The following is a 57,671-nucleotide window of genomic DNA, read 5'->3' on the forward strand; positions in this document are numbered from 1 at the left end:
CCACCACCTCCCAGACCAGAAACGATGGGAGACAGCCTGCCCGACACATCCTCAGAACCAACGGATTACACGATCAACGTTCAAAGACGAGGCACTAGGCAGCGGGCCGACCACAGCAGGCAGCGGCCGACGGACCGTCCGCGGCAGCGCGGAGTCAGGCAGCGGCCAGGAGCGCGCCCAGGTCGACCTCGCCCGTGGCCACCAGCAACGCCGGACCGGACAGCCAGCAGGAATCCTCCGTGACGGTGACCGTGACCCGGCCACCGGGGACGTCGACGGCGACCACTCCGGTGCCCCGGCCCGCGTCACGCAGGGCCACGGCGGCCACCGCGCACGCGCCGGTGCCGCAGGAGAGCGTCTCCGCGCTGCCGCGCTCGTACACCCGCATGAGGGTGTGCTCGTCGACGCCGTCGACCGGCTCGCCGGCCACGATGAACTCCACGTTGACCCCGGCCGGGAAGACAGCCGGGTCGAAACCGGGCGCGGTCGTGAGGTCCAGCGCGCCCAACTCAAGGTCGGCCGGCAGGACGCAGACCAGGTGCGGGTTGCCGACGTCCACTGCCGTGCCGGGCAGCGTCCGGCCGCCGAGGGTGGCGGTGGAGTCGTCGTACAGCCGGGGGCGGCGCATCTCGACGGCGACCGTGTCCCCCTCGATCAGCGCGCGCACCACGCCGGCCCGGGTGGCCACCGGCAACGCCTCGCCGGTCGGAGTCACAAGCCCGTTGTCGACCAGGTAACGGACGAACACCCGCGAACCATTGCCGCACATCTCGGCGAACGAGCCGTCGGCGTTCCAGTAGTCCATGAACCACTCGGCCTCGCCGGCCTGCCCGGCGCCGTCCGGATGCTTGGCGGCCCGGACCACCCGCAGCACCCCGTCCGCGCCGATGCCCCGCCGCCGGTCGCAGAGCGCCGCGACCAGCCCTGGAGTCAGGTCGAGCTGACCGTCCGGGTCGGGGAGGAGGACGAAGTCGTTGCCGGTGCCGTGGCCCTTGGTGAACTGCACACACCCATCATCGCGCAGCGGCGGGCAGCACACCCAGGGCGGCCTCGATCACGTCCGACCTCGAGGAATCCAGCCACTGGACCCGCGGGTCGCGCCGGAACCAGGAACGCTGGCGGCGGACGAAGCGGCGGGTGGCCCGCACCGTCTCGTCGTGCGCCTGCGCCTCGGTCAGCTCACCTGCGAACAACCGCAACACCTGCTGATAGCCGAGCGCCCGGCTGGCCGTACGCCCCTCGGCAAGCCCTCGACCCAGCAACTCCCGGGTCTCGGCCACCAGGCCATCTGCCCACATCCGGTCCACCCGCGTGGCGATCCGCTCGTCCAGCAGACCGGTGTCCAGGTCGACCCCGATCTGCACCGACCTGTAGTACGGCGTCGGCTCCGGCAGCGACGCCGCAAACGGCGCACCCGTCAACTCGATCACCTCCAGCGCCCTGACGATCCGGCGACCGTTGCCGGGCAGGATCCCCTCGGCGGCGGCCGGGTCGACGGCGCGCAGCCGCGCGTACAGCGGTGCCGGGCCAGCCTCGGCCAACTCCCGTTCCAGCCGTTCGCGCAGCGCCGCGTCGGTGCCGGGGAACTCGAAACGCTCCAGCACGGCCCGCACGTACAGCCCTGAGCCGCCGACCAGCAGCGGCACCCGCCCTCGGGCCAGGATGTCGTCCACCGCCGCGCGGGCCAACCGCTGGTATTCCGCGACACTGGCCGGCTCGGTGACCTCCCAGATGTCGAGCAGGTGGTGCGGCACCCCGTCCTGCTCGGCGGGAGTCAGCTTCGCGGTGCCGATGTCCATGCCCCGGTAGAGCTGCATCGAGTCCGCATTGACCACCTCACCGCCCAGGGCGTGCGCCAACGCGATGCTGAGCGCCGACTTGCCCGCCGCGGTCGGCCCGACCACCGCCACGACCGTGCCGGCCATGCCGCCGCTCACACCTGCTCCCAGGACGCCACGAAGTAGGCCACGCCGTAGGGCGCCGCCTCGTACAGCAGCTCCCCCCGCCACCCGCCCGCCAACCGGGCGGCTCCGGCGAGCACCTGCCAGGGCGCCCAGCCGGCGACCTTGAGCTGCGCCGACAACCCCGGGTCGAGGCCACGCAGACCGTCCAGGTCCGCCCCGGCCAGGGCCGTCGCGACCCGCTTGTCGTACGCGAGGGCACGTGGATCGTCGTACCCGGGGGATTTCTCGCCGCGGCAGGCCGACCCGTCGCCGAGCACCAGCAGCGCGACCCGGTCACCGGCGGCGGCGACGTCCTCGGCGAGCGCGGCCATCTCGGCCGGACCGGCGTCGGCGGTCACCTGCACCGCTGTCACCCGTGCGCCGGCCGGCAGTGACGCGGCGTGGTGGTTCGGCTGTGACGCGGCGTGCTGGTTCAGTAGCCACGCGCCGATGGTCAGGCTCAGCGGCAGCACTGCGCCCCGGTCCGGCTGACCGGGGCGCAGCGGCACGTCCAGATCGACACCCCAGGGCTGGAGCGACCCGGTGGCCGGAGGCCGGATCGGACCCGACGCCGGGCCGGCGCCGAGCAGCACCACAGTGTCCGGGTTCGCGGCCACCAGTCGGCGTACGGCGGTCCCGCAGGCCGCCCGCAGGTCGTCCAACTCCGGCGCGGCGGCACCGGCCACCTCGGGCACGAGCAGGGGCGGATGGGGGCAGACGGCAGCGGCGACCAGTGGCACCTGTTCACCGTAGCGGGAATCACCGGTGCGTCTCCGCGCCGATCCGGTCAATCGGGCCCTAGGACACCGTATGGTCACGGTCGGCGATAGGCGCTCGACGCGGACCGGGTCGGACCTGTGACAATGCCGGAAGTAACTTGGCTGCGCCGTGGCGGCGACGGGGGACGATTCTCCCGGCGCCGGGAGAACGAGGATGGGCACATGAGCGACTGGACTGCCTTCGGACGGGTGGACGCGGACGGCACCGTTTACGTCAAGACCACCGAGGGCGAGCGGGTGGTCGGTTCCTGGCAGGCGGGAGCACCGGAGGAGGGCCTGGCGCACTTCGCACGGCGCTTCGCCGACCTTGTCACCGAAGTGGACCTGACTGAGGCACGGCTCAACTCGGGCGCGGCGGACGCCGGGCACTCGTTGAGCACGATCCGGCGGATCCGCGCCACGCTGCCCGAGGCCCACGTGGTCGGCGACATCGACGCCCTCGCCGCGCGGCTGGACAAGCTGGCCACCCTCGCCGAGGAGAAGGCGGCCGAGGCCCGTGCCGCCCGGGACGCCGCTCGCGGTGAGGCCCTGGCCCGCAAGACCGCGCTGGTCGAGGAGGCCGAGAAGCTGGCCGCCGAGTCCACCGGCTGGAAGACCGCCGGGGACCGGCTCAAGGAGATCCTCGACGAGTGGAAGACCATCCGCGGGGTCGACAAGAAGGCCGACGGCGAGCTGTGGAAGCGCTTCGCCGCCGCCCGGGACGGTTTCACCAGGCGTCGGGGCGCACACTTCGCCACCCTTGACGCGCAGCGCAAGCAGGCGCAGACCGTCAAGGAAGAGTTGGTCGCCGAGGCCGAGAAGCTCAAGGACTCCACCGAGTGGGTGGCCACGGCCAACCAGCTCAAGGAACTGATGACGCAGTGGAAGGCCGCGCCGCGCGCCTCGAAGGAGTCCGAGCAGAAGCTCTGGGAACGGTTCCGGGCCGCGCAGGACGCCTTCTTCAGCCGGCGCAGCGAGGTCTTCTCCGCCCGGGACAACGAACAGCGCGGCAACCTGGAACGGAAGCAGGCCCTGCTCGCCGAGGCCGAGGCACTCGACATCGACGGTGACCCGAAGGGCGCCCAGGCCAAGCTGCGGGAGATCCAGGCACAGTGGCACGAGGCCGGTCGGGTGCCCCGCGAAGCCGCCGCCGGGCTGGAGCGCCGGCTGCGCGCCATCGACGACAAGGTCCGCGAGGTGATGGACTCGGCGTGGCGCCGCACCACCAAGGAGGACAACCCGCTGCTCGCCCAGATGCGTGCCCAGGTGGCCGAGGCCGAGGAGCGGCTGGCCCGCGCGCAGAGCGCCGGTGATACCCGCCGGATCAAGGAGGCCGAGCAGGCCCTCGCGTCCAAGCGGCAGTTCCTCCAGCTCGCCGAGCAGGCCGGCTGACCTGAAGCGTTCCGGGAGCCCCCGACCCTTGACTGGGTCGGGGGCTCCCGCATGTCAGCGCCCCGCGCCCCGCGCCAAGATCAACACAACTTCAGGGAAGTTGCTGCCTCCGACGCGCGGGAAGCAGCAATATCCACGATGTTGTGTGGATCTTGCCGGGAGGCGGGAGCGGGAGGTGGGAGGTGGGCGTCCCGGTTGACGCATTGAGCTGCGCTGATGAGAATGAGCGGCGGAGCCAGGTTGGGCCACCGGCACGAGGGCAACGACGGCGGGACACCGCCGTCACGGGTCGCCGGTGTGTTGTCGCGAGTGTCCCCGTCCGCGTGACATGGACCGTCGCGCACTGTCCGCGTACCCAAAGGGAGCGTGACGTGCCGACGGCCGCCCGCCCGCGCGGCCACCCTGGCCAGCGTCGGGCCTCCGAAGTGGAGCTCGAATGTTCCGTCCCAAAGCTCTCGGCGGTGCGCTGACCGCGCTCGCCACCGCCGCGGCCGGCGTCTTCATCGCCGCCGCGGTCAGCACCAGCCCGGCCGTCGCCGCTGGCACGGGTACCGGCTATCTGCACACCAACGGCAACAAGATCGTGGACAGCACCGGCACCACGGTCCGGTTGACAGGCATCAACTGGTTCGGCATGGAAACCGACAACAAGACCTTCCACGGGCTGTGGTCGAACAACCCGTGGCGGGGACAGCTCGACAAGATGGCAAGCCTTGGCTACAACACGTTGCGGGTGCCGTACTCGAACGACGCGCTGAAGCCGGGCGCGACCGCCAGCGGGATCAACGACTTCGTGAACCCGGACCTGATCGGGCTGTCGCCGTTGCAGATCCTGGACAAGGTGATCGACTACGCCGGCAGCAAGGGGATGCGGATCATCCTGGACCGGCACCGTCCGACGGCCGCCGGGCAGTCGCCACTGTGGTACACGTCGACGGTCTCCGAGGCGACCTGGATCAACGACTGGAAGATGCTGGCCCAGCGGTACGCGGGCAACCCCACGGTGATCGGCGCTGACCTCCACAACGAGCCGCACGCCGAGGGCACCAACCCGGCGGCCACCGGCGCGTGCTGGGGCTGCGGCGACACCACCCGGGACTGGCGGCTGGCCGCTGAGCGGGCCGGCAACGCCATCCTCGGTGTCCAGCCCAACTGGTTGATCTTCGTGGAGGGGGTGAGCTGCCCCAGCGGTGGCCTCTCCAACGTGTGGGACAACGACCCGAGCAACGACGAGGACTGCGGCTGGTGGGGTGGCAACCTGTCGAAGGCCGGCGAGTTCCCGGTACGGCTGAACGTGGCGAACCGGTTGGTCTACTCACCGCACGAGTACGCCACGAGCGTCTACGAGCAGGAGTGGTTCAAGGCCGCCGACTACCCGGCCAACATGCCGGCCATCTGGGACAAGTACTGGGGTTACCTGCACAAGCAGAACATCGCCCCGATCATGATGGGCGAGTTCGGCAGCACCCTGGCCGACCCCCGGGACAAGGTGTGGCTGGAGAAGCTGATGGCGTACACCGGCACGGGGGTGAACGGGATGTCCTTCACCTACTGGTCGTGGAACCCCAACTCCGGTGACACCGGCGGCATCGCGTTGGACGACTGGACGAACATCAACACCGCAAAGCAGGCGATCCTCCAGCCGTACCTGATCGCGCCGTCCGGCGGCGGTTCCAGTCCGACGCCGACCGCTACGCCCACGGCCACGCCTACCGGCGGCCCCACCAACCCGCCGACCGGTGCCTGCACGGCCACCTACCGGCAGGTCAACGCCTGGCAGGGCGGCTTCCAGGGCGAGTTGACCGTGAAGAACACCGGCTCCGCGGCGGTGAATCCGTGGTCGGTCACCTGGAGTTGGCCGTCCGGCGTGACCTTGGGCAGTGGATGGAACGCCACCGTCACGCAGGCCGGTACGACGGTCACGGCCGCCGCGCCAAGCCACGCGCCGTCCCTGGCGGCGGGGGCATCGATCACCGTGGGCTTCACCGCCAACGGTACGGCCAGCGCCCCGGCGACCGTGAGGCTCAACGGCGTCAGCTGCTGAGCCACGAGGTGGCCGGCGCCCACGCCGAGGGCACCGGCCACCTCGGGTCCGCTTCGAGCGCCGACGGCCCGTGGTCGACCACCGGGGCCGGGCCCCCTCCGCAGGGCGGCGCACCCCGGCTGCACGGAGCATTTACATCCAGTTCCTTCTATGTTTCCATCGGGAAAGCGTTTGCCTTTCGATGCGGGCGGGCGCGAGCGCGGGAGCCGCTCTCCGCACCGAACCGCACCGGCGTACACGGGACCTCAGAGCCCGGGCCACCTCGCCGCCCATGGGCATGGGCGTCGCGACGGTCCGTCCGCCGTACCGAAAGGAAGCAGCATGCGCACAGCACAGCGTCGGATGACGCTGCTCGCCACCACCGCCGCGGCCACCGCCACCCTGCTCACCGCAGGCCTCCTGACCGCCGTCTCGGCACAGGCCGCCGCCGGCTGCCAGGTCGCCTACTCCGTCGCCAGCCAGTGGCCGGGCGGGTTCACCGGCAACGTCACCGTCACCAACCTCGGCGATCCCGTCTCGGGGTGGACGCTGGGCTGGTCGTACGCGGCCGGGCAGCAGGTCAGCCAGGCGTGGGGGGCCACCGTCTCGCAGAGCGGCAGTCAGGTCTCCGCGACGAACGTCGACTACAACGGCAACCTGGCCACGAACGGCAGCGCCTCGTTCGGCTTCAACGCGAGTTGGAACAACGCAAGCAACCCGCTGCCGACCAGCTTCACCCTCAACAACGTGGCCTGCACCGGCGGCACCACACCGACCACACCCGCCAACCCGTCGCCCAGCACGCCGACGCCGAGCAACCCGCTGCCCAGCGACCCGGTGCCCAGCATTCCGCCGCAGACCGGGCTGGTCGGCTGGGCCACCCAGAACGGCGGCACCACCGGCGGCGGCGGTGCGCCCACGACGACAGTCACCAACGCCTCGGCGCTCACCAGCGCGTTGAACGCCACCGGCTCCGCGGTGATCCGGGTGTCCGGGACGATCTCCTGCTCAGGCATGCTGCGGGTCCGGTCCAACAAGACCATCCTCGGCAACTCCGGCGCGACGATCGCCGGCTGCGGGCTCAACATCAGCGGCGACCGCAACGTCATCATCCGGAACCTGACATTCCGGGACTGGAACGACGACGCCATCAACGTGCAGGAGTCGGCCACAAACATCTGGATCGACCACAACACCTTCAGCAACGGGTACGACGGCGCTGTCGACATCAAGCGCGGCTCCGACTTCGTCACCGTGTCGTGGAACCGGGTCTTCAACCACGACAAGACCATGCTGCTCGGCCACAGCGACGACAACGGCGGCCAGGACATCGGTCACCTGAGGGTCAGCTACCACCACAACTGGTTCGACGGCAGCAACCAGCGCAACCCCCGGGTGCGCTTCGGCAACCCCGTGCACGTGTTCAACAACTACTACCGGGCCAACGGCGGCTACGGCGTGGCCTCCACCGAGAACGCCGGCGTGCTCGTCGAGGGCAACTACTTCGAGAACGTCCGAGACACGTACCACCTCGGTGAGGGGGACTCCGGCCCGGGCCGCATCGTCGCCCGCAACAACCACTTCGTCAACTCACCCACCGGGCAGACCGGCGGCAGTGTCGCCAGCATCCCGTACTCCTACCAACTGGACACGGCGAGCAACGTCAAGTCCATCGTGACCGCCGGCGCCGGCGCCGGACGGATCACTGTCTGAGCTATGTGCAAGGAAGGGCCCCCTGTTAACGCCTGGCGTTTAACAGGGGGCCCTTCCTTGCACTAGTGGGTGGCACAGCCCGCGGCGGGCGCCGGCGCGACCGGCGGTGCGCCGAGCGTCGGCAGACCGAGCAACACCCCGGGGGTACGCGGTGAGCGTCCCGCCTCGGCGGCGTCGCCGGCCCGGGTCCGGCGGTGCGCAACCGGCGCCCCGTCGGCGTTGAGGTGGTGCGGCGCGGCGTACGTGATCGTGGTGTTAACGATGTCCCCCGGCCGGATCTGGCCGGCGAGCGACTCCCCGCCGGGAGCCTCGGTCGCGAAGTGCACGAGCCGACCGTCGCGCGCCCGGCCGGACATCCGGCCCGTCCGCTCGTCCTTGCGACCCTCACCGACCGCGACGAGCACCTCGACGGTCTCCCCCACCAGGCGCTTGTTCTCCGCCCAGGTGATCTCCTCCACTGTGGCGATCAGCCGCTCGTAACGCTCCTGCACCACCTGCTTGGGCAGTTGGCCGTCCATTGTGGCGGCGGGGGTGCCGGGGCGCTTCGAATACTGGAAGGTGAATGCCGACGAGAACCGGGCCTCGCGCACCACGTCCAGGGTGCGCTGGAAGTCCGCCTCGGTCTCGCCAGGGAACCCGACGATGATGTCGGTGGTGATCGCCGCGTCCGGCATCGCCGCCCGGACCTTCTCGATGATCCCCAGGTAGCGCTCCGAGCGGTACGACCGGCGCATCGCGCGCAGCACGTCGTCGGAGCCCGACTGCAACGGCATGTGCAGCGAGTGGCAGACGTTCGGCGTCTCGGCCATCGCCGCGATCACGTCGTCGGTGAAGTCCTTCGGGTGCGGGCTGGTGAACCGGACCCGCTCCAGCCCGTCGATGTCGCCGCAGGCGCGCAGCAGCTTGCCGAACGCGTACCGGTCGCCGAACTCGACGCCGTAGGAGTTGACGTTCTGCCCGAGCAGTGTCACCTCCAGCACGCCCTCGTCGACAAGCGCGCGCACCTCGGAGAGGATGTCGCCGGGGCGGCGGTCCTTCTCCTTGCCCCGCAGAGAAGGCACGATGCAGAACGTGCAGGTGTTGTTGCAGCCCACCGAGATCGAAACCCAGCCGGCGTACGTCGACTCGCGGCGGGTGGGCAACGTGGAGGGGAAGACGTCGAGGGATTCCAGGATCTCCACCTCGGCGGCGGCGTTGTGCCGGGCCCGCTCCAGCAGCACCGGCAAAGAACCGATGTTGTGGGTGCCGAACACGACGTCCACCCAGGGCGCCTTGCGGACGATCTCGCCCCGGTCCTTCTGGGCCAGGCAGCCACCGACGGCGATCTGCATGCCGGGGTGCTTGTCCTTCACGGGGCGCAGATGACCGAGGTTGCCGTAGAGGCGGTTGTCGGCGTTCTCCCGCACCGCGCAGGTGTTGAAGACGACGACGTCTGGCGTGTCGTCGGCCTGGGGCGCGCGCACGTAGCCGGCCTGTTCGAGCAGGCCGGAGATGCGCTCGGAGTCGTGCACGTTCATCTGGCAGCCGTAGGTGCGCACCTGATAGGTGCGCGGGCTGCCCGCCGCTGCGGTAGTCATGACCAGGACAGCGTATCCGGGTCGACCGGATCGCCCCGAACCGAGGAGCAACCGACATGTGCCGGAGCATCAAGACCCTGCGTGAGCCGTTCACCCCGCAGGTGACCGACGCGGACATCGAGGCGGCGGCGTTGCAGTACGTCCGAAAGATCTCAGGCTTCCGGGCGCCCGCCGCGCACAACGCCGCCGCGTTCGACGCCGCGGTGGCCGCCGTCACCGAGGCCACCCGCACCTTGCTCGACCAATTGGTGGTCCGTGGTGCCGCACCGGCCGCCGCCGACCAGCCGGCCGCCGTCTCCAACTGATCGCCGGCGCGGTTGCACACCCCAGCGCGGCCCGGCCGGCCGGGCCTGACGCGCGTAAGGTCAGGCCGCGGCGAGCGCCGGCGCGACCGTGTCGGGCGCCCAGCGTGAACGGTGGCACTGCGACCAGCCCCGGCAGCCGGGGTCAGCGAGGGTGCACAGCCGCTGCCGGCTGAGTACCTCGCCGTCGTCGGTGTCCCGCACGTCGAAGTGCACCGGGCGGACCGTGCCGTCCGGGGTGACGAGCAGGTGTCGCCCCGCGTCGAGCGTGTCGTCGCGTAGCAGGCAGTTGCGCCCCAGTATTCGAGCGAGTGCGGCGATGCTGGGGTGCTCGGCGAGTTGCTCGGGCACCCCGTAGCAATCCACCACCGTGGCGAACTCGCCCGGCGCCTGCCAGACGTCGCACACCACCGCGTACGCCGGCAGCCGGGCCGGGTCGGCCACGGCCAGCGGCATCACTACCCGACCGAGTGCCTCGGCCAGTGCCGGGTAGACCTCCACGGGTCGTGCCCGGTCGATTCTCCAGTTCCACAGCTCGGTCATTCCGCCTCCTCGCTGCGTTCGTCCCACCGGCCTCCGGATCGGGCCTTACTGACGATGGTGGGGGGCATATGACCTCAGCCGGGGGCAAGTTACCGGTCTGTGACCATTCCGGGCAAAATTTCCCTGAGCGGCATTGCTCGGAGTAGCCAGAAGATGACAGTTTATCGGGTATGGTGCGTCGCCGGCACCACCGGAGCAGCGTGTCGACGGCCTGCCGCCGGCCGGGTGGGAAGCCCGGCAACGGTCAGCGCAGGACGACCATGTGCTCGCCACGGGGCAGCAGCTCCCCCACCACCGGGGCGCCCGGCAGCTCACCGGCGACCAGCAGACCACCGGAGGTCTGGGCGTCGGCGAGCAACAGCCGCTCGTCCTCGCCGGCCGCGCCGAAATCGGTCCACGGGGTGACCCAGTCCAGGTTACGGCGGGTGCCGCCGCTGACGTACCCGTCGCGCAGCGCCTCCCGCGCGCCGGCCAGATATGGCACCCGGGCCGTGTCGATGGCCACAGTGAGTCGGCTGGCGCGGGCCATCTTCGAGGCGTGCCCGAGCAGACCGAACCCGGTCACGTCGGTGCCGCAGCGGATGCCTGCGGCGACCGCGGCCCGGGCGGCGTCCCGGTTGAGCGCGCTCATCGTGGCCACCACCTCCGGGAAGCTCTCGCCGGTGGCCTTGTGCCTGGTGTTGAGCACACCCACGCCGAGCGGCTTGGTCAGCGACAGCGGCACCCCGGCCCGCCCGGCGTCGAGTGTGATCAACTCCTCAGGGCGGACAGTTCCGGTGACCGCGAGGCCGTACTTCGGGCCGTCGTCGTCCACGCTGTGCCCGCCGGCCAGGTGACAGCCGGCCTCCCGGGCCACATCCTGACCACCGCGCAGCACCTCCCGGGCCAACTCCAGCGGCAGTACGTCGCGCGGCCAGCAGAGCAGGTTGAGCGCGACAAGCGGGACGCCGCCCATCGCGTACACATCGGAGAGGGCGTTGGCGGCGGCGATGCGCCCCCAGTCGTAGGCGTCGTCGACGACCGGGGTGAAGAAGTCGGCGGTGCTGACAAGGCCGGTCCGCTCGTCCAGGCGGACCACCGCCGCGTCGTCGCCGTGGTCGAGGCCGACCAGCAGCTCGGCGGTGCCGGTGGCCGGGCCGAGACCCGCCACCATGATCTCCAGTTCGCCCGGGGGGATCTTGCAGGCGCATCCCCCGCCGCGGGCATAGCGGGTCAGCCTCACCGATTCGCTCATCTTCCTATGATCTCGGCTACTCTTTGATGCTGCCACCACCGCCGCTGCCGCTGACCGAAATTGGACGCCGGGCAGCGAGCGGCAGCGGTGTTACCGCTCCGTGACCAACCGAGTTGCATTTCGCCACGTCACGCCGCCTACAGTTGCCCCAACCAGGGGCCATCCGGCCCCCGCTTTGGGAGACGACAGGGACGGTGGACGACGTGACCACGGGCGAACCGCTCATCGTGCTGGACGCGGTCAACAAGTGGTTCGGACCGCTGCACGTGCTGGACGACGTCTCACTGTCGGTGGGTCGGGGCGAGGTGGTCGTGGTGATCGGCCCGTCCGGCTCCGGCAAGTCGACGCTGTGCCGCACCATCAACCGACTGGAACCGATCAACTCCGGCACCATCACCTTCGACGGCCAGCCGTTGCCGGCCGAGGGCAAGCCGCTTGCGAAGCTCCGCAGCGAAGTGGGCATGGTCTTCCAGTCCTTCAACCTCTTCGCCCACAAGACGATCCTCGAAAACGTCACGCTCGGCCCGGTCAAGGTCCGCAAGGAGAAGCCGGCGGCCGCCCGCGAGCGCGGCCTGGCTCTGCTCGACCGGGTCGGCATCGCCAACCAGGCGGACAAGTTCCCGGCCCAGCTCTCCGGTGGCCAGCAGCAGCGGGTGGCAATCGCCCGGGCACTGGCCATGCAGCCCAAGGCGATGCTCTTCGACGAGCCGACAAGCGCCCTGGACCCGGAGATGGTCGGTGAGGTGCTCGACGTCATGACCTCACTGGCAAGCGACGGCATGACGATGGTCGTGGTCACCCACGAGATGGGCTTCGCCCGGCACGCCGCGAACCGGGTCATCTTCATGGCCGACGGGCAGCTGGTCGAGGACGCCCCGCCAGCGGAGTTCTTCGCCAACCCGCGCAGCGAGCGGGCCAAGGACTTCCTCTCCAAGATCCTCACGCACTAGGCGTCCGTAGTTGGAGCGCGCCGCCCCCCGGTGGGCTCCGTTGATGAAGGAGAAAAATATGCGTATCAAGCGCGTTGCGGCAATCGCCGCTGCCGCCGCTCTGGCGCTCGGCCTCACCGCTTGCGGTGGCGACGACGACGCGGAGGGCACCGGCTCCGGCAGCAAGTCCTTCGCGGCCGGCAGCACCATGGAGAAGCTGAACAAGGCCCAGAAGATCAAGATCGGCACCAAGTTCGACCAGCCCGGCTTCGGCCAGAAGGGCCTGTCGGGCAAGCCGGAGGGCTTCGACGTCGAGATCGCCAAGATCATCGCCAAGGAGCTCGGCATCTCCGACGACAAGATCGAGTGGGTGGAAGCCCCGTCGAAGGTCCGCGAGGACGTGATCGTCAACGGCACCGTCGACCTGGTCGCCGCGACCTACACGATCAACGACAAGCGCAAGGAGCGCATCGCCTTCGCAGGCCCGTACTACGAGGCCGGCCAGAACATCATGGTCAAGAAGGACGACGCCGCGATCACCGGCCCGGACTCCTTCAAGGACGGCACCAAGAAGGTCTGCTCGGTCACCGGCTCCACCCCGGCCGAGGAGATCAAGAAGTACGTCAAGGACGTCGGCTCGCAGCTGGTGCTCTTCGACACCTACGACAAGTGCCGCGACGCCCTCAAGGGCGGCCAGGTCGACGCCGTGACCACTGACAACGTCATCCTGCTCGGCTACATCGCCAAGGACGAGGCGTCCTTCAAGCTGGCCGGCCCCAACTTCACCAAGGAGCCGTACGGCATCGGTGTGAAGAAGGAAGACAACGACTTCCGCAGCTTCATCAACGACACGCTGGACAAGGCTGTCGCCGACGGCAGCTGGAAGAAGGCCTGGGACGACACCGCCGGCAAGTTCGGCGCCGAGCTGGGCTCCGCGCCCACCATCAACCGCTACTGATCCTTCGATCTGGAGGGTGGGGAGGAACACCGACCCGTGAACGTGCTCATCGACAAGTTCGACGTCTTTGCGGGTGGTTTCTGGCTCACCCTCCAGATCTGCTTACTCGCCGCGATCGGCGCCCTCATCCTGGGCGCCATCGTGGCGGTGCTCCGCATCTCTCCGGTGCCGCCGTTGCGCGCGGTCGGCACCACCTACGTGAACGTCTTCCGTAATCTGCCGCTGACAGTGGTGATGTTCTTCGCCGCCTTCGGTCTGCCGGCGCTCGGCTCCAACGCGGACTTCCTCCGCATCCCGGTGATCGACTCGCTGTTCACCCGGCTCGGCACCGACCTGCCGTACTTCCGGTTCGCGCTGATCGCCCTGGTGCTCTACACCGCCGCGTTCGTCTGCGAGGCGCTGCGGTCCGGGGTCAACGCGGTGCCCGCCGGCCAGGCGGAAGCCGCGCGGTCGCTGGGCCTGACCTTCGGGCAGAACCTGCGCTACGTGGTGCTGCCGCAGTCCTGGCAGGCCTCGGTGGTGCCACTCGGCTCCGTGATCATCGCGATGATCAAGAACTCGGCGCTTGCCGGCTTCTTCGGTGTGGTCGGCGATCTGTCGGCGACAGCCGACCAGCTCACCGGCGCCGAAGGCTACGCCTTCATCCCGGTGGCCATCGGCATCTCGGTCGGCTACCTGATCATGACCGTGCCGCTCGGCACCCTGCTGGACCGGATCGAGAAGCGACAGGCGGTGGCCCGATGAGTCAGCAGACAAGCGTCCTCTACGACGTTCCCGGGCCCCGGCAGCGGCGGGTCACACTCATCAGCAGCGTCATCGCCGGGCTGGCCCTCCTCGTCGGTGCGTACTTCCTGATCTACCGGCCCCTGGACGAGAAGGGGCAGTTCTCGATGGAGCTGTGGGGTCCGCTGATCGACCCCTCCAACGAGAACTTCACCCTCGTGTGGGAGCGGATCGGCATCGGCTTCAAGAACACCCTGATCGCGGCGGCGCTGGCCATCGTGGCCTCGCTTGTCGTCGGCACGCTGTTGGCGCTGCTGCGGATCCAGCTCAAGAGCCTGACCAGCCGCAAGTTCACCGGGTTCGCCACGCCACTGTCGTACCTGCTGCGCGGTCTGAGCCGCCTGCTGTCGGCGATCACCCGGGTCTGCGTCGAAGTGTTCCGCGGCCTGCCTGTCGTCATCACCATCTTCTTCGTGGCCCGCGGCTTTCCCGAGTTCGGCGTCACCTTCGACAACCTGTGGTATCTGGTCATCGGCCTCACGATCTACAACTCGGTGGTGATCGGCGAGATCCTGCGCTCCGGCATGGAGGGCCTGCCCGGCGGGCAGGCCGAGGCCGCATCCGCGATCGGTCTCTCGCCGTTCCAGTCGACCCGGATGATCCTCCTGCCCCAGGCGTTCCGGATCATGCTGCCGGCGCTGATCAGCCAGCTCGTGGTAGTACTCAAGGACACCTCGCTCGGCTTCATCATCAGCTACGAGGAGACCCTGAACATCGGCAAGCAGATCATCGGCGCCCTGGAGAACCCCATCCAGGTGTACGTCGTGATCGCCGTCCTCTTCATCGCTGTCAACTACTCGCTGTCGAAGCTCGCGCAGTACGTCCAGCGCCGGCTCGCCCGGGGACGCAAGACCGCGAACACCCCGGCGCAGGCCCCGCCGCCCGCGGCCCTGATGTCCCAGGCCGAGGGCGCCGGCGGCGTCTGACCACCCCCGCACACAAAGCAGAAGGGCCAGCCCGGCATCCGGGCTGGCCCTTTCGCTTCGGCTCGACAGGTGTCGAGGACCCGGATCAGCGGGCGATCTCGGTGACCCGGGACTCGCGGACCACCGTCACCCGGATCTGACCCGGATAGGTCAGCTCCTCCTCGATCTGCTTGGCCACATCGCGGGCCAGCACGGCCGCCCCGATGTCGTCCACGTCGTCCGGCTTGACCATGACCCGGATCTCCCGACCCGCCTGCATGGCGAAGACCTTGTCCACGCCGAGCTTGCCGGCAGCGATCTCCTCGATCCGCTCCAGCCGCTTGACGTACGCCTCCAGGCTCTCCCGCCGAGCGCCCGGCCGCCCACCCGAGCAGGCGTCGGACGCCTGGGTGAGCACGGCCTCGATGGTCTGCGGCGGCACCTCGTTGTGATGCGCCTCGATGGCGTGCACCACGTCCTCGTGCTCGCCGTACTTGCGGGCCAGGTCCGCGCCGATGATGGCGTGGCTGCCCTCCACCTCGTGCGTGAGCGCCTTGCCGATGTCGTGCAGGAACGCCGACCGCTTGATGGTGGGCACGTCCAGGCGCAGCTCGGCCGCCATGATGCCGGCGATGTGCGCCGTCTCGACCAGGTGCTTGAGTACGTTCTGCCCGTACGACGTGCGGTAGCGCAACCGGCCCAGCAGGGTCACCAGCTCCGGGTGGATCTCGGTGATGCCGACCTCGACCAGCGCGTCCTCGGCGGCCCGGAGACAGAGCGCCTCGACCTCCTGGCGTGCCAGGTCGTAGACCTCCTCGATCCGGTGCGGGTGGATCCGCCCGTCCAGCACCAGCTTCTCCAGGGTGAGCCGGCCGACCTCCCGGCGTACCGGGTCGAAGCAGGACAGCAGCACCGCCTCCGGAGTGTCGTCGATGATCAGGTTGACCCCGGTCACCGACTCGAAGGCGCGGATGTTGCGGCCCTCCCGGCCGATGATCCGGCCCTTCATCTCGTCGCCCGGCAGGTGCAGGACACTGACCACGCTCTCGGCGGTCTGTTCGCTGGCCACCCGCTGGATCGCGTCCACGACGATGTGCCGGGCCCGCTGCTCGGCGGTGTTGCGGGCGTCGGCCTCGATGTCGCGCACCAGCAGCGCCGCCTCCCGCTTGGCGGACGTCTCGATCGCCTCGACCAGCTCCAGACGGGCCGCGTCGGCGGTGAGGCCGGCCACCCGCTCCAGCTCCCGTCGGCGCCGCTCCTCCGACTCGGCCAGCTCGGCCTCGCGCTGGGTGAGAGCCGACTCCCGGGCCGCGAGCGCAGCGCTCGCCGCGGTGAGCTGCCGTTCCCGCTCGGCGAACCGCTCCACCTCCTCGGTGTGCAGCCGCTCCCGCTCGTCCATGCGGGCTGCCCGGCGCTCCACCTCCGCGGCCTGCTCCCGGGTCGTGGCGGCGAGAACCGCTACCTCCCGTTCGCCGCTGCGGCGGGCTGCTGTCCGCAGCTGTTCGGCGTCGATCTCGGCCTGCTTGTGCGCCCGTTCCAGCACCGTGTCGGCCTCGGCGCGGGCGTCGTCGAGCATCCGCCGGGCCTCGGCCCGTGCCGCCTTCGCCTCGGCATTCGCCGCCGCCGCCTCGGTACGCGCGGCGGCAGCCGCCGACTTCGCCACGTCGATCGTGCTGTTCGCCTGGTCCGCAGCATTGCGCAGAGCGGCCAGGGACTGCTCCTGACGGTCCTTCTCGGCGATGAACGCGGGATCCTCGGGGGCCGGCGCCGCGCTCATCCGGCGCAGCGCCCGGACGCCGAACAGCACCGCCGCGACCACCACCACGGCGAGGATCAGGACGGCCGCGAGGAGCACGACGTCGAGGGCGTTCATGCCGGGACCCCGCTGGGTCTACCGGTGAACCTGTGCCGCCGCCCCGTCATGGCCGCCTCCCCTGAACGTCAAGACCGCAGCGACTGTGCCAAAGGCACACTCCTGCGGCTGTGGACGCCCGACCGGAGCGGCTGGCCGTGGGTAGCTCTCTCCGCCGGCGGTGCCCTCGGGCATCGTCGGCGACCGGGTGCAGTTGTCGCGGCGTGCCGGACCGGCCAGTCCGGTACTGCCGCCAAAGGCCGCGGAGGCGGCCAAAGTGATGCTGTTCTGTTACGCGATCTATGTTGTGCGCTTAGCCTGCGCTGGTCGGGCAATGTGAGCCTGTATGGCGAGGCTAGGTCTCCGGGGGCACTCCGGTCAAGGACTCATGATCAAACCCCCCAAACGGAGAGAAGTTGCGGCGTCACCCAAAGCTGATGTGGTGTCGGATACGCCGGGACAAACTCGGCGAGCCGACGGCTCCGATCGACGTGTCGTGCCTGTTCAGCGAGGGCGACGCCGTGCGTTGAGCCGACTTTGCGACACTGCCGCCGCCCCTGAGCGCGGAACTGGCCGGGAGTCCGGTGGTCAGCGTGCGCCGGCCGCCAGCGCGGCCGTGACGAGCGCGGCGTTGCCCGACGCCCGGGCACCGTCGGGCAACAGGAACGTGTCCTCCATCCCGATCCTTGTGTGCAGGCCGCGGCTGACCGCCTCGGCGAGCACCGCCCAGGTGGCCGGCCCCTCGGCGTGCAGAAGCACAGGAGGGCCGGCAGCGGAGGTCGCCTCTCCGACGGCCGTCGCGGCGAGGATCCGCCCGGCGTCGGCCAGCGCCACCGGCACCTCCTCGGCCATGCACTCGACGAGGATCCGCCCGACCGGCACCCGCCAGCCCTGGTAGGCCGTCACCGCGTCCAGCGTCCAGAGCCCCACCTCGACGAGCACGCCACGCTCGTGCAGGGCGGCTGCGACCGCCTCGGCACCCGGCTCGTGGGCGTTGACCGAGGCGAAGTCGGGCAGCACCGACCAGGCCCGGACAGCGGCCACCCGGTCGGCCGGATCGGGTTCGATCCAGGCGCCGGTGCTCACCCCCACAGGCAACCCCGGCTGGGCGGCGCGGATCGCGGTGAGCGCATCGGCGATCACCGCGGGACGCAGCGACTCGGCGCCGGAGGCGTCACGGGGATGGACGTGCACGGCCGCGACGCCGAGCGCCGCGCAGCGGGCCGCGTCGGCCGCCAGCTCCGCCGGGGTGACCGGCACGGCCGGGTGGTCGTCCCGGCTGCGCCCGCCGTTCAGACACGCCTTCAACATCCGTGCCACACCTTTCGGCACCATCTCGCGTCGCTCACTCGACCGGTCGGTTGTCGCGGTCCAGTTCACCTTCGGCGTCGGCGAGCGCGTCGGCGTCTATCTGCTCGGCGAACTCGGCAGCCTCGGCGCTCTGCGCGGCAAGCGCGTCCTTCACCGCGCGGATCGCCACACCGGGCGGGTAGCCCTTGCGGGCCAACATTCCCACCAGCCGGCGGAAGACCGCGTCGGGCTCACCACGGGCGGTACGCAGCTTGCGGTCCACCAGGGCGCGGGCGGTCGCCGCCTCGGTCTCCTCGTCCAGCTCACCCAACGCTTCGGTGGCCACCTCGCCGTCCACGCCCTTCTGGCGCAGCTCGTTGGCGAGCGCCCGCCGGGCCAGGCCACGCCCGGTGTGTCGGCTCGACACCCAGGCACGGGCGAAGGCGGCGTCGTCGATGATGCCGACCTCGTCGTACCGGTCGAGCACCTCGGCCGACACCTGCTCGGAGATGCCCCCCTTGGCCAGTGCCCCGGCCAGCTCGGCACGGGTGCGGGGCCGGACGGCGAGCTGGCGCAGGCAAATCTCCCGGGCCACCTCGGACTCGTCGCGCGGTGTGGGCGCAGGCTCGTCCGCCTGCTGTTCGGCCGCCCGGCGCCCCCGGCGGGGGCGCGGCGAATCGGCGGCGTCGCCCGTACGGGGTGGACTGGCATCCCAGCCCCGCCCCGTACGGGCGCGTCGTCCTGCCATGGGTCAGCGACCGGTCAGAAGTCGACCGGCGGCAGCTCCGGGCCACCGGCGGCGTCACCCGCGCCGACACCGACGCCGAGCTTCTCCAGGATCTTCTTCTCGATCTCGGCCGCGACGTCCGGGTTTTCCTTCAGGAACTCCCGGGCCTTCTCCTTGCCCTGGCCGAGCTGGTCACCGTCGTACGTGTACCACGCACCGGACTTGCGGATGATCGCCTGCTCCACGCCGACGTCGATCAGCGAGCCCTCGCGCGAGATGCCCTTGCCGTACATGATGTCGAACTCGGCCTGCTTGAACGGGGCCGCCACCTTGTTCTTGACGACCTTGACCCGGGTACGGTTGCCGACCACGTCGGTGCCGTCCTTGAGGCTCTCGATGCGTCGCACGTCGAGCCGGACCGAGGCGTAGAACTTCAGCGCCCGACCACCGGTGGTGGTCTCCGGGCTGCCGAACATGACGCCGATCTTTTCCCGCAGCTGGTTGATGAAGATCGCCGTGGTGCCGGTGTTGCTGAGCACACCGGTGATCTTGCGCAGTGCCTGGCTCATCAGCCGGGCCTGGAGGCCCACGTGGCTGTCGCCCATCTCGCCCTCGATCTCGGCGCGCGGCACCAGGGCCGCCACCGAGTCGATCACGATGATGTCGATCGCGCCGGAGCGGATCAGCATGTCCGCGATTTCCAACGCCTGCTCACCGGTGTCCGGCTGGGAGACGAGCATCGCGTCGGTGTCGACCCCGAGGGCCTTCGCGTACTCCGGGTCGAGCGCGTGCTCGGCGTCGATGAAGGCGGCGATGCCGCCGAGCCGCTGCGCGCTGGCCACCGAGTGCAGCGCCACCGTGGTCTTACCGCTGGACTCAGGACCATAGATCTCGACCACCCGGCCCCGGGGCAGGCCGCCGATGCCGAGGGCAACGTCGAGCGCGATGGAGCCGGTCGGAATGATTGCGGTCTGGACGACCGGCCGGTCACCCAGCCGCATCACCGAGCCCTTGCCGAATTGCTTGTCAATCTGAGCGAGAGCAAGGTCGAGTGCCTTCTCCCGGTCAGGCCCTGCTGCCATGGTTGCCACCCCTGCCTTCGCCGGCGTCTTTGCTGAGCTTCGCGTCACGCGGACACGCTAGGCGCTAGGTCCGACAGAAAACCAGCCGACGGGCCGCGAGCTGTGGACGAGCACCCCGCTGTGGACAATAGCCGAACAGGTGTACGACTCGACAAGCGACACGCGGAAGCGAAGAAAAGGCTGCTCAGCGTAGTCGCGCGGGCACTCTGTCGGGGTACGCGGCGCAGACCGCCCGCCACACCACATGCGTTTGTTCCCCCGACGCCAACGCCTGCTCGATGGTCCTTCCATCGAGCTGCGTCAGCACCTGGTCGCGGGCGATGCTCGCCGCGTAGCCGGGCCCGAACGCCTCTTCCAAGCGCGTCCAGAAGTCGGTCAGCCGCACGTGATCAACCCTCCTCGTCCGATGCCCCGGTCGGCACCGGGCGCAACGCTAGCGCCACAAGGGGCACTGTCGCGACCGCCGCGAGCAGGGTCAGCACCGGATAGCCGGCCACCTGCATCACAAACCCGGCGGCCACTGCCGCACCCGCACCGGCAAGCCCCATGGTCAGGTCGGACAGCCCCTGCACGCTCGGCCGCACGCCGGCCGGCACCGACTCGGACAGCAACGTCGAGCCGGCCACCATCGTTCCCGACCAGCCCAGCCCGAGCAGGACCAGCCCGACCGAGAGCCGGGGCGTGTGGTGCCCGGCGGTTCCGGCGACCGCGCAGGCGGCCAGCAGCAACCCCACCCCGCCGAGGATCACCGCCCGCCGTCCGAGCCGGTCGGTGAGCCAGCCCACAATCGGCGAGAACGCGTACATGCCCGCGATGTGCAGGCTCAGCACGATGCCGACCAGTCGCAGCACGTCCGCGTCGGCGTGCGACTCACCGAGCCGGACCGGGGTCATCGCCATCACCGCCACCATCACCAGGTGACCGACCGCCACGGCGGCGATGCCGAGCCGGGCGGCGGGCTGCCCGCGTACCACCGACCAGGCCGCCCGCATCCCGGCGCCGCGCGGCACGCGCGCCCCGACCGGCGCGGCGGCCGGCGTCGCATCACCGCCGACCTGGCCGCCGACAGCCGGCGCCTCCGCCACCACGGCGGCGGCCGGTGCGTCGGTGGTCGGCACGGTGGTGGTCGGCGCAGCGACGGCCGGTGCGGCGGTCGCCGCGATTCGGCGCGCGGTGAGCAGCGGGTCGGGCCGGAGCAACACGAGGAGTACGCCGCCAGCCAACACGAACGCCGCCGCGCTGAACGCGAACGGGCCGGCCAGCGGCGGCAGCCCCCAGCCTGTGGTGACCCGGTCGGCAAGCGCGGCGAAGTTCGGGGCGGCCACCGCGCCGATCGTGGTGGCCCAGATGATCACCGACAGCTGCCGGCCCCGCCGGGTCGGCTCGGCGAGGTCCACCGCCGTGTAGCGGGCCTGCAGGTTCGCGGCGGTGCCACCACCGAAGAGCAGCATGCCGAGAAACAGCAGCGGCACCCAGCGGGTGGCCGCCGCCAGCACCACGAGCACACCGCCGACGGCACCGACCGCGTACGCCACGACCAGACCCGGTCGGCGGCCGTGCCGGGCCATGATCCGGGTGACCGGGATGGCGAGCAGCGCCGCACCGACCACGCCGGCGCTCTGCGCGATGCCGGCCACGGCGGTGCCGGCGATCCGGGCGGCGAGCAGCGCGCCGACGGCGATGCCGATGGTCACCCCGACCCCGCCGATGACCTGGGTGCCGAAGAGCAGGCGCAGGGTCCGCCGCTGGATCGACGCGACGTCAGGTCGGGCGGTACGCGGCGCGGTCAGGTCGGTGGCCATCGACGCTCCTCGGGACGGGTGACCCATCCTCGCGCACCCGCGCCGACCGGCGGAAACCGGTTTCGCCGGCGACCGATCCGGTGCTCGTCGTATCGGGCCACACCGACCGGCATCCGCCGGCGGATGCCGGGTCGGCTACGCGGTCCCCTTCTCACCAACGGCGTTGGCCCACAGCACACTGTCGCTTCGCCGACCGTACGGCCCTCGTCAGCCGCGCAGGGCGCGGGCTGCGACGGTCAGGTCGGCGACAAGCCCTTCGTACGCCTTGTCCTGGTCGTCGGCCCGCAACACCGCCGACGGGTGGATGGTGGCCAGCAGCCGGGCCGAGGGCGCGTCGGCCCGCTTTCCAGCGTTGTCCACCGGCACGCGCTGGAAGTCCTCCGGGCGCTGGGCCGATTCGGGCCAGGGCAGCAGTTCGCCCCGCTGCCGGGTGACCCGGAAGGACGGGCCGAGCAGCGCCTTCGCGGCGGTCGCGCCGAGCACCACAACGATCTCCGGACGCAGCCTGGCGAACTCGGCGACCAGCCAGGGCCGGCACGCGGTGATGTGCACCTGGTCGGGGGTCTGGTGGATCCGTCGCTTACCGCGCAGCTCGAACCGGAAGTGCTTTACGGCGTTCGTGAGGTAGAGCTGCCCGGGATCGAGCGCCGCGTCGTCGACAGCGCGGCGCAGCAACCGGCCGGCGGGGCCGACGAAGGGCAGACCTTTTTGGTCTTCCATGTCGCCTGGTTGCTCGCCGACAAGCACCACCCGGGCGCTCTCGTCGCCTCGGCCGAAGACCGTCTGCGAGGCGTCCCGATACAGCTCACAGCCCCGACAGCCGCCGGCCGCGGTGCGCAGCTCGTCGATGGTGTCGGCGTCGGGCGGGATGAACCGCTGGGCGCCCGGAGCGCTCCCGGTCTGCTCGGCCATGCCGACTGTTATATACCCCTTGGATGCCGACTGCCGGGTACGCCCTGGCCGTGCCTCCCGCGTCAGTACCCGCCGCCACCGCCATCCCCACCCGAGGCCATCGCGATCAGCACGATGACGATGATGACGACCACCACCGCCACCGCGATCCAGACTCCCTTACGCGCCCCATTTGAAGCCAAGACCCCCACCTCCGGCGCCCGCATACCCACGCCGCCCACCTCGAACCCCCGCGATCTTGCACTTCCTGCCCGGACCAACACCCCATGAAGGGCATCTCCGCGACCCAAAGTGCAAGATCGCGGGAGAGATGGGGTGGGGTCAGGGTCAGGTCGGGAAGTTCGGGGGTGGGGTGGGGTTTGTGGCTTGGGTCAGGGCTTCGGCCAGGGGGATCAGGTCGTCTGTCGTCAGAGGGCTCACCGTTATGCGTACGGCTGGTGCGGCGGCGATCCGGTAGAGGGCCCCGGGGGCCACCACCCAGCCGGCGTCGCGCAGCGCTGTCACCGCGCTTGTCTCGTCCGCCACCGGCAGCCAGACGTTGATGCCGCTGCGGCCGTACGCGGTCAGGCCGTGCTCCGCCAGTGCGGCCACCAGCCCGTCGCGCCGCAGCTCGTAGCTCTGCGCCGCCCGGTGCACCAGCTCGGTGACCGCCGGGTCCCGCCAGAGCGCCAGAACCAGCCGTTGCAGCACTGTGGACACCCAGCCGGCGCCGACGCGCGTCCGGCCGGCCACCCGGGCCACTGTGGTCGCGTCACCGGCAAGCACCGCCAGCCGCAGGTCCGGACCGAAGGGCTTGCTCACCGAGCGCACGAACGCCCAACTCGCTGCCGCACCCGCAAGAGAGTGCAGGGGTACGCGCGCCAGCTCGGCGGCGTGGTCGTCCTCGATGAGCAGCAGGTCCCGTCGACCGGCGAGCAGCGTCCGCAGCTCCGCTGCCCGGACGGCGGAGACTGCGGCGCCGGTCGGGTTCTGCGCCCGGCTGGTCACCACGAGCGCCCGGGCACCGGCGGCCAGCGCGGCTGCCACCCCGGCCGCCAGTGGCCCCTCGTCGTCGACCGGTACGCCGATCGGACGCATCCCCAGGGCGGCGATCAGGTCGAGCAGGTTGGCCCAGCCCGGATCCTCCACCGCCACCGCGTCACCGGGGCGCAGGTGGGCGCCGAGCAGCCGTTCGATGCCGTCCAGCGCGCCACCGGTGAGGGTGATCTCCGAGGCCGGCACGCCGTCGGCGTTCAGCCGGGCGCGGGCGGCCTCGGCCAGCTCGGGGAGCACTCCGGAGTGGGAGTAGCCGACCGGCGGGCCGGCGTCGGCGGCGAGTGCCGCGAGGTGCGGCCCGAGAGTGGGCAGCAGTCGGGGGTCGGGTTCACCTCGGGACAGGTCACGGGCGCCGGGCAGCGGCGTAGGGCGCAGCGCGGAGCGGCTGGCGGCGACCGGCGGGCGGGGGCGGACCCGGGTGCCGTGTCGCCCGGCGGTGACGAGCACGCCGCGCTGCCGCAGCTCCTGGTAGGCGCGGGCGACGGTGGCAGGGCTGACACCGAGTTCGGCGGCGAGCACCCGGACCGGCGGCAGGGCGGCACCCGGCGGCAGCGCGCCCGTACGGATGCCCGACTCGATGCTGGCCGAAATAGCGACGGCTGTCGCCCCGGTGAACTGATAGCGTGCTGACACAAATAAGAGATTGTACTAGAACAAAGGGGCGAGCATGTACGCACCCACCCCCCGCACCACCGCCAGCCGTGCGCGCGACCGCATGAGCTACGACAGCGCGGCCGCGCACGCCGTGCTCGACGAGGCGTACGACTGTGCGCTCGGGTTCACCGTCGACGGCCAGCCGCGCGTGCTGCCCACCCTGCACGTCCGCATCGGCGACACGCTCTACCTGCACGGCTCGACCGGCAGTCGGCCGCTGCTCGCCGCCCGGGGCGACGGGCTGCCCGTCTGCGTCGCGGTGACAGTGCTCGACGGGCTGATCTACGGCCGCTCCCAGTTCCACCACAGTGCCAACTACCGCTCCGTCGTGGCGCACGGCACCGCCCGGCTCGTCACCGACGAGCAGGAGAAGACCGCGATGCTCACCGCCCTTGTGGAGAAGGTCGGTACGGGCCGTAGCAACGACAGCCGGCCGCCGAGCCGCCGCGAGCTGGCCGAGACCGCCGTGCTGGCGTTGCCGCTGCGGGAGGTCTCCGTACGCGCCCGCACCGGCGGGGTCCGCGACGAGGAGGCCGACCTGCACCTGCCGCACTGGGCCGGTGTGCTGCCGCTGCGGCTGACCGCCGGCCCGCCCGAGCCGGACGTCGGGGTCACGGCCCCGCTGCCGGCGTACCTGCGGACGGCCCGCACACCCTGGCACGACCCGGTGCCGCTGCACGGTGAGCACGTCCGATTGGAGCCGCTGGACCTGGCGCACGCCGAGGAGCTGCACACCGCCACCGCCGACGACGACGTCTGGCGGCACCTCGGCGTGGCCCGGCCCACCTCGGTGGCCGGTACGGCCGAGGTGGTCACCGCCGCCCTGCTCGCCCAGCAGCGGGGCGAGCGGGTGCCCTGGGTGCAACGCTGCGCCGTGACCGGGGCGGTGGTCGGCACCACGTCGTACTACGAGATCGACCCGGAACGGCGGTCTGTGGCGATCGGGTACACGTTCCTCGGCCGGCCGTGGTGGCGTACCGGGATCAACACGGAGGCGAAGCTGTTGCTGCTGAGCCGGGCCTTCGACGAGTTGGGCGCGGTGCGGGTCGCGTGGCACACCGACATCCGCAACGTCCGCTCGCAGGCCGCCATCGAGCGGCTCGGCGCCACCCGCGAGGGAGTGCTGCGCATGCACCGCCAGCGCGCGGACGGCTCCTGGCGGGACACCGTGCAGTACGCGATGACAATCGACGAGTGGCCGAACGCACAGGCCAGCCTGCGAGAAAAACTTCGCCGAACAGCACCGGTGGCGTGATGATGACGGGCGTGCTGGGGATCACCGACATCTGGACGTACGTACTGGGCACCGTGGCAATCGTTCTGCTGCCCGGGCCGAACTCCCTCTTCGTGCTGTCCACCGCCGCCAAGCGGGGCGTCAGCACCGGTTACCGGGCCGCGGCAGGGGTGTTCGTCGGCGACACGGTGCTGATGGTCCTCGCCGCCGCCGGGGTGGCGTCGCTGCTCAAGGCGTACCCACCGGTGTTCCTGGTGATCAAGTACGCCGGTGCCGCGTACCTCGCCTATGTCGGGTTGACGATGCTGCGCGGCGCCTGGCGGCGCTGGCGCGACCGCAACGACCCGACCACGCCGCGGCTCATCGACGCCGCCGAGCCGGAGGCGATGCGCAGCCCGTTCCGCAAGGCGCTGGTGATCAGCCTGCTGAACCCGAAGGCGATCCTGTTCTTCGTCTCGTTCTTCATCCAGTTCGTCGACCCGACCTACGCCTGGCCGGCGCTGTCGTTCCTGCTGCTCGGGCTGATCGCCCAGGCGGCGAGCGTGCTCTACCTGACCGCGTTGATCTTCGCGGGCACCTTCCTGGCCACGCAGTTCCGCCAGCGGCGTCGACTGGCCGCCGGCGGCACCACCGCGATCGCCACGCTGTTCCTCGCCTTCAGCCTCAAGCTGGCCACCGCCAGCGCCGGCTGACGTCGCCGCGCACCTGTCGTCAGGTGCCGTCGCCCCCACCGCTACCGCCGCCTCCGATGCCGGCGCCACCGGCGGTGCCGCCCAGGCCGTAGCCGGGACGGATCGGCTCGTCGGGGTGGCGGCTGACATGCGGTGACCCGGCGATCCGGGCCGACCAGTCGGCGTGGGCGGCCGCGGCGGCGTGCCGGTTGAGGGCCTGGCGCAGCCAGCCGTCCACTGTCGCCACCCAGTCGCGCTGCCCGGCGTCGGCGTGCCAGATCCGAAACCGGCTGATGCTCTGGTGGGTGATCCCCGCCAGGGCCAGCCGGCGGTCCATCCAGAGGATCACCTCCAGACCCGCCGAGTTGGTCACGAAGATCACCTCCATCTCGGTGATCGGGCCGGCGTAGAGCGGAGCCACCCAGAAACCCCACCGCTGGTGCAGCGGCAGTGTGAACTCCACACCGGGCAGCCCGCCCTCCTGCAACCCGGCCTGGCGGATCGAGAAACCAAGCGTGTCCATCGCCGCGAACACGTGCTGCTGCGTGGGCACCGGATGCACGAACACCGGCACCATTGCGCCCTGGTCGAGGTCCGGGTCGACGGACACCTCGGTCCGCAGCCCCATCCGCAGGCTCAGCAGCGGCACCCCGCCGAAGGTGGTCACCGGCGTCTCCCACGGCAGCGGCAACGCGAAGTCCACAGCTCGACGCCGGCCGGCCGGTACGACGAACCGCCCGGCGATCGGCGCCTGATGGAACTGCACCAGGCGCCGGGCGGCCTCCGGGTCGTTCGGCTCCACCGTGGCGACAAGGCCGAGGCGGATGTGCCGCACCAGCACGTCGTCAGGACCGGCGGCGAGTGTCACCCGTCCGGGCAGGCGCAGCCCCGGACGGGTGCTCGGATTGGGCAGCGTGGTCTGCACGGACAGCCCGGTCCAGCCGGACTCCCGAGACACCCCCGTCAGCCGCACCGCGCCCCCACCAGGCCACGCCCCCGTACGCCCCGCCGACGGCGAGGTCACCTCAAGGGTCGCGGACCCGGAGGGTGGTCACCTCGACTTCGGCGAAGAGGGACCACCCCTCCGGTTTCACCGCAGGCGGCGTCCCCTCGGCACCGTGTCGGTCTCGTCGTCGAACTCCCCGATGACCTCCTCCAGCAGGTCCTCAAGTGCGACGAAACCGATCGGGCGGGACGGCCCACCACCGTTGCGTACCAGCGCGAGCTGGGACTGCCGGGCGCGCATGGCGGCCACCGCCTCGGTGACCGAGGACGTCGCGGGCAGGGTGAACGCGGGCGTCATCAACTCCCCTGCGGTGGCGACACGGCCGTTCGTCACCACCCGCACCGCCTCCCGGACGTGCACCAGGCCGCAGACGTCGCCGTCGGCGTCCACCACCGCCATTCGGGACCTGCCGCTGTCGCGGCTGACCTGCTCGATCCGCTCGGCCGGGTCCTCCCGCCCGACGGTGACCATTGTCGAGAACGACTCCATCACCTGCGCCACGGTCGTGCCCTGCAACTCCAGCATGCTCGTGAGCAGCTCGTGCTGCTCGGCGCCGAGCAGCCCGTGTTCGCGGGACTGCTCCAGCAGGATCCGCAGCTCGTCCGGGCCGTGCACCTGGGCAAGCTGATCCTGCTGCTCGACCCCGAACAGGCGCAGGATCGCGTTGGCCATCGCGTTCAGCACCGACAGCACCGGCCGGGACACCCGGGCGAACGCGCGGAACGGCAACGCGAGCAGCGTCGCCGAACGCTCCGCGTCGGTGATGGCCCACGACTTCGGCGCCATCTCCCCCACCACCAGGTGCAGGAAGGTGACCAACCCGAGCGCGAAGACCAGGGCGATCACGTGACTGGCGGCGTCCGGCAGACCCACAGCGTGCAGCAGCGGGCTGACCAGGTGCTCGATGGCCGGCTCGGCCAGCGCGCCAAGCCCCAGGGTGCACAGCGTGATGCCCAGCTGCGCCCCGGCCAGCATCAGCGACAACTCGCGGACACCGTCAAGCGCGGCTCGGGCCGCACGGCCACCGCTTGCCGCCGCCTGCTCCAGGCGGTACCGCTTGCTTGCCACCAGGGCGAACTCGGCGGCCACGAAGAACCCGTTCAACGCCAGCAGCACCACCGAGGTGAGCAGCGCGATGCCGGGGCTCACGCGGTCACCTCCGGCTCGGTCAGCTGCAACCGCACCGAATCGGCAACGTGCCGGTCCACTGCCAGCACCTCGACCAGAGCCCGCGGCTCCCCGGCGTGATCCTCGCCGTCCGCGCCGTCGGGCACCAGGCTGATCTCCAGCCGGTCACCGACCTCCGGCACCCGGCCCAACTCCCGCATCACCAACCCGGACAGGGTGTCGTACTCCGGTGCCTCGGGCAGCGCGATGCCGGTGCTGTCGGCGACCTCGTCGATCCGCCAGCGGGCCGGCACCACCCAGGACCCGTCGTCCTGCCGGGCGGGTGCCCGATCCGGTGGGTCGTCCTCGTCCCTGATCGGGCCGACGAGCTCCTCGGCGATGTCCTCCAAGGTGATCACGCCGGCGAAGCCGCCGTACTCGTCGACCACACAGGCCATCTGCCGGTGCCCGGACCGCAGCCGGTCGAGCACCGTGGGCAGCGGCAACGTCTCGGGCACCAGCAGCGGCGGGCCGGCGACCGCGCTCACCGGCGTGGTCGCCCGCTCCCCCGGGGGTACGCCGAGCACGTCGGCGATGCCGACGACACCGATCAGGTCGTCGACGCCCTCCGCGCCGCGCACCGGGAACCGGGAGTGGCCGGTGTCCAGCAACTCGACGATACGGCTCACCGGTTCGTGCGCGCGTACGGTGTGCACGTCGACCCGCGGCACCATGGCCTCGCCCGCAGTCAGCTCGCGGAAGTCGAGCCCCCGGTCGAGCAGCGTGGACATCTCGGCGTCCAGGCTGCCCTCCTGCCGGGACTCGGCGATGATCTGTTCCAGATCGGCAGGTGTGGCGCCGCTGGGCAACTCCTCGATCGGCTCGATGCCGAGCCTGCGGAGCAGACGGATCGAAGCCCTGTCGAAGAGCCGGATCAGCGGCCCGGCGACGGCCAGGTAGATGAGGGTGGACCGGCTCAGCGCCCGGGCCAGCACCTCGGGCCGGGCGATGGCCAGGTTCTTCGGGGCCAGCTCACCGAGGACCATCTGTACGACGGTGGCGATGACCAGTGCCAGCGCCACCGACAGCGGCAGGCTCACCGACCTGCTGACACCGGCCACGCCGAGCAGCTCGGCGAGGCCACCGCCGAGGTACGGCTCGGCGACGTAACCGACGAGCAGGGCGGTGACGGTGATGCCGAGCTGGGCGCCGGAGAGCATGAAGGAGAGCCGGCTGGTGACGGTCAGAGCGCGGGCGGCAGCCTGGTCGCCGTCATCGGCGAGCTGGCGCAACTTGCCGCGGTCCACGGCGACGTAGCCGAATTCCTGGGCTACGAAATAGCCTGTCGCGGCGGTGAGCACGATGATCAGAAGAAGACCGACGACGATCAACACGGGTCGCTCAGGGCTCCCGGGGTCGTCGGGTCGGGGATAAGCCGGGCACAACCCGGCTGGCTACTACTGCCCTCCTGGGCAGACGAGTCGATCATCTGACTATTTTATCGGCGTTCGCTGGGACTCCGCTGAGGGAGGGCCGAAGGCGTCCGATCGTCCGGTTCGCCGGGCGTCACCCCACCTGGCCGCCGCCCTGCCCGCGCTCAGCCAGCTCGTCGGCGTCGAGCAGGCTCCGGTCGAGCCGCCCCGACCGGTAGGCGGCCCGTCCGATCATCTGCGCCGCGACAGGCGCGGTGGCCAGCTGGAAGATCGCCACCAGCAGGACCATCCCGAGGTCCGGCATGGTCCGCAGCCGCAGCGCGATGCCGAGTAGCAGCAGGAGCACCCCGAGCACCTGGGGTTTGGTGGCGGCGTGCATCCGGGACAGGGCGTCCGGGAAGCGCAGCACGCCGATCCCGGCGGCGAGCGCGAGTACCGCACCGGCCACCAGGCAGGCGGCGCCGACCCAGTCGGCGATCACCCCGATCACGCCCGCTCCCGGACGGCGAAGCGGACCAGCGCCACCGAGCCGACGAAGCCCAGCAGGGACAGCACCACGAGTACGGGCAGCGTGGTGGCGTGCCGGTTGACCGCCGCCTCCGCGCCCACCGCGCCGACCATTGTGGCGAGCAGCATGTCGGCGGCGATCACCCGGTCCAGCAACGTCGGGCCCCGGTAGAGCCGGATCAGCGCGAGCAGCGCGGTCACCGACAGCAGGGCGGTGAGGACGGCGGCCAGAAGCAGGATCACTGGGTCGTTCCCTTCTCGGCGGGACCGGACTCGACGAGGCGCAGCTCGGCCGCGCTGCCCACCGCCCGGACGATCCGCTGCTCGACAGCGAGGGTGCGCTCCCGCGCGAGTTCCAGGTCCGCCGGGCCGTGGGTGTCCAGCACGTGCAGGTACAGCGTGGCGGCCGCCCGGTCCACCTCCAGGACCAGAGTGCCGGGCACCAGGGTGACCGCCTCGGCGGTGAGAGCGATGTTGAGGTCCGTCGGCACCCGTAGCTGCACGGCGATGATCGCCCCCCGAGGCCGGTAGCCGGGCTGCATGGCGATCCGGGCGACGTGGATACTCGCGACGACAAGCTCCACGACGAACTTGCCCACGAACACCAGCAACGCCCAGGGCCGCAGCCGGCCGCCGAAGGTGACCGGCGGCAGCGGGAAGAACAGGAGCACCGCGCCGCCCACCAGCAGGCCACCGACCACGTTGGCCCAGCTGATCTCGCCCCACAGCAGACACCAGACGACCACCAGCCAGCCCAGGGCCACCGCCTGGTCCCGCCAGCGCCCGAACCGCCCCCGGGGCTCGGCCGCCGCGGACCCCGAGGACGTCATGGTCGGTTCGGTCACGGCACACCTCCTGGGAACACAGCCCGCACGTACGGAGTGCGCGAGAGCAGATCGGCTGCCGAGGCTGCGGTCACGTCGAAGAGCGGACCGGCCAGCACCGTCAGCACCAGGCCGAACACGACCAGGCCGACTGTGGCACCGACCATCAGCGTGGGCAGCCGGACGACAGGGTCAGTGGTGTCCAACTGCGGCGCCCGCCAGAACGCGATGTTCCACACCCGCGAGGCGACATAGAGGGTGAGCAGGCTTGTCAGCGTCCCGGCCGCCACAAGCGTCCAGGGCAGCGCCCCACCGGCCGCCGCCCCGGCCTGGAGCAGACCGAGTTTGCCCAGGAAGCCCGAGAATGGTGGCACCCCGGCCAGGTTCATCGCCGGTACGAAGAACAGCACGCCGAGCAGGGGCGCCATCCGGGCCAGCCCGCCGAGCCGGCGCAGGTCGGTGCTGCCGGCCCGCTCCTCGACCAGCCCGGCGACAAGGAACAGCGTGGTCTGGATCGTGATGTGGTGCACGACGTAGAAGATCGCACCGGAGAGCGCGGCGGTGGTGCTCAACGCCACCCCGAAGATCATGTAGCCGATGTGGCTGACCAGTGTGAACGACAGGAGCCGCTTCATGTCGGACTGCGCCACCGCGCCCAGGATGCCGATCACCATCGTCAACCCGGCGACGATCATGAGCAGGTTGTCGACCTGCCCGTCCGGGAAGAGCAACGTCTCGGTGCGGATGATCGCGTAGACGCCCACCTTGGTGAGCAACCCCGCGAACACCGCTGTCACCGGAGCCGGCGCCGTGGGATAGCTGTCCGGCAGCCAGGCCGACAACGGAAAGACCGCCGCCTTGATCGCGAACGCGAGCAGCAACATCAACTGCAACGTCAGCCGTACGTTGTCGGGCAGATCGTCGAGCCGCTGCGCGAGCTGCGCCAGGTTGAGCGTGCCGGTGGCCGAGTAGACCAGACCCACAGCGGCCAGGAAGATCATCGAAGAGAGGATGCTCACCACAACGTACGTCGACCCCGTGCGGATCCGGGTCTCGGTGCCGCCCAGCGTGATCAGCACGAAGCTCGCCGCCAGCAGGATCTCGAAGCCGACGAACAGGTTGAACAGGTCGCCGGCGAGGAACGCGTTCGTCACGCCCGCCGTGAGGACCAGGTACGTCGGGTGGAAGATCACCACGGGAGTGGTCTCGGCGGTCTCGCTGCGGCCCTGACCGATCGAGTACAGCAGCACGCACAGCGTCACCGCCGACGACACCACCACCATCAGCGCGGCGAGCTGATCGGCGACCAGCACGATGCCGACCGGCGCCGGCCACCCGCCGACCGCCAACACCACCGGCCCGTGCCGGTACGCCTCGACCAGCAGCACCACCGCGACGAGGAACGTGCCGGACAGGCAGAGCACACTGACCGCACGCTGGATCCGGGGTCGCGTCGCCAGCAAGAGGGTCAGCGCCGCACCCAACAACGGCACCACCACCGGCAGCGGCAACAGCCTGCTCATCACGCCTCGTCCCCGTGCCGTAGCCGACGTCGTGCCGGCTCTGGATCGACCTGCTCCGGATCGTCGTCCGGACCCTCCCCGCCGTGATCGATGGCACCCGCCTCGTTGCGCTCGGCCTGGCGGATGATCTGCTGGTCCTCCAGATCGTCGGGCACCTCGTCGTCGCCGGTGAGATACCAACTTCGGTACGCCACAGCGAGCAGGAACGCCGTCAGCCCGAACGTGATCACGATCGCCGTCAGCACCATGGCCTGCGACAGTGGATCAGCCATCTCGTCCACCGGCCCCGTGCCCACCACCGGCGCCCCACCGGACCGACCGCCCAGCAGGATCAGCAGGTTGACTCCGTTACCGGTCAGGATCACGCCCAGCAGGATCCGGGTCATGCTGCGCTCCAGCAGCAGGACCACACCGCAGCCGACCAGCACCGCGACAGCAAGCACCAACACCAACGTCGGGCCAGGCTGACCGGCCGTCATGACACGCCCTCAGATCGCGACTGCGGGGCTCGCAAACCCGGCTCACTCCTCGCGCTCACGGACCCACCAGATGTTCGCGACTGCGGGGCTCGCAAACCCGGCTCACTCCTCGCGCTCACGGCCGGTCTCCCTTGTCGACGGCCAGTCCGCCCGCTTCCGTACCGGTCGCCTCGATGTGCCGGTCCACCTCGGCACCGAGGCTGCGCAGGATGTCCAACACCAGCCCGATCACGATGAGGTACACGCCGATGTCGAAGAACAGCGTGGTCACCAGATGGATGTCGCCGATCAGCGGTAGCGAGGCGTCGATCTTGGCGCTCTGCAGCAACGTCCCGCCGGCGAGCATCGACACCACGCCGCTGCCCACCACCACTGCCAGGCCGGCGCCAAGGATCAGGCCCGCGCCCACCGGCGCCGCCTCGGTCAACTCGTACCGTCCGCCGGCCAGATAGCGGACCACCAGCGCGAGGCCCGCCACCAGGCCACCGGCGAAGCCGCCGCCCGGCGCGTTGTGACCGGAGAAGAGCAGGAACAGGGAGAACAACACCACCGTGTGGAAGATCAGCCGGGTGACCACCTCCATCACGATGGAGCGCCGCTCCGCGTACAGGGTGGGGCCGCCGCGCAGCCACACCGGCCGCCCGGGCAGGACCGACCGGCCCGGCGGACCCGGCCGACGCGGGCGCGGCCCGGTCCGGGACTTCTCGAAGATCAGGCTGGCCACCCCGGTCGCGGCCACCACAAGCACCGACACCTCGCCCATCGTGTCCCAGGCCCGGATGTCGACAAGCGTCACGTTCACCACGTTGCGGCCGTACCCCTCGGCCACTGCCAGATCCGGGAAGGCCACGGCGATGTCCGGCGCCCGGCGGGCGCCGGCCGCGACGAGGGCGAGCCCACCCGCCACCAGGCCCACTGCCACGCCGATCACCCGGCGGGCCCAGCGGCTGCGGCGCAGCGGACGGGCCGAGAACCGTGGCGGCAGGCGACGCAGCACCAGCACGAAGACAGCGATGGTCGCGGTCTCCACCAGGAACTGCGTGAGAGCCAGATCGGGAGCGCCGTGCAGGATGAAGAGCATCGCGGCGCCGTAGCCGGTCACCCCGACCAGCAGCATCGCGGTCAGCCGCCGGCGGGCGCCGACCGCGAGCAGCGCGGCCACCGCGATCACCAGCACGACCACCGGTTGCAGCGGGTTGCCCCAGAGGGGGATCCGGGTCTGCCACGGGCCGGCTGCGAGCATCGCGCCACCAGGCAGCACCACGAGGGTGACCAGGATGATGCCCAGGTACTGCGGAAGGGAACCCCGCTGGGTCGCACCCGTCACCTCGATGGCGAGCCTGTCGAAGCGGCCCACCACCCACTCGTACCCCTGGTTGCCGCCGATCGGCGAACGGAGCCGGGCCAGTACGGGGGCGAGCGGCCCCCGCACCGCGAAGAGCAGGCCGCCGCCGACGAGCGCCAGCACGGACAGGCCGAGCGCCGGGGTCAGTCCAGGCCAGAGCACCAGGTGCGCATCGACCTCACCGAGCAGTTCGGCGTACGGGCTCAGCAGGCCGTCCAGCACGGCGGCGGCCGGGCCGGCGAGCAACCCGAGACCGGCGAGCACAGTCGGCGGGACGAGCATCGCCGCGGCGATCGGGCCCGGCGACACCGGTTCCACACCCGGCCGGTCGGCGAACGCGCCCCACAGGAACCGGGCGCTGTACGCGACGGTGAGAATCGTCCCCACGACCAGGCCGGCGAGGACCAGCGGCTGGTCGATGAACGCCGCGAACACCGCCTCCTTCGCCACGAAGCCGACGAGCGGCGGTACGCCGGCCATCGACGCCGCCGCCAGCACCGACACCACGAACAGCGGCCGGGACCAGCGCCGCAGCCCGGACAACTGCCGCAGGTCGCGGGTGCCGGCGCCGTGGTCGATGATGCCGACGACCAGGAACAGCGTCGCCTTGAACAGCGCATGCGCCAGCAGCATCGCTGTGCCGGCCAGCGCGGCGGCCGGGGTGCCCGCGCCGGTCACCGCGATGAGCAGGCCGAGCTGACTGACTGTTCCGTACGCCAGCAGCAACTTCAGGTCGGTCTGCCGCAGGGCCGCCCACCCGCTGACGAGCATTGTGACCACGCCGGCGACCTGCGCCACGGGCCGCCACGGGCCGACAATGGCGAGGATCGGCGCGAGCAGCCCGACAAGGTAGACGCCGGCCTTGACCATGGCGGCGGCATGCAGGTACGCGCTGACCGGAGTGGGTGCCGCCATCGCCGCCGGCAGCCAGGAACTGAACGGCAGCACAGCCGACTTGGACAGTGCGCCGGCAAGGATCAGCAACACCGCGGTGATCAGGTACGCGCCGCCGGGCAGCGGTTGAGCCGAGATCTCCGACCAGCGGTAGGTGCCGGCGTGCTCGCCCAGCATGATGAACCCGACCAGCATGGCCAGGCCGCCCAGCGTGGTCACGATCAGCGCCTGCGCCGCCGCCCACCGGCTCGACCGCCGTTCGGTGCTGTGCCCGATCATCAGGTACGAGAAGATCGTGGTCAGCTCCCAGCCGACATAGAGCAGCAGCAGGTCGTCGGAGAAGACAAGCAGGAGCATCGCGCCGGCGAAGGCGACGAGGACCCCGGCGAACTGCGCCAGGCCGGTCGAGCCGGGTTTGAAGTAGCGGGCACAGTAGACCATCACCAGCGCGCCGACGCCGCCGATCAGCAGCGTCATCAGCCACGACAGGGTGGTGACCCGCAGCGCGATGTCGAGCTTCAGCTCCCGGATCCACGGGTACGTCTCGACGACCGCGCCACCGTCGGCGACGGCGGGCGTACGGGCCAGTGCCCAGCAGAACGCGGCGGCCGGTGCCAGCGCCAGCGGATAGAAGGCGCGTGGACCCCACCACTTGACGAGCGCCGGCGCGGCCAGGGCAGCCACCAGGTGGAGGATGAGCAGTAACAGCACTCGCACTCCCGATCGTGGTGGCCGACGCCGTACATCTGTGGCGCCTAGCAGCGATCAGACGCCAATCCGTCGACGCCCGCGCGCCTTTGCCATAATTCGTCCCCTATCGGGCGGGCTCACGGCGGCAGTCAGCAGCCAGCGAAGCGCGCCAGGACGCCCTCGGTGACCGACAGACCAGCAGGCCGCCGGAGATCAGTTTATCAGGGCGTTACTGATGGGTTGCGCGTCGTCCAGGTCGGTGCCACCTGGGCGCAGTTCGGCCACGAGGTCGGCTCGGCCGAGCTGTCGGGCGACCTTGCCGACCACCCGCTCGGCGACGGCCAGCGACCGCATCGAGAGCAGCCGGCCCCGGCTTTCACGGCGCAGCACGAAATAGTGGACGGCGACGCGGACCTGGCCGCGATCGGCGGCGCTGGCCTGGGCAGTCGAGACGACCAACTCCCGCAGGCACCGGGCGAGTCGCTCGGCGAGCGCCAGCTCGGGCCCGTGCAGACCGCCGCGCAGCGTGGCGAGGTGACTGTCGACCTTGCGGATCAGTACGTCAGTGCTGGGTTCGACGTGTCGCGGCTCGCCGGCCATCCCATCGCCTCCACCCGTTCGCGTTGCGGGTGAAGTTACTTTATGTTGCTCCTCAGAAGCAAGCAGTTAAGTGAGACTTAACGTACTAACTGCGCAACAGGTTCTTTTACCGCTCACTCAGGAGCGTTCCGTCGGGGCCGGTCGTGGATGTCGTACCGGCGGGGCACGATGGATCGGTGACCGGGGCAGATGTGGATACGGGCGGGGCGCTCGACGGGTTCGGTCCCGCCACCCGCGCCTGGTTCGACGCCGCCTTCGCCGCGCCCACCGCCGCCCAGGCCGGCGCCTGGCGGTCGGTCGCCGCCGGCCGCAACGCCCTCGTCGTGGCACCCACCGGCTCCGGTAAGACGCTCGCGGCGTTCCTCTGGTCACTGGACCGGCTGGCCCGCGAGCCCGCACCGGCCGAGGCGCGACAGCGGTGCCGGGTGCTCTACGTCAGCCCGCTCAAGGCCCTCGCCGTCGACGTCGAACGCAACCTGCGCGCCCCGCTGGCAGGCATCCGGCAGGCGGCCACCCGCCTCGGCGTCACCCCACCCGACATCACCGTCGGCATGCGCACCGGCGACACCCCTGCCGACGAACGACGCGCGTTCGCCCGCACCCCTCCCGACATCCTCATCACCACCCCCGAGTCGCTGTTCCTGCTGCTCACCTCCGCTGCTCGGGATTCGCTGCGCGGCATCCAGACGGTGATCGTCGACGAGGTGCACGCGGTGGCCGGCAGCAAGCGCGGCGCTCACCTGGCCCTGTCGCTGGAACGTCTCGACGAGCTGCTGCCCGCGCCGGCACAGCGGATCGGCCTGTCAGCCACCGTCCGGCCGATCGACGCGTGCGCCCGGTTCCTCGGCGGCGCCCGACCTGTCGACGTCGTGCAGCCCGCCACACCGAAGACCATCGAGGTCAGCGTGCAGGTCCCGGTGGAGGACATGACCCGCCTCGACGAGCAGGAGCAGCCACCCGAGGACGACCTCGGCGGTCCCGGCCCGCGACGCGCCTCGATCTGGCCGGCCGTCGAGGAGCGGGTCTTCACCCTGATCGGGCAGCACCGCTCCACAATCGTGTTCACCAACTCCCGACGCAGCGCCGAGCGCCTCTGCGCACGGCTCAACGAGCTGGCCGCCGAAGAGCTGGCCACCCCGTCGGGCGGTCCCGCCAGCCCGTTGCGGCACCGCCTGCCGGCCGAGGTGATGGCACAATCCGGCGCGGCCACCGGCGCGTCGCCGGTGATCGCCCGCGCCCACCACGGCAGCGTCTCGCGCGAGGAACGCAAGCACATCGAGGAGGCCCTCAAATCCGGCCAGCTGCCGGCGGTCGTGGCCACCTCCAGCCTGGAGCTGGGCATCGACATGGGTGCCGTCGACCTGGTGGTGCAGATCGAGGCTCCGCCCAGCGTGGCCGCCGGCCTGCAACGGGTCGGTCGGGCCGGGCACCAGGTGGGCGCGGTCTCGCGCGGGGTGGTCTTTCCCAAGCACCGCGGCGACCTGCTCTCCTGCGCGGTCGTCGCCGAGCGGATGACCGACGGTGCGATCGAGGAGCTGCACTACCCGCGCAATCCCCTCGACGTGCTGGCCCAGCAGATCGTCGCGATGGTGGCACTGGAGCCGTGGCGGGTCGGCGACCTGGCCGTGCTGGTCCGCCGGGCCGCGCCCTTCGCCGAGCTGCCGGACTCCGCGCTGCACGCCGTGTTGGACATGCTCTCCGGGCGCTACCCGTCGACCGCGTTCGCCGAGCTGCGCCCCCGCCTGGTCTGGGATCGCGCCGCCGACCTGCTCACCGGCCGTCCCGGCGCGCAGCGGCTCGCCGTGACCAGCGGGGGCACCATCCCCGACCGTGGTCTGTTCGGGGTCTTCCTGGCGGGCGCCGAGCGGGCCGCCCGGGTCGGTGAGCTCGACGAGGAGATGGTCTACGAGTCGCGCGTCGGCGACGTCTTCCTGCTCGGCTCGTCGTCCTGGCGCATCGAGGAGATCACCCCCGACCGGGTGCTGGTCTCGCCGGCCCCCGGTCAGGCCGCCCGGATGCCGTTCTGGAAGGGCGACCAGCTGGGCCGGCCGGTGGAGCTGGGTCGGGCCATCGGCGCCCGGGTGCGCACCTTGCTCCGGCAGAGCGACGAGGCGGCACTGGCCGCGCTGCGCGCCGGTGGGCTGGACGAGTGGGCCGCCGGCAACCTCATGGCGTACCTGCACGAGCAGCGGGACGCCACCCGTTCCCTGCCCGACGACCGCACCATCGTCGTCGAGCGGTTCCGCGACGAGCTGGGCGATTGGCGGCTGGCCGTGCACAGCGTCCTCGGCGCGCGGGTCAACGGGCCGTGGGCCCTCGCCGTGGGCCGGCGGCTCGCCGAGCGGTACGGCGTGGACGCCCAGGTGATGCCCTCCGACGACGGCATCGTGGTGCGCCTGCCGGACACCGCCGACGAGCCACCCGGCGCCGACGTGGTGGTGTTCGAGCCCGACGAGATCACCCAACTGGTCGAGGAGTCGGTGGGCACCTCGGCGCTCTTCGCCGCCCGTTTCCGGGAGTGCGCCGCCCGGTCACTGCTGCTGCCGCGCCGCGACCCACGCCGCCGCCAGCCGCTCTGGCAGCAGCGGCAACGTTCCGCGCAGCTCCTCGACGTCGCCCGCGAGTACGCCGACTTCCCGGTCACCCTGGAGGCTGCCCGGGAATGCCTCCAGGACGTCTTCGACCAGCCGGCGCTGGCCGGGCTGATGCGTGACCTGGCCGCCCGCAAGGTCCGGCTTGTCGAGGTGGAGACCAGCGCTCCGTCCCCGTTCGCACGGTCGCTGCTCTTCGGCTACGTCGGCGCGTTCCTCTACGAGGGTGACGCGCCGCTGGCCGAGCGCCGTGCCGCCGCGCTCGCCCTCGACTCCACGCTGCTCGGCGAGTTGCTCGGCCGGGTCGACCTGCGTGAGCTGTTGGACCCCGCCGTGCTCGCCGAAACCGACAGGCAGCTGCGCTGGCTCACCGAGCAGCGCCGCCCCCGAGACGCGGAGGACGTGGTCGAGCTGCTGCGGGTGCTCGGCGACCTGAGTGACGCCGAGTTGACCGAGCGCGGCGCACCGGAGACGTGGCTGACCGAGTTGGAGGCCGCCCGCAGGGTGCTGCGCGTCCGGATCGCCGGTGAGCAGCGCTGGGTGGGCGTCGAGGACGCCGCGCGTCTGCGCGACGCGCTCGGCGTGGCGTTGCCGGTCGGCGTGGCCGAGGCGTACCTCACACCGGTGGCCGACCCGCTCGGCGATCTGGTGGCCCGCTACGCCCGCACCCACGGGCCGTTCGCCGCTGCGAGCTGCGCGGCCCGCTTCGGGCTCGGGGTGTTCGTCGTCGAGCAGGTCCTACGCCAGCTCGCCGCCACCGGTCGGGTCGTCTCCGGCGAGTTCACCCCGGATTCGGCAGGCGCCCAGTGGTGCGACGCCGAGGTGCTGCGCATGCTGCGCCGCCGCTCACTCGCGGCGCTGCGCCGGGAGATCGAGCCGGTGCCGCCCCGGGCTCTGGCCACCTTCCTACCCCGCTGGCAGCAGGTCGGCGCGTCGGCCCGGGGTGTGGAGGCGCTCGCCGCGACAGTGGAGCAGTTGCAGGGCGCGGCGGTGCCGGCGTCCGCGTTGGAGCGGCTCGTGCTGCCCGGCCGCGTCGCGGACTACTCCCCCGCCCACCTCGACGAGCTGTGTGCCAGCGGGGAGGTGCTCTGGGCGGGTTCGGGGGCCATCTCCGGCGGCGACGGCTGGGTCACCCTGGCGTACGCCGACGCCGCCCCGCTGCTGCTTGCGCCCCCCGACGAGGCGCTGACCCGCACACCGCTGCATGACGCGGTGCTCGACGCGCTCGCCGACGGGCAGGCGCTGTTCTTCCGCCCGCTGGCCGATCGGGTCGGTTCGACCGACGACGCCGTACTGACCGGGGTGATCTGGGATCTGGTCTGGGCGGGCCACCTCACCAACGACACCCTCGCCCCGCTGCGCGCGGTGCTGGGCGCGGGTGGGGCGCACCGATCCCGGCCGTCCGCGCCACGCACCCGCTACCGGCGACCCGGCCGGGTGGCGCTGCCCACCCGGGGCGGCCCGCCCACAGTCGCGGGTCGGTGGTCACGGCTGCCGGAGCGGGATCTCGACCCGACCCGCCGGGCCGCAGCCCTCGCCGACGTGCTGCTGGAACGACACGGGGTGGTCACCCGTGGCGCGGTGCTTGCCGAGCAGGTGGTCGGTGGGTTCGCCGCTGTCTACCCGGTGCTGTCGGCGCTGGAGGAGCGCGGCGTGGCCCGCCGAGGCTACTTCGTCGAAGGTCTCGGGGCGGCACAGTTCGCCGTACCCGGCGCGGTCGACCGGCTGCGCGCGCTCGCGGAACCCGCCGACGGTGCCCGGGGTCGGAACGGCCCGACGATGGTGCTCGCCGCCACCGACCCCGCCAACCCGTACGGTGCGGCGCTGCCCTGGCCGGAACGCGTTGTCGACGCAGGCGACGGGTCCGCTCCGACGACCGGGCACCGGGCCGGCCGCAAGGCGGGTGCGTTGGTGGTGACGGTCGGCGGCGACCTGGTGCTGTACGTGGAACGCGGCGGCCGGACACTGCTGTCGTTCACCGACGACGCCGACACCCTCGCCGCGGCCGGCAAGGCGCTCGCCGACGCCGTCCACTCCGGAGCGTTGGGCGCGATATCGGTGGAGCGGGCCGACGGTGAGGCCGTGCACTCCGCACCGCTGCGGGACGCGCTTACCGCTGCCGGTTTCCGGGTCACCCCGCGCGGCCTACGCCTGCGCGGCTGACCTCCACTCCCCCGCGACCGCACTCACCTGCCCGACCCGCGACCGCACGCACGCACCCCGCGCCGTGGGCCCTGATCGCGGGCGCCTGACCCGTCGGCCCCACTCACGCGCCCCGCGCCGTGGGCCCCGATCGCGGACGCCCGACCCGTCGCAGCCAGTGGGAAGTGCGGATGGCACAGCACCGCAACACACCACCGACCTCACTCAATTGAGCTTGATACCTGTGAGTCATATTGATGACTCACAGGTATCAAGCTCCAAAGGGCTACCTGGTCGCCAAGGCCACCAGCCACAGCTCAACGCCCGCACCTCGGCGCCAGGACATGGCGGGGGAGTGGCCGACCGGCCGCTCCAGTTCGAAGCCCACGCCCACGCACCACGCCCACGCCAGCAGCCAGCAGCCAGCAGCCAGCAGCCAGCATTGGATCTGGCTCAGCGGAGGTTGTTGAGTGCCTTCTCGTAGCGCGGGCGGTCGGCGGCCGGAGTCTTCGCCTCGAGGTAGTTGAGCACCACGGCGCCACGCTGGTACGACTGGCCGCTCCAGGTCTCGGCGATGTCGCTGGCGCTGACCTCGTCGGGGAACACGTAGATCGTGACGGCATCGGTGGCGACGATCTCGGAACAACCCAGGCCGAGGCCGTCCGGGCCGCAGTCGACGGACCGGTCCTTCGGGCGGGGCACCTTCAGGCCAGCGGCCCGGAACGCGTCGACGACCTGCTGGGCGGCGGGCGCGCCGGCCGGGCGCGGAGGCAGCACCACAGGCGGCGGGCTCGCTGGCCGACGCTCGGTCGTCCCCTGCTGCGGCGGCGCGGGCTGGGCCGGCGCGGGCTGGGCCGGTGTGGCCGGGGTGGTGGCGCTGCCGCCGGGGCCGGACGGGGGCGGCGGGGCGCTCGGCAGGCCGGTGGCGTCCTGGCTCGGAAGGGAGGAGGCGGGCGGCGCGGCGTTCGGTCGGTCAGCGTCGTCACTGCCGCAGCCGGCGGTGAGAGCGACGGCGAGCAGAAGAACACCGACGGCGGGCAGGCTCCGATGTGTCACCAGGGCAGTCTGCCGGGTCGGTGCCCGCCGACGGGAGGGCCGGTCGGTCACTGCACTCTGTCCCATTTCCGGCAATCGTCGGTCGTCCGCGCGGGCGGGTGCACCGCAGGGCCGCCTACCTGTGCCGGGCGTTAACCTGCGGGGATGGCAGCCACGCCCTGGATCTCGCTGACCACCGATTACGGCCTCACCGACGGCTTCGTGGCCGCCTGCCACGGGGTGATCGCCCGGATCGCGCCGTCCGCCCGGGTCATCGACGTGACCCACCTGGTGCCGCCCGCCGACGTCCGGCGGGGTGCCGCCGTGCTGGCGCAGACGGTGCCGTACCTGCCTGTGGGCGTACACGTGGCGGTTGTCGACCCGGGGGTGGGGACCACCCGGCGGGGCGTCGCGTTGGCCACGCCGGGCGGGCTGCTTGTCGGCCCGGACAACGGGCTGCTGCCGGACGCCGCCGCCGCGCTCGGCGGGGTGACTGCCGCTGTCGAACTCACCGAGCCCCGCTGGCTGGCCGCCACGGTGTCCGGCACGTTCCACGGTCGGGACGTCTTCGCACCGGTGGCGGCTCGCTTGGCGCTCGGCGCCCCGCTGGCCGAGGCGGGCCCGGCCGTCGACCCTGCCGGGCTGGTCCGCCTGCCGTCGCCGGTCGTGACCCCCGACCCCGAGGGCTTCACCGCCGAGGTGCTGACCGTCGACCACTTCGGCAACGTCCAGTTGGCCGCACCGGGCGAACTGCTCGGCCCGTTTCCGGCCACGCTCCGGGTGGGCCCGCCGGGGCCGACGCCGGCCCGCACGGCGGTGCACGGACGGACGTTCGGCGACGCACCAGACGGTGGCCTCGTGGTGTACGTCGACTCGGCCGACCGGGTGGCGATAGCGGTCAATGGTGGCCGCGCGGTGGACCTCCTCGGGGTGGTCCCGGGTGATCTTTTGCGGGTGGCCGGGTGACATTCAACTGTGGAATGCTGCCTCGGTGGGTGAACACGTAGTTCCCGTGGGCTGTCCCTGTTGCGCCTCTCGAACGGGCGGCGGGACCTGCCCGGTCTGCTTCTGGACAGACGACGGCCAGACCGACGCCGATGCCGATGCGGTGCGCGGTGGCGCCAACGGCGACCTGAGCCTGACCTACGCCCGGCTCAACTACGCCGTCTACGGGGCCAGCCACCCACGCTATCAGGACATGGTGCGCCCGGCCCGCCCCGACGAGCGCCCCTGACGGCGCCCGGCGGGGCGGGACTGGGTCAGCAGACCGGCACGGTGCCGCCGTACACGGCGGAGATGTACGCGTGGCTGACGTACTGCCCGCTGGCCAGCCGGTTCCATCTGGTGGTGGTCCGGTAGGGGCCGGCCACCGACTGTCCGGTCACGTAGCAATGGATCGGCACGTTGGCGAACCGTGCGGCGAGCCCACGGACGGCGTACGACGTGCTGGCCCCGCTGCGGATGTTCAGCGGCCCGTCGCCGACGACACCGCGCGGCCCTCCCCCGGTCCACAGGTAGGCGACGTCCACCCAGGCGTTCGTTGTCAGTTTCAGGCCGTCCCAGAAGGTGCCGTCGGCCAGGTCGATGCCGGCAGGGTTGAGCACGGTACGCCCGAACTGGTCCCGCCCGCCGTTGTAGCCCGACTGGTAGGCGGCCTGCGCCTCGGGGCGACCCTGCGGCAGGTTCTTCCAGTTCTCCCGTACTGCCGACGGGTTCCAGTAGTCGTCGCGGGTGTTCCACGGCCCGACGTCCCAGACCGGGGCGTACTCGCAGCGGGAGCCCGTGGTGGTGCAGACCCGCACCGTGTAGTCGCCGGTGTTGAGCGGGGACAGGCCGCGACGTGACGGCAGGGCCACGAAGTGGTCGCGCGGCTGCACTGTGCGGCCGTTTGCGGTCACCTCGCCGACCAGCCCGATGCGGGTCGCGTACACCCGGTAGGTGAGCCCGGGTGTGGCGGCGGAGACGGCTGCTGTCGCGTCGGCGGTGAGCTGGACGGCGCGTACCGTCGCGGTGGTGCCGCCGTTGCGCGCGGTCAGCACCACACGGGTCTGCACCTGGCTGACCGGTCTGTCGAAGACGGCGCCGCCGGTCGCGGCCCGCCATTCGGTCCAGCCGCTGACCCGCCAGCCGCGGACCAGCACCTCGACTGACGCGCCGGAGGGGACGTCCGCGGTGATCTCGGCGCGGACCCGGGTGGCCGGGCGGGCCAGGGTGCGCGGGGCGGTCAGCAGCATGCCCTCGGCGACCGCGTTGTGCGGGCTGCGAGGGCTGCGTCCGGTGGTCCGGGACTCGCGTAGCCGCAACCCCGCGGGGGTACGCCGGACGTTGACGTCGTCGCGGTCCACGACGGAGAGGTCGGTGCTCCAGCGCTCGCCGCCGGGTGCGACGGCGGTGAGCGTGACGGGACCGCTGGCGGCGGGGGTGGCGGCGGAGAATCCGCTGGTGAGGGGCACGAGGGCGATCGTGAGCGCAAGGGCGAGGACAGCGGCGAGGGCGGTGGGGCGGATACGACAATGAGGTCGTTTCATGGGCGATCTCCTCAGATATCCCCTGACCCTGTCATGTCAGGAGATCATGAGGAAGGTGGCTACAAATAGCGATACATGCGAGTCTTGCTCGATCGAGGGAGGATGGCAGGGTGCCCGAGGGTGACACCGTCTGGAACACCGCGCGTGTGCTGCACCGTGCCCTGGCCGGCGCGCAGCTCACCGGCAGTGACTTCCGGGTGCCGCGACTGGCCACCACCGACCTCACCGGCTGGACCGTCCGCGAATCGGCAAGCCGGGGCAAGCACCTGCTGCTCCGGCTCGCCGCCCTCGACGGGACGCACTGGACACTCCACTCACACCTGCGGATGGACGGCGCGTGGCGGGCGTACGCGCCGGGGGAACGCTGGAGCGGCCGCCCCGCGCACCTGATCCGGGTGGTGCTGCGCAGCCCCGGCGCGGTCGCGGTCGGCTACCACCTGCACGACCTGGCGCTGGTGCCGACGGCGGAGGAGGACGAGCTGGTCGGTCACCTCGGCCCCGACCTGCTCGGCCCGGACTGGGACGCGGCAGAGGCGGTCCGCCGGCTCGCCGCCCGACCCACCGAGACGATCGGCGAGGCGCTGCTCGACCAGCGCAACCTTGCCGGGGTGGGCAACCTCTACAAGTGCGAGGTGCTGTTCCTGCGGGGCGTGTCACCGTGGACGCCGGTCGGCGCGGTGCCGGACCTGCCCGCCACCGTGGCTCTCGCGCAACGCCTGCTTGCCGCGAACCGGGGCCGCTGGACGCAGAGCACCACCGGCTCGCTGCACAGGGGGCAGACCAGTTACGTGTACGGCCGCCGTGCGCAGCCCTGCCGCCGCTGCGGCACCGCCATTCGCAAGGAGGAGTTGGGCGAGCGGGTGACCTACTGGTGTCCGGTCTGCCAACCGGGGCACACGCCGCCGGTTGACGAGCCTCGTTGATCGAGGTCATCACAGATACGGACGATTGGGTAATTCCTATCTGGCCGTTGGCGTCGCATGCTGCGATTGAATGCTCACCGATCGTCAGCAGAGTGCCGAGGTCCGCCACGTCGGAGTGGCGTGTCTCGTGCCCCGACCCCGGGGAGAGCCATGGCGATGTTTCGCAGACTCCGCTCCACGTTCTTCGACCGGCCCACACACGTGGGCGACGGCGCCGTCAACGGCCGGGTGGCACCTGTGCCGGCGGCCCGCGCCCCCGAGGAGGCGGCCCCGGCTGCGAGCCTGGACCCGGCCGCCGCGCCCCGATGCTTCGGCCCGGTGCCCAACTTCGCGTACAGTCCCCGCCCGACGCGCGACCCGGACGGTCAACTGACGCCGGGTACCGGCCTGCGGAAGTTCGTCGACGCGCTGCCCACCCCGGGCGAGCTGGGTCGCACCGACCTCGGCTCGTACCTGCCGGTCGCGGTGCCCGACACGATCAGCTACCCGGGCTGCGACTACTACGAGATCGGCCTTCAGGAGTACGCCCAGCGGCTGCACCGGGACCTGCCGGCCACCCGGCTGCGCGGCTACCGGCAGCTCAACCTGGGCACCGACGTGTCCGGCCACAACACCGTTGTGCCTCCGGAGCGGCCCTGGCACCTCGGCCCGATGATCCGTGCCCGGCGTGGGCGGCCGGTGCGGGTGAAGTTCATCAACCAGTTGCCCACCGGCCGGGCCGGCGAGTTGTTCCTGCCTGTCGACGAGACAGTCGAGGGCGCCGGCATCGGCCCGCTTGACGGCCCAGCCCCCTACCCGCAGAACCGGGCGGTGCTGCACCTGGCCGGGGCGCAGACCGGCTGGACCAGCGCCGGCAACCCCGAGCAGTGGATCACCCCGGCCGGGGAGATCACCCCGTACCCGACAGGGACCAACCTGACGCACGTGCCGGACATGCCGCCGCCCGGCGTGGGTGCCACCACGCTCTACTACCCGAACGAGCAGAGCGGCCGGCTGCTGTGGTTCCACGACAACACACTCGGCCTGGCCCGGCTCACCGTCTACGGCGGACAACTCGCCCTCTACCTGCTCACCGACCCGGCCGAGGACCAGCTCGTCGCGGACCGGATGCTGCCTGCCGACCAACTGCCACTGGTGATCGAGGACAAGACGTTCGTGCCCGACGACACCCAGTTGGCCGCCGAGGACCCGACCTGGGACCGGGAACGCTGGGGCGCCCGGGGCAGCCTCTGGCACCCCCACGTCTACCAGCCCCGGCAGAACCCGTACCGCTCCGGCGGACGCAACCCCACGGGCCGGTGGGACTACGGCCCCTGGTCGCGCAACCCGGCACCGGACGGCAGCCGCTCCGACGGCTGGCCCACAGCGGACGGCTGGCCCGTCAAAGGCGGGTCCGCCGGCGGTCCACCGCTGGCCGGGCCGGGCCCGGTGCCGAACCCGCACCACGACCCGGTGGGAGCACCAACCGAACCTCCGCTGCGCCCCGGGGTGCCGCACCCGTCAGCGGTGCCCGAGGCGTACGGCGACACGCCCCTTGTCAACGGCGTCGCCTACCCGTACCTGGAGGTGCGTCCCCGCACGTACCGGTTCCGGATCCTCAACGCGTGCCTGGACCGCAGCCTCAACCTCCAGCTCTACCGGGCCTGCTCGGACGCGCCGATGTGGACCGAGGACGGGAGCCTCGCCGACGGGGACGCCGGGGAGGTGCCGATGGTGCCCGCCGTGCGGGCGGCGGGCCAGCCGGCCGGATGGCCTACCGACGCGCGCGACGGCGGTGTTCCGGACCCGCGTGCGGCCGGGCCGTCGTTCATCCAGATCGGCAACGAGGCCGGGCTGCTGCCCGCCCCTGTGGTGCTGCCGAACCGGCCGATCAGCTACCGCTACGACCGGCTCGACCCGACGGTGCTCAACGTCGACGGGCACACGCTGCTGCTCGCCCCCGGTGAGCGCGCCGACGTGCTCGTCGACTTCTCGGCCGTACCGTCGGACAGCACGCTGATCCTCTACAACGACGCCCCGGCGCCACTGCCCGGCTTCGACAGGCGCTACGACCAGCACACCGACGCGCCGGACCGGACCGCCGAGGGCGGCCCGCCACCCACCGAGCCCGGGTACGGCCCGAACACCCGGACCCTGCTCCAGTTCCGGGTGACCGGAGCACCGGCGGAGCCGTACGACCTGGACCGGCTGCGCGAGCGCCTGCCCGTGGCGTACGCGGCCAGCCAGCGCCCGCCGATCGTGCCGCAGCCGGCGTACGATCCGGCGTTCGGCACCCGGACGGCGGCGGAGACGACGGTGCCGGTGCACGCCACAACTGTGACGTTCACTCCCACCGGCGGTTCCGGCCCGGTGACCCTGCCGATCGAGGTCAAGGCCGCACAGCAGGTCTTCGAGCCGGGGCACGGCAGGCTGACCGGTCGGCTCGGCGTCGGCCACCCGCAGGCCGGGCCGCTCACGTCGGCGACGCTGCCGCTCGGCGCCACCGACCCGGTCACCGAGGTGCTGTTCGCCGCCGACCCGGCCGTACCGGTCGGAGCGCCCACCGACGGGACGCAGGTCTGGCGGATCAGCGGAAACGTCCGGCAGAGCGAGGCGCTGCGGTTCGGCGGCTGCGACGTGCAGGTGGTCAACCGGGCCGGCTGGGACGGCACTCTGCGTCCACCACACGGCGCGGAGCTGGGTTGGAAGGAGATCGTCCGGGTGCATCCCCGGGAGGACGTGGTGGTGGCGTTGCGCCCTGTCGCGCCGGCCCTGCCGTTCAAGCTTGGCGACAGCGTGCGGCTGCTGGACCCGGGTCGGCCCGCCGGCGCGCGTACCGGGTCGACTCCGGTCAGCCCGGCCGACGGGCGACCCGCAGTGGTGGTCAACCAACTTGTCAACATGGGTTGGGAGTACCGCTGGCACAGTCAGCTCGCCGGCCACCGTGACCTCGGCATGACCCGGCCGTTGGTGCTGCGGGTGACGCCGAGGGCGCCCACCGGCCTGACTGCCACACCGGTGCCCGGCTCGGCCACCGCGTTGCCGGCGATCGCGCTGGCCTGGACGGGCAACGGTGGACGCCCGCCCGCGACAAGCCATCTGCTGCAACGGGCCACCGACGTGACGTTCACCGGCGAGGTCACCACGATCACCGTCGCGGCGGCCGCCACCCGGTACACCGACGCGACTGTCACTCCCGGGGTCACCTACCACTACCGGATCCGGGCGGAGAACGAGGTCAGCTACTCGTCCTGGTCGAACAGCGTGCCCGCCTCGGTGCAGTTGACAGCGCCGAACGGTCTGCTCGCGGCGATCCCGCCGGCCGCCCCGCTGCGGGTGGCGCTGCGCTGGACGAACCGGTCGTTCGCCACGGGCATCGACGTGCAGCGCGCCACCAACCCGACCTTCACCAGCGGGCCGGGCACCACGGCGATCGGGGTCGGCGACAACCACCTGGACGCCACCATCGCCCCGGACACCACGTACTACTACCGGGTCCGGACCACGTACCTGGGCGCAGCCTCGGCCTGGTCGACGATGGCGACGGTGAGCACCCCGCCCGCGCCGGCCACCCCGGTCGGGTTGACGGTCACCGCCAGCGCGCCGGGGCCGGACACCGCCACTGTGACCCTGGGCTGGGCGGCGAACACGCCCGCCGGCCCGGGTGCGGGGTTCATCGTCCAACGGGCGCTGGACCCGGCGTTCGGCAGGGAGGTGGCCACCTTCACGGTGACAGGTCGCGGCTTCACAAACACCGGGCTGGCCCGGGGCACGACGTACCACTACCGGATCCGGTCGTTCAACGTCGTCGGCAGCTCGCCGTACACCGGGCCGATCCCGGTCACCACCCCACCGTGACGGCCGGGTGGGCTCGGCTCAGCGGGTGGGCGCGCGCAGCGGACGGTCGACGGCGCGCAACTCGGCCAGGGCCGAGGCCACGCCGTGCAGCAGGTCGGTGGCCTCGGTGAGCCTGTCGGCGGCCGGATGGGTGGGCTCCGGTCGGGCGTCCTCGGCGAGGTAGCCGGCGGCGGCGACCACGAGCCGCTCGTAGGCCGCCACGCCGCTCTCCAGCTGGGCGGTAAGCGTGCGGTGCGCCTCGGTGAGCGACGCGCGGGCGTCGGTCGGGGCGAGGCGCAGCGCGCGTTCGACGCTCGCCGCCCGCTCGGCGAGTTCGCGTAGCGACCGGTCCGCGTCGGCGGCCTCCAGCACGGCGGGTTCGGCCAGCCCGGTGAGCCGCGGCGCCATCCCGGCGAGGGTCAGCGAGGCCCTGTCGAGTCGTGACCAGTGCTGCCCGGCGGTGGTGCCGCGCAGGGCGACCCGGTTGCGGACCCGCCGGGCCTCGGCCAGCAGGCCCGAGCCGACCGGCAGTCGCTCGACGGCGGCCACCAGCCGGGCACGGGACCGGGCCGCGGCCTCGGCCGGGTTCAGGGCAGGGGGCGCGGGCTGGGCGGCGAGCGCACGCAGGTCGAGCCAACGCCAGGCGGCCAGCGCCACCGCACTGCCCGCGGCGCCGGCCCAGGCCGCGTCCGGCAGACCGAGGCCGGCGTACGGCGTCAGCACCGCTGCCGCGCCGCCGAGCCCACCGGCGAATACGCTCCACCGTCGGGCCGATCGGCGCAGCCGACTCAGCCGACGGAAGTACCGCGTCCGCTCGTCTGCCACCGTGACCTCCTCGGGCCGGTCGTTCAACCGGCGGCGGTCGGGTCGCCGGTGCCCCGCTCGCGGGCCATGCTGGCGCGCAGCTCGTCCAGCCGGGCGGCGGCGGCCGGGTCACCGGCCGGGGTCGCCGAACCTGCCGCTTCGCCCTGCGACACGGCCGGGCGCTGCGCGGAGCCACCGAGCTGCTCCCCCGCCATGCTGGAGCGGATCTGCTCCAGCCGGGCCGAGCCCGCCGAGTCGATTGTCGCCTTCTGGATCTCCAACATCCGGCCTTCGACCGAATTGCCGGCCAGCTCCGCGCGGCCCATGGCGTTGGCGTACCGCCGCTCGATGCGGTCGCGCACCTCGTCCAGGGACGGGGTGTTGCCCGGTGCGGCCAGCGACGACATCGACTCCAGCGAGTGGGCGACCGTCTCCTGCATCTTGGCCTGCTCCAGCTGGCTGAGCAGCTTGGTGCGCTCGGCGAGCTTCTGCTGCAGGATCATCGAGTTGTTCTCGACCGCACGGCGGGCCTGCGCTGCCGCGCCGAGGGCCTGGTCGTGCAGGGTCTTCAGGTCTTCGGTGGCCTGCTCGGCGGAGACCAGCTGGCTGGCGAGCGTCTGTGCGGACTGCTCGAACCGCGACGCCTCGGCCTCGTCGCCCTTGGCGCGGGCCTGGTCGGCAAGCACGAGGGCCTGCCGGGCGTTGCCCTGCAGCCGCTCGACCTCGGACATCTGCCGGGACAGCTTCATCTCCAGCTGGCGCTGGTTGCCGATCACGGCGGCAGCCTGCTGAACCAGTGCCTGGTGCTGCCGCTGGGCATCCTCGATGGCCTGCTGGATCTGCACCTTGGGATCGGCGTGCTCGTCGATCTTGGCGCCGAAGAGCGCCATCAGGTAGTTCCAACCCTTGACGAACGGGTTCGCCATCTCCGCGGTATCCCCTCAGTAGCGTCGTTCCGCCACGGTCAGGTCGGATGGACCGACCGACCGCGACCCGGCCGATCTCCATCGTCCCAGTCGGACGCCGACGTGGCATCCGTACCGGACGGTCGACGGGCACCGGCGGCTCCTGCCGGCCACCCTACGCGGCCCGCGCCACCTCGCCCATGGTCAACCGGACTGATGACTCAGGCGGCGCAGACCACATCGCGGTCGCGCTCGGTGGGACGCACCCGCGTGCTGCGCAGTGTGGCCCGCAGCGGCGAGTCCTGCCGTACCGAAACGGCGACCTTGCCATCGGAGCTGACCTGGCGCACGGCCCGGTTGGACCTCTTGCCGACGGCGGCCCCCGCGCCCACGGGCGTGGCATCGGCCGGCTCGTTGGCCATTCCGACGAGCACCTCGGGCATCTGTTCGGCGAGCGCCACGGTGTCGCTCACCTCACGCAGCAGCTCGGACAGGCGGGCACCGAGGGCGTCACAGATGGCGGCGAGCAGCTCGCTGGACGGCTCCTTGTGCCCGCGTTCGATCTCGGAGAGGTAACCAAGGCTGACGTTGGCGGCGGTGGACACCTCGCGCAATGTGCGCTGCTGCCCCTGCCGGCGCGCCCGCAGTGCGTCACCGATGACTCGGCGCAGTAGGACCATCGCACCTCCCCCTGAGGGATACCTCTCGCCCGGCGCTGGGCAGCCGGTCGCGGCGGACCGCACCGGCCCCGAGCGTCGGAGCCTTCCCGCAACCGTACCCGGTGCGGGGCCCGGCGACATCCCACCCCGCCTGTCGGTTCGGACGGATCGACTCATCGGCGCGCCGCGTCAGCGGCTTCCAGCCCGTCCCGAGCGGCCCCGCCGGCGGCGTGGATCCGCTCGGCGAGTAGCCGCAGCGCCGCCACCACGGCGGCCGAGCGGACGTGGTCGCGCCCGCCGTCCAGGTCGAGTTCGCGGACCTCGCCGCCGTTCGGCCCGGCGACAGCCACGTAGACCAGGCCGACGGGCTTGCCGTCCTGCGGCTCCGGGCCGGCCACCCCGGTCGTGGCGATACCCCAGTCCGCGCCGCAGCGCCGCCGGCCGCCCTCCGCGAGCGCGGCAGCCACGTCCGGGTCGACCGGGCCGCGCTCGGCCAGCAGATCGTCGGGTACGCCGGCCAGCGTGGCCTTCAGCTCGGTGGCGTAGACCACGAGCCCGCCCTGGTAGACCCCGCTGACCCCGGCGATCTCCACGATCGAGGCGGCGAGCAGGCCACCGGTGAGCGACTCGACGGTGGCGAGGGTCTCGTGCCGCTGCGCCAGACTGTGGACGACACCTGCCGCGGGACTACCCGCCGACTCTTCAGAATCCCGCGCCATGAACTCCGTCCTTCCCTACCAGCCCCAGCCCAACCCTCTGCGACGGCCGCGTCGACCATGAAGGTGTCGCCCGGCCACGCCGAGGTTCCATGATCGACGACGCAGGTCGGTGTCAGCGGCGGAGGCGGAGGGCCTGGGCTATGTAGTCGAAGCCTGTCGCCACCGTCACCACTACCGCTCCGGCCATGATCCAGGGACCGACGTCGGCCAGGCCTGCGGGCATCGGCCAGAGGTACCAGGCGATGGCCAGGGTCTGCAGCGCGGTCTTGAGCTTGCCGCCCCGGCTGGCCGCGATCACGCCGTGCCGGATCACCCAGAACCGCAGCCCTGTGATGCCCACCTCACGGGCGAGGATCAGCGCGGTCACCCACCAGGGCAGCCTGTCGTACCAGGAGAGCAGCACCAGGGCCGCGCCGGTGAGCGCCTTGTCGGCGATCGGGTCGGCCACCTTGCCGACCGAGGTCACCAGCCCGAACCGGCGGGCGATCCAGCCGTCCACCAGGTCGGTCGCCGAGGCCACCGCGAAGATCAGGCACGCCGCCATCTGCCAGCCGGCGTGCGTCATCCCGGACATGATCACCGACGCGGCGAAGACCGGCACCAGCACCAGCCGCAGCGCGGTCAGGGCGTTCGCGGCGTTGAGCACGGGCACCTGCGGCACCACCCGGGGCGGCGTCGACTCCGTCACCCCGGTCACCGCCTCGCCCCGCTCGGGTCGCCGTGGCGTTCCCGGTATCGCGCCACCTGGCTCCCCCGCTCCGCTCGGCCCCGCCGTCACCGTGCCGCGCCGGGCGCCGCCGAGATCATCTCATCCGGCACCGCGAGCAGATCCACCCCTTCGGTGCCGGTCACCGTGGCACGGACCAGGTCACCCGGGCGCAACGCGGCCAGGTCGACCCCTCCGTCGGCCGGGGCGACGAGCGTGGTGGAGCCGTCCACCTCCGGGGCCTGGTGCGCCGCCCGACCCTCCACCACACCGTCGACGATCGAGTCGACGAGCACCTCGACGGTCGAGCCGAGGCGATCCTCGGCCCGCTGCGAGCAGAGCTCGTCGGCAAGCGCGCTGAGCCTGTCGTACCGCCGCTTGATGGTCGCCGCGGACACCTTGCCGGGCAGCCCGGCGGCCTCGGTGCCGTCCTCGTCGCTGTAGTCGAACATGCCGATCGCGTCCAGCCGGGCCTCGGTCAGGAAGCGGACCAGCTCGTCGACGTCGGCGCGCGTCTCGCCGGGGAAGCCGACGATGAAGTTGCTCCGCGCACCCGCCTCCGGGGCCAACGCGCGGGCGCCGGCCAGCAGCTCCAGGAAACGGTCAGTGGAGCCGAAGCGGCGCATCCGGCGCAGCACCGGCTCGCTGGAGTGCTGGAACGACAGGTCGAAGTACGGGGCCACGCCCGGCGTACCCGCGATCGCCTCGACCAGGCCGGGCCGGGTCTCGGCCGGCTGGAGGTAGCTCACCCGCACCCGCACGATGCCGGACACCGCGGCGAGCTGCGGCAGCAGCTTCTCCAGTGCCCGGGGGTCGCCCAGGTCCTTGCCGTACGACGTCGAGTTCTCGCTTACCAGCACCAACTCCCGTACACCGGTCTTGGCAAGCCACTCCGCCTCGGCGAGCAGCTCGTCGGGCGTCCGTGAGACGAACGCCCCACGGAACGCGGGGATGGCGCAGAACGCGCAGCGGCGGTCGCAGCCGCTGGCGAGCTTCAGCGAGGCCACCGGGCCGGTGTCCAGTCGACGGCGCAGCACCTGACGCAGGTGCGCCGGGGTGTGCTCGTCGGTGTCGACGGCCGTACGGGCCACGGTGCCGTGCCCGGGCAGCGACACGGCGGAGTCGCGTCGCTTGACCGGGGTCAGCGGCAGCAGCTCGCGGCGGTCCCGGGGAGTGTGCGAGGTGACCTGCTCGCCGGCGACGACGGCGTTCAGCCGCGCGCCGATCTCCGGGTAGTCGTCGAAGCTCAGCACCGCCTGCGCCTCGGGGAGGCTGTCGGCCAACTCCTTGCCGTACCGCTCGGCCATGCAGCCGGCGGCCACCACCTTGGCGCCCGTGCCGGCGGCGGCCAGCAGGGTCTGGATCGAGTCCTGCTTGGCCTTCTCCACGAAGCCGCAGGTGTTGACGACCACCACGTCAGCGCCCTCGCCGTCGGTGGTGACCTGCCAGCCGTCGGCGTGCAGCCGGGCGGCCAGCTCCTCCGAGTCGACCTCGTTGCGGGCACAGCCCAGGGTGAGCAGGGCTACACGGCGGCCCTCGGCAGCGGAAGGGGAGGTGGCAGACACCATCCGAGGGTACCGGGCCGACCGGGGAAGCCCACGCACGCGGGCCGACCGCCCGTCCGGCGCGGTGCGGTCGCTGCCGGCGCCCACGACCCCGTCAGCGGGTGGCAACCGGGACCCGGGTCAGCGCGTCGAGCAGGAAGACCTCGGTGCCGGCCAACCCTGTGGAGCAGAAGACGGAGACCTGGTCCGCCGAGGTCCGGCCGGCTACCGCGCCGGCAACGATCCCGCCCAGGTCGCGCAACCGCCGGGTGTACGGGGGTTCGGCGGCGAGCATCGGCGGCCGGTAGTCGGCCGCCTGGGCCGGCGAGTCGGTGACCAGCAGCTCGGCGACGTCCAGCAGGTCGGTGCCGAACTCGCTGCGGTCGCGCTGCTTGAAGCCGACAGCGTTGACGTGTGTGCCGGGGCTCAGGTCGGCGGCGCGCAGTACCGGGGTCACGCTCGTGGTGGCGAGCACCACAACGTCGCGCCCACGCACCGCCGCGCCAGGGTCGGCGACCGGGCGGGCCGGCACGCCCAGTTCGGCGCGGACCCGGGCGGCGAAGGCGTCCCGCCGGGCCGCCGAGCGGCTGTGCACCACCACCTCGCGCAGCGGGCGTACGGCGGCGGTCGCCCACACCTGGGTCCACGCCTGCCGGCCGGAGCCGATCACGCCAACTGTCGCCGCGTCCGGTCGGGCCAGGGCGTCGACGGCGACACCACCCAACCCACCGGTACGTCGGGATCCCAGCTCCTCGCCGACCGCCACGGCCCGGACGGCGCCGGTGTGGGCGTCGTGCAGCACCACCAACTGCTCGCCCTCCGGGTGTCCGAAGGTGTCGTACGAGCGGAAGCCGTACCACTCGTCGACCAGGTGCCCCGCGGTGAACATCAGCCGCCCTCCACCGAGCGGGGCGGCGGCCCGTGGTGGGGCGACCAGCCGTCCCTCGTACGCGGCCACCAGGGCGGCGCGCATGGCGTCGACGGTGGTGCTGGCGTCCAGCGCGGCGGCGACCTCGGAGTCGGCGTACAGCAGGGTCATGGTCGCCATCGTGCAAGTTGAAGTGAGGTACAGGTCAACCGGCCGTGGCGGGAGTCACCGACCGGCCGTCGGGGCCGGTGCTAGCGTCGGTGTCGGTGACCCCGGGACGCCCGTGGGTCGCTCCGGACGAGTGGTGGGCGTACCCGGTCAGGCCAAGACGCCCCGCGTGACGCACATCCGACTCGTCCGGGCGCGACAGCCCGGCCCCCTCCGTGAGGTGAACGATGGCCTGGCTGGTGCTGGTGATCTCGGGACTGCTGGAAACCGCCTGGGCGATCGCCCTGGACCGAAGCGCCGGGTTCAGCCGGCTCGTCCCGTCAGTGGTGTTCGTGGTGACCCTCGTGCTGAGCATGGGTGGGCTGTCGTACGCGCTGCGGGAGATCCCGGTCGGCACCGGATACGCGGTCTGGGTCGGCATCGGCGCGGTGGGCACCGCTCTGGTCGGGATGCTGGCGCTCGGCGAGTCGGCGAGCCTGCCCCGGCTTCTCTGCCTCCTGCTTGTGGTGTCGGGCGTGGTCGGCCTGAAGTTCTTCCACTGAACTGCCGTCCGAAACATGCGTGATCGACACCCGAAGCGGGTAGTGCTCGATCTGTCCCAACAGGCTCTCAACTGGAGCACAGCAAGCTCTCAACCGGAGGCAGACATGGCCGACATGCCCAGCACCGCCCGCCCGCGCAGCAACGCCGCCCGGATCCTCACCATCGTGGGCTTCGTCTTCGCGGTTCTCGCACTGCTGCTCAATCCGATCATCTTCGGCGTGCTCGGTGTGATCGCGGGCGTCGTCGGTGCTGTGCTCGGCGACAAGCCGCTGGGCTGGTACGCCGCTGTGGCGAGCGTCGTCGCCGCGGTGATCAGCCTGGTGATCATCGGCGCGCTGATCAACAACTGAGCTCAGGTCTTTCGCGGGCCCGCCGACCAGCGGCGGGCCCGTCTTGTTTTTCCCGGCCGGGCGTGCACGTCGTCCGGCCGGCGTGCCCGGATCAGTCCACGTCGCCACGCAGGCCGGACAGGACCTCCTCCAGCTCGTCCGGCTTGACGAGCACGTCGCGCGCCTTCGAGCCCTCGGACGGCCCGACAACGCCCCGGGTCTCCATCAGGTCCATCAGGCGACCCGCCTTCGCAAAGCCCACCCGCAGCTTGCGCTGAAGCATCGACGTCGAGCCGAACTGTGAGGTGACCACCAGCTCCACCGCCTGCACCAGCAGGTCGAGGTCGTCGCCGATGTCCTCGTCGATCTTCTTCTTGTTCTCCTGGGCGGGGGCCAGCACGTCCGGGCGGAACTCGGGCTCGCGCTGGTCCTTGCAGAACTTCACCACGTCGGCGATCTCGCCCTCGGTGACCCAGGCCCCCTGGATCCGTACCGGCTTCGACGCGCCCATCGGCAGGAAGAGCCCATCGCCCCGGCCGAGCAGCTTCTCCGCGCCCGGCTGGTCCAGGATGACCCGCGAGTCCGCGAGCGACGAGGTCGCGAACGCCAGCCGGGACGGCACGTTGGCCTTGATCAGACCGGTCACCACGTCGACCGAGGGCCG

Annotated in this window: 51 protein-coding genes and 1 riboswitch (1 of these 52 running past the window's edge); of the genes, 17 read left to right on the plus strand and 34 right to left on the minus strand. The window is 71.7% G+C overall.

Going from position 1 to position 57,671, the window contains the following annotated elements:
• Positions 1-154: 154 nt before the first annotated feature.
• Genes dapF through ADK66_RS31465 form a run of 3 tightly spaced genes read right to left on the minus strand, consistent with a single transcriptional unit; the run spans position 155 to position 2,683 of the window.
• The gene (gene dapF / locus ADK66_RS16680) at positions 155-1,006 is read right to left on the minus strand and encodes a diaminopimelate epimerase (protein WP_053656295.1); all 852 of its coding nucleotides are present in this window, start codon (positions 1,004-1,006) and stop codon (positions 155-157) included.
• Positions 1,007-1,013: 7 nt separating this feature from the next.
• Positions 1,014-1,925, minus strand: a complete 912-nt coding sequence (miaA, locus tag ADK66_RS16685; protein ID WP_053656403.1) for a tRNA (adenosine(37)-N6)-dimethylallyltransferase MiaA — start codon at positions 1,923-1,925, stop codon at positions 1,014-1,016.
• Positions 1,926-1,933: 8 nt separating this feature from the next.
• Positions 1,934-2,683 carry a class III extradiol dioxygenase subunit B-like domain-containing protein gene (locus tag ADK66_RS31465; RefSeq protein WP_053656297.1) on the minus strand — a complete coding sequence of 250 codons (750 nt, stop codon included), beginning with the start codon at positions 2,681-2,683 and terminating at the stop codon, positions 1,934-1,936.
• A gap of 201 nt (positions 2,684-2,884) precedes the next feature.
• Between ADK66_RS31465 and ADK66_RS16695 the strand changes: the two genes are divergently transcribed.
• The 3 genes from ADK66_RS16695 to ADK66_RS16705 all read left to right on the plus strand — a co-directional run bounded on the left by ADK66_RS16695 (position 2,885) and on the right by ADK66_RS16705 (position 7,829).
• Positions 2,885-4,093: a DUF349 domain-containing protein gene (locus ADK66_RS16695; protein WP_053656298.1), complete on the plus strand. Its 1,209-nt coding sequence runs from the start codon at positions 2,885-2,887 to the stop codon at positions 4,091-4,093.
• Between the two features lie 436 nt (positions 4,094-4,529).
• The gene (locus ADK66_RS16700) at positions 4,530-6,137 is read left to right on the plus strand and encodes a cellulase family glycosylhydrolase (protein ID WP_053656300.1); all 1,608 of its coding nucleotides are present in this window, start codon (positions 4,530-4,532) and stop codon (positions 6,135-6,137) included.
• A gap of 321 nt (positions 6,138-6,458) precedes the next feature.
• Entirely contained in the window at positions 6,459-7,829 is a 1,371-nt protein-coding gene (locus ADK66_RS16705) for a cellulose binding domain-containing protein (protein WP_053656303.1), read from the plus strand.
• Positions 7,830-7,891: 62 nt separating this feature from the next.
• Here the strand turns inward: ADK66_RS16705 and miaB are convergent, their stop codons facing one another.
• Positions 7,892-9,406, minus strand: a complete 1,515-nt coding sequence (gene miaB / locus ADK66_RS16710) for a tRNA (N6-isopentenyl adenosine(37)-C2)-methylthiotransferase MiaB (protein ID WP_053656305.1) — start codon at positions 9,404-9,406, stop codon at positions 7,892-7,894.
• Positions 9,407-9,462: 56 nt separating this feature from the next.
• Between miaB and ADK66_RS16715 the strand changes: the two genes are divergently transcribed.
• Positions 9,463-9,711, plus strand: a complete 249-nt coding sequence (locus tag ADK66_RS16715) for a DUF2277 family protein (protein WP_053656307.1) — start codon at positions 9,463-9,465, stop codon at positions 9,709-9,711.
• A 60-nt stretch (positions 9,712-9,771) separates the two neighbouring features.
• On the opposite strand, the gene ADK66_RS16720 is transcribed toward ADK66_RS16715, so the two are convergent.
• Together ADK66_RS16720 and selD are read right to left on the minus strand one after the other, a co-directional pair.
• Complete coding sequence (locus tag ADK66_RS16720; RefSeq protein ID WP_053656309.1) at positions 9,772-10,251, minus strand: hypothetical protein; 480 nt, start codon at positions 10,249-10,251, stop codon at positions 9,772-9,774.
• Positions 10,252-10,495: 244 nt separating this feature from the next.
• Entirely contained in the window at positions 10,496-11,485 is a 990-nt protein-coding gene (gene selD, locus ADK66_RS16725) for a selenide, water dikinase SelD (protein WP_053656311.1), read from the minus strand.
• Positions 11,486-11,679: 194 nt separating this feature from the next.
• Here selD and ADK66_RS16730 point away from each other — a divergent pair, with 194 nt between their 5' ends.
• Genes ADK66_RS16730 through ADK66_RS16745 form a run of 4 tightly spaced genes read left to right on the plus strand, consistent with a single transcriptional unit; the run spans position 11,680 to position 15,081 of the window.
• On the plus strand, positions 11,680-12,435 hold the full coding sequence (locus ADK66_RS16730; RefSeq protein ID WP_053656313.1) for an amino acid ABC transporter ATP-binding protein: 756 nt from the start codon (positions 11,680-11,682) through the stop codon (positions 12,433-12,435).
• A gap of 58 nt (positions 12,436-12,493) precedes the next feature.
• Positions 12,494-13,372: a glutamate ABC transporter substrate-binding protein gene (locus tag ADK66_RS16735; protein ID WP_053656316.1), complete on the plus strand. Its 879-nt coding sequence runs from the start codon at positions 12,494-12,496 to the stop codon at positions 13,370-13,372.
• 36 nt (positions 13,373-13,408) lie between these two features.
• Positions 13,409-14,116, plus strand: coding sequence for an amino acid ABC transporter permease (locus ADK66_RS16740; RefSeq protein ID WP_053656317.1), 708 nt, complete (start codon positions 13,409-13,411; stop codon positions 14,114-14,116).
• Positions 14,113-15,081: an amino acid ABC transporter permease gene (locus tag ADK66_RS16745; protein WP_053656320.1), complete on the plus strand. Its 969-nt coding sequence runs from the start codon at positions 14,113-14,115 to the stop codon at positions 15,079-15,081. Before ADK66_RS16740 ends, ADK66_RS16745 begins: the two co-directional genes overlap by 4 nt.
• Before the next feature lie 85 nt (positions 15,082-15,166).
• Here the strand turns inward: ADK66_RS16745 and rny are convergent, their stop codons facing one another.
• The 8 genes from rny to ADK66_RS16785 form a co-directional block, all read right to left on the minus strand.
• Positions 15,167-16,933 carry a ribonuclease Y gene (gene rny / locus ADK66_RS16750; RefSeq protein ID WP_053656322.1) on the minus strand — a complete coding sequence of 589 codons (1,767 nt, stop codon included), beginning with the start codon at positions 16,931-16,933 and terminating at the stop codon, positions 15,167-15,169.
• 567 nt (positions 16,934-17,500) lie between these two features.
• Entirely contained in the window at positions 17,501-18,223 is a 723-nt protein-coding gene (locus tag ADK66_RS16755) for a 3-keto-5-aminohexanoate cleavage protein (protein WP_053656405.1), read from the minus strand.
• Positions 18,224-18,257: 34 nt separating this feature from the next.
• On the minus strand, positions 18,258-18,950 hold the full coding sequence (locus ADK66_RS16760; protein ID WP_053656324.1) for a regulatory protein RecX: 693 nt from the start codon (positions 18,948-18,950) through the stop codon (positions 18,258-18,260).
• A 14-nt stretch (positions 18,951-18,964) separates the two neighbouring features.
• Positions 18,965-20,011 carry a recombinase RecA gene (recA, locus tag ADK66_RS16765; RefSeq protein ID WP_053656326.1) on the minus strand — a complete coding sequence of 349 codons (1,047 nt, stop codon included), beginning with the start codon at positions 20,009-20,011 and terminating at the stop codon, positions 18,965-18,967.
• A 184-nt stretch (positions 20,012-20,195) separates the two neighbouring features.
• Positions 20,196-20,396, minus strand: coding sequence for a DUF3046 domain-containing protein (locus ADK66_RS16770; RefSeq protein WP_053656329.1), 201 nt, complete (start codon positions 20,394-20,396; stop codon positions 20,196-20,198).
• A gap of 4 nt (positions 20,397-20,400) precedes the next feature.
• Complete coding sequence (locus tag ADK66_RS16775; RefSeq protein ID WP_053656331.1) at positions 20,401-21,813, minus strand: MFS transporter; 1,413 nt, start codon at positions 21,811-21,813, stop codon at positions 20,401-20,403.
• A 207-nt stretch (positions 21,814-22,020) separates the two neighbouring features.
• Complete coding sequence (locus ADK66_RS16780) at positions 22,021-22,725, minus strand: UdgX family uracil-DNA binding protein (RefSeq protein ID WP_053656333.1); 705 nt, start codon at positions 22,723-22,725, stop codon at positions 22,021-22,023.
• A gap of 327 nt (positions 22,726-23,052) precedes the next feature.
• Entirely contained in the window at positions 23,053-24,393 is a 1,341-nt protein-coding gene (locus ADK66_RS16785) for an aminotransferase class I/II-fold pyridoxal phosphate-dependent enzyme (RefSeq protein WP_053656335.1), read from the minus strand.
• Positions 24,394-24,427: 34 nt separating this feature from the next.
• Between ADK66_RS16785 and ADK66_RS16790 the strand changes: the two genes are divergently transcribed.
• Together ADK66_RS16790 and leuE are read left to right on the plus strand one after the other, a co-directional pair.
• Positions 24,428-25,669, plus strand: coding sequence for a bifunctional pyridoxamine 5'-phosphate oxidase family protein/GNAT family N-acetyltransferase (locus ADK66_RS16790; RefSeq protein WP_053656336.1), 1,242 nt, complete (start codon positions 24,428-24,430; stop codon positions 25,667-25,669).
• Entirely contained in the window at positions 25,669-26,340 is a 672-nt protein-coding gene (gene leuE / locus ADK66_RS16795) for a leucine efflux protein LeuE (protein WP_053656338.1), read from the plus strand. Before ADK66_RS16790 ends, leuE begins: the two co-directional genes overlap by 1 nt.
• Before the next feature lie 19 nt (positions 26,341-26,359).
• Here the strand turns inward: leuE and ADK66_RS16800 are convergent, their stop codons facing one another.
• The 10 genes from ADK66_RS16800 to ADK66_RS16845 form a co-directional block, all read right to left on the minus strand.
• On the minus strand, positions 26,360-27,292 hold the full coding sequence (locus ADK66_RS16800) for a sporulation protein (RefSeq protein WP_053656340.1): 933 nt from the start codon (positions 27,290-27,292) through the stop codon (positions 26,360-26,362).
• A 117-nt stretch (positions 27,293-27,409) separates the two neighbouring features.
• On the minus strand, positions 27,410-28,474 hold the full coding sequence (locus ADK66_RS16805) for a hemolysin family protein (protein ID WP_053656342.1): 1,065 nt from the start codon (positions 28,472-28,474) through the stop codon (positions 27,410-27,412).
• A complete protein-coding gene (locus tag ADK66_RS16810; RefSeq protein WP_053656343.1) occupies positions 28,471-29,826 on the minus strand; it encodes a hemolysin family protein in 1,356 nt (451 codons plus the stop codon). Before ADK66_RS16810 ends, ADK66_RS16805 begins: the two co-directional genes overlap by 4 nt.
• A gap of 172 nt (positions 29,827-29,998) precedes the next feature.
• A complete protein-coding gene (mnhG, locus tag ADK66_RS16815; protein ID WP_053656407.1) occupies positions 29,999-30,352 on the minus strand; it encodes a monovalent cation/H(+) antiporter subunit G in 354 nt (117 codons plus the stop codon).
• Positions 30,352-30,615, minus strand: coding sequence for a monovalent cation/H+ antiporter complex subunit F (locus ADK66_RS16820; RefSeq protein ID WP_053656346.1), 264 nt, complete (start codon positions 30,613-30,615; stop codon positions 30,352-30,354). Before ADK66_RS16820 ends, mnhG begins: the two co-directional genes overlap by 1 nt.
• Positions 30,612-31,217, minus strand: coding sequence for a Na+/H+ antiporter subunit E (locus ADK66_RS16825; RefSeq protein ID WP_231640066.1), 606 nt, complete (start codon positions 31,215-31,217; stop codon positions 30,612-30,614). Before ADK66_RS16825 ends, ADK66_RS16820 begins: the two co-directional genes overlap by 4 nt.
• Entirely contained in the window at positions 31,214-32,719 is a 1,506-nt protein-coding gene (locus ADK66_RS16830; protein ID WP_053656348.1) for a Na+/H+ antiporter subunit D, read from the minus strand. Before ADK66_RS16830 ends, ADK66_RS16825 begins: the two co-directional genes overlap by 4 nt.
• Complete coding sequence (locus ADK66_RS16835; RefSeq protein ID WP_053656349.1) at positions 32,719-33,198, minus strand: Na(+)/H(+) antiporter subunit C; 480 nt, start codon at positions 33,196-33,198, stop codon at positions 32,719-32,721. The genes ADK66_RS16830 and ADK66_RS16835 overlap by 1 nt, the downstream gene beginning before the upstream one ends.
• A gap of 115 nt (positions 33,199-33,313) precedes the next feature.
• Complete coding sequence (locus ADK66_RS16840) at positions 33,314-36,148, minus strand: Na+/H+ antiporter subunit A (RefSeq protein ID WP_053656351.1); 2,835 nt, start codon at positions 36,146-36,148, stop codon at positions 33,314-33,316.
• A 192-nt stretch (positions 36,149-36,340) separates the two neighbouring features.
• Positions 36,341-36,727: a hypothetical protein gene (locus ADK66_RS16845; protein ID WP_053656353.1), complete on the minus strand. Its 387-nt coding sequence runs from the start codon at positions 36,725-36,727 to the stop codon at positions 36,341-36,343.
• Between the two features lie 176 nt (positions 36,728-36,903).
• Between ADK66_RS16845 and ADK66_RS16850 the strand changes: the two genes are divergently transcribed.
• Positions 36,904-41,481: an ATP-dependent helicase gene (locus ADK66_RS16850; protein ID WP_231640067.1), complete on the plus strand. Its 4,578-nt coding sequence runs from the start codon at positions 36,904-36,906 to the stop codon at positions 41,479-41,481.
• A gap of 432 nt (positions 41,482-41,913) precedes the next feature.
• Here the strand turns inward: ADK66_RS16850 and ADK66_RS16855 are convergent, their stop codons facing one another.
• The gene (locus tag ADK66_RS16855) at positions 41,914-42,516 is read right to left on the minus strand and encodes a hypothetical protein (protein WP_157552572.1); all 603 of its coding nucleotides are present in this window, start codon (positions 42,514-42,516) and stop codon (positions 41,914-41,916) included.
• Positions 42,517-42,660: 144 nt separating this feature from the next.
• On the opposite strand from ADK66_RS16855, the gene ADK66_RS16860 reads away from it, so the two are divergent.
• Both ADK66_RS16860 and ADK66_RS16865 read left to right on the plus strand, forming a co-directional pair.
• Positions 42,661-43,461 (plus strand): S-adenosyl-l-methionine hydroxide adenosyltransferase family protein, encoded by an 801-nt coding sequence (locus tag ADK66_RS16860; protein ID WP_053656359.1) that lies wholly within the window; start codon positions 42,661-42,663, stop codon positions 43,459-43,461.
• Complete coding sequence (locus ADK66_RS16865) at positions 43,397-43,729, plus strand: CPCC family cysteine-rich protein (RefSeq protein WP_231640068.1); 333 nt, start codon at positions 43,397-43,399, stop codon at positions 43,727-43,729. The genes ADK66_RS16860 and ADK66_RS16865 overlap by 65 nt, the downstream gene beginning before the upstream one ends.
• 25 nt (positions 43,730-43,754) lie before the next feature.
• Here ADK66_RS16865 and ADK66_RS16870 read toward each other — a convergent pair whose 3' ends face one another.
• Positions 43,755-45,023 (minus strand): hypothetical protein, encoded by a 1,269-nt coding sequence (locus ADK66_RS16870; RefSeq protein WP_053656363.1) that lies wholly within the window; start codon positions 45,021-45,023, stop codon positions 43,755-43,757.
• A 110-nt stretch (positions 45,024-45,133) separates the two neighbouring features.
• On the opposite strand from ADK66_RS16870, the gene ADK66_RS16875 reads away from it, so the two are divergent.
• Entirely contained in the window at positions 45,134-45,946 is an 813-nt protein-coding gene (locus ADK66_RS16875; protein WP_053656365.1) for a zinc finger domain-containing protein, read from the plus strand.
• 57 nt (positions 45,947-46,003) lie between these two features.
• Complete coding sequence (locus tag ADK66_RS16880) at positions 46,004-49,783, plus strand: hypothetical protein (RefSeq protein WP_369814802.1); 3,780 nt, start codon at positions 46,004-46,006, stop codon at positions 49,781-49,783.
• 18 nt (positions 49,784-49,801) lie between these two features.
• Here the strand turns inward: ADK66_RS16880 and ADK66_RS16885 are convergent, their stop codons facing one another.
• The 7 genes from ADK66_RS16885 to ADK66_RS16915 all read right to left on the minus strand — a co-directional run bounded on the left by ADK66_RS16885 (position 49,802) and on the right by ADK66_RS16915 (position 56,138).
• Positions 49,802-50,587, minus strand: a complete 786-nt coding sequence (locus ADK66_RS16885; RefSeq protein ID WP_053656412.1) for a hypothetical protein — start codon at positions 50,585-50,587, stop codon at positions 49,802-49,804.
• Between the two features lie 23 nt (positions 50,588-50,610).
• The gene (locus tag ADK66_RS16890) at positions 50,611-51,492 is read right to left on the minus strand and encodes a PspA/IM30 family protein (protein ID WP_053656369.1); all 882 of its coding nucleotides are present in this window, start codon (positions 51,490-51,492) and stop codon (positions 50,611-50,613) included.
• Between the two features lie 200 nt (positions 51,493-51,692).
• Positions 51,693-52,151, minus strand: coding sequence for a helix-turn-helix domain-containing protein (locus tag ADK66_RS16895; protein ID WP_053656370.1), 459 nt, complete (start codon positions 52,149-52,151; stop codon positions 51,693-51,695).
• 152 nt (positions 52,152-52,303) lie between these two features.
• Complete coding sequence (locus ADK66_RS16900; protein WP_053656372.1) at positions 52,304-52,849, minus strand: CinA family protein; 546 nt, start codon at positions 52,847-52,849, stop codon at positions 52,304-52,306.
• A 112-nt stretch (positions 52,850-52,961) separates the two neighbouring features.
• On the minus strand, positions 52,962-53,546 hold the full coding sequence (gene pgsA / locus ADK66_RS16905) for a CDP-diacylglycerol--glycerol-3-phosphate 3-phosphatidyltransferase (RefSeq protein ID WP_053656374.1): 585 nt from the start codon (positions 53,544-53,546) through the stop codon (positions 52,962-52,964).
• Positions 53,547-53,623: 77 nt separating this feature from the next.
• Positions 53,624-55,123, minus strand: coding sequence for a 30S ribosomal protein S12 methylthiotransferase RimO (rimO, locus tag ADK66_RS16910; RefSeq protein ID WP_053656414.1), 1,500 nt, complete (start codon positions 55,121-55,123; stop codon positions 53,624-53,626).
• Between the two features lie 91 nt (positions 55,124-55,214).
• Complete coding sequence (locus tag ADK66_RS16915; RefSeq protein ID WP_082377499.1) at positions 55,215-56,138, minus strand: ornithine cyclodeaminase family protein; 924 nt, start codon at positions 56,136-56,138, stop codon at positions 55,215-55,217.
• Positions 56,139-56,240: 102 nt separating this feature from the next.
• A riboswitch (guanidine-III (ykkC-III) riboswitch) is annotated at positions 56,241-56,305 on the plus strand.
• A 57-nt stretch (positions 56,306-56,362) separates the two neighbouring features.
• Here ADK66_RS16915 and ADK66_RS16920 point away from each other — a divergent pair.
• Together ADK66_RS16920 and ADK66_RS16925 are read left to right on the plus strand one after the other, a co-directional pair.
• Positions 56,363-56,677 carry a multidrug efflux SMR transporter gene (locus ADK66_RS16920; protein ID WP_053656379.1) on the plus strand — a complete coding sequence of 105 codons (315 nt, stop codon included), beginning with the start codon at positions 56,363-56,365 and terminating at the stop codon, positions 56,675-56,677.
• Between the two features lie 105 nt (positions 56,678-56,782).
• Positions 56,783-57,028 (plus strand): hypothetical protein, encoded by a 246-nt coding sequence (locus ADK66_RS16925; RefSeq protein ID WP_053656380.1) that lies wholly within the window; start codon positions 56,783-56,785, stop codon positions 57,026-57,028.
• A 91-nt stretch (positions 57,029-57,119) separates the two neighbouring features.
• Here ADK66_RS16925 and ADK66_RS16930 read toward each other — a convergent pair whose 3' ends face one another.
• Positions 57,120-57,671, minus strand: partial view of a DNA translocase FtsK gene (locus ADK66_RS16930; RefSeq protein ID WP_053656382.1) — the end only. The gene runs 1,908 nt beyond the window's last position; 552 of the gene's 2,460 nt are visible here — the last part of the coding sequence; the start codon falls outside the window, past its right edge; the stop codon is at positions 57,120-57,122.

This window comes from Micromonospora sp. NRRL B-16802 (assembly GCF_001279555.1).
Taxonomy (GTDB): Bacteria; Actinomycetota; Actinomycetes; order Mycobacteriales; family Micromonosporaceae; genus Micromonospora; species Micromonospora profundi.

Bases quoted from the DNA above. Each gene is read 5' to 3' on its own strand.
- miaA (WP_053656403.1), bottom strand. From the start codon at position 1,925: ATGGCCGGCACGGTCGTGGCGGTGGTCGGGCCGACCGCGGCGGGCAAG.
- ADK66_RS16695 (WP_053656298.1), top strand. From the start codon at position 2,885: ATGAGCGACTGGACTGCCTTCGGACGGGTGGACGCGGACGGCACCGTT.
- ADK66_RS16700 (WP_053656300.1), top strand. From the start codon at position 4,530: ATGTTCCGTCCCAAAGCTCTCGGCGGTGCGCTGACCGCGCTCGCCACC.
- ADK66_RS16705 (WP_053656303.1), top strand. From the start codon at position 6,459: ATGCGCACAGCACAGCGTCGGATGACGCTGCTCGCCACCACCGCCGCG.
- miaB (WP_053656305.1), bottom strand. From the start codon at position 9,406: ATGACTACCGCAGCGGCGGGCAGCCCGCGCACCTATCAGGTGCGCACC.
- ADK66_RS16715 (WP_053656307.1), top strand. From the start codon at position 9,463: ATGTGCCGGAGCATCAAGACCCTGCGTGAGCCGTTCACCCCGCAGGTG.
- ADK66_RS16720 (WP_053656309.1), bottom strand. From the start codon at position 10,251: ATGACCGAGCTGTGGAACTGGAGAATCGACCGGGCACGACCCGTGGAG.
- selD (WP_053656311.1), bottom strand. From the start codon at position 11,485: ATGAGCGAATCGGTGAGGCTGACCCGCTATGCCCGCGGCGGGGGATGC.
- ADK66_RS16735 (WP_053656316.1), top strand. From the start codon at position 12,494: ATGCGTATCAAGCGCGTTGCGGCAATCGCCGCTGCCGCCGCTCTGGCG.
- ADK66_RS16745 (WP_053656320.1), top strand. From the start codon at position 14,113: ATGAGTCAGCAGACAAGCGTCCTCTACGACGTTCCCGGGCCCCGGCAG.
- rny (WP_053656322.1), bottom strand. From the start codon at position 16,933: ATGAACGCCCTCGACGTCGTGCTCCTCGCGGCCGTCCTGATCCTCGCC.
- ADK66_RS16755 (WP_053656405.1), bottom strand. From the start codon at position 18,223: ATGTTGAAGGCGTGTCTGAACGGCGGGCGCAGCCGGGACGACCACCCG.
- ADK66_RS16760 (WP_053656324.1), bottom strand. From the start codon at position 18,950: ATGGCAGGACGACGCGCCCGTACGGGGCGGGGCTGGGATGCCAGTCCA.
- recA (WP_053656326.1), bottom strand. From the start codon at position 20,011: ATGGCAGCAGGGCCTGACCGGGAGAAGGCACTCGACCTTGCTCTCGCT.
- ADK66_RS16775 (WP_053656331.1), bottom strand. From the start codon at position 21,813: ATGGCCACCGACCTGACCGCGCCGCGTACCGCCCGACCTGACGTCGCG.
- ADK66_RS16780 (WP_053656333.1), bottom strand. From the start codon at position 22,725: ATGGCCGAGCAGACCGGGAGCGCTCCGGGCGCCCAGCGGTTCATCCCG.
- ADK66_RS16790 (WP_053656336.1), top strand. From the start codon at position 24,428: ATGTACGCACCCACCCCCCGCACCACCGCCAGCCGTGCGCGCGACCGC.
- leuE (WP_053656338.1), top strand. From the start codon at position 25,669: ATGATGACGGGCGTGCTGGGGATCACCGACATCTGGACGTACGTACTG.
- ADK66_RS16830 (WP_053656348.1), bottom strand. From the start codon at position 32,719: ATGAGCAGGCTGTTGCCGCTGCCGGTGGTGGTGCCGTTGTTGGGTGCG.
- ADK66_RS16835 (WP_053656349.1), bottom strand. From the start codon at position 33,198: ATGACGGCCGGTCAGCCTGGCCCGACGTTGGTGTTGGTGCTTGCTGTC.
- ADK66_RS16845 (WP_053656353.1), bottom strand. From the start codon at position 36,727: ATGGCCGGCGAGCCGCGACACGTCGAACCCAGCACTGACGTACTGATC.
- ADK66_RS16860 (WP_053656359.1), top strand. From the start codon at position 42,661: ATGGCAGCCACGCCCTGGATCTCGCTGACCACCGATTACGGCCTCACC.
- ADK66_RS16865 (WP_231640068.1), top strand. From the start codon at position 43,397: ATGGTGGCCGCGCGGTGGACCTCCTCGGGGTGGTCCCGGGTGATCTTT.
- ADK66_RS16870 (WP_053656363.1), bottom strand. From the start codon at position 45,023: ATGAAACGACCTCATTGTCGTATCCGCCCCACCGCCCTCGCCGCTGTC.
- ADK66_RS16880 (WP_369814802.1), top strand. From the start codon at position 46,004: ATGCTGCGATTGAATGCTCACCGATCGTCAGCAGAGTGCCGAGGTCCG.
- ADK66_RS16890 (WP_053656369.1), bottom strand. From the start codon at position 51,492: ATGGCGAACCCGTTCGTCAAGGGTTGGAACTACCTGATGGCGCTCTTC.
- ADK66_RS16895 (WP_053656370.1), bottom strand. From the start codon at position 52,151: ATGGTCCTACTGCGCCGAGTCATCGGTGACGCACTGCGGGCGCGCCGG.
- ADK66_RS16900 (WP_053656372.1), bottom strand. From the start codon at position 52,849: ATGGCGCGGGATTCTGAAGAGTCGGCGGGTAGTCCCGCGGCAGGTGTC.
- rimO (WP_053656414.1), bottom strand. From the start codon at position 55,123: ATGGTGTCTGCCACCTCCCCTTCCGCTGCCGAGGGCCGCCGTGTAGCC.
- ADK66_RS16915 (WP_082377499.1), bottom strand. From the start codon at position 56,138: ATGACCCTGCTGTACGCCGACTCCGAGGTCGCCGCCGCGCTGGACGCC.
- ADK66_RS16920 (WP_053656379.1), top strand. From the start codon at position 56,363: ATGGCCTGGCTGGTGCTGGTGATCTCGGGACTGCTGGAAACCGCCTGG.
- ADK66_RS16925 (WP_053656380.1), top strand. From the start codon at position 56,783: ATGGCCGACATGCCCAGCACCGCCCGCCCGCGCAGCAACGCCGCCCGG.